At 72.4% G+C, this 56,900-nt stretch carries 52 protein-coding genes (2 of these 52 running past the window's edge); 30 read left to right on the top strand and 22 right to left on the bottom strand.

Annotated elements, in window-relative coordinates; all coding sequences use genetic code 11:
- From FGE12_RS03205 to FGE12_RS03180, 6 genes are all read left to right on the top strand, one after another.
- Positions 1–1,663, top strand: partial view of an LPS-assembly protein LptD gene (locus tag FGE12_RS03205; protein WP_153864666.1) — the 3' portion only. 908 nt of this gene lie to the left of the window's left edge; only the last 1,663 of its 2,571 coding nucleotides appear in the window; its start codon lies off the left edge, out of view; it ends in the stop codon at positions 1,661–1,663.
- A 69-nt stretch (positions 1,664–1,732) separates the two neighbouring features.
- Positions 1,733–2,083: a helix-turn-helix domain-containing protein gene (locus FGE12_RS03200; RefSeq protein WP_153864665.1), complete on the top strand. Its 351-nt coding sequence runs from the start codon at positions 1,733–1,735 to the stop codon at positions 2,081–2,083.
- Between the two features lie 147 nt (positions 2,084–2,230).
- Positions 2,231–3,742: an Ig-like domain-containing protein gene (locus tag FGE12_RS03195; RefSeq protein ID WP_153864664.1), complete on the top strand. Its 1,512-nt coding sequence runs from the start codon at positions 2,231–2,233 to the stop codon at positions 3,740–3,742.
- A 123-nt stretch (positions 3,743–3,865) separates the two neighbouring features.
- A complete protein-coding gene (locus FGE12_RS03190; RefSeq protein ID WP_194797560.1) occupies positions 3,866–4,582 on the top strand; it encodes a TetR/AcrR family transcriptional regulator in 717 nt (238 codons plus the stop codon).
- Positions 4,531–5,313: an enoyl-CoA hydratase-related protein gene (locus tag FGE12_RS03185; RefSeq protein ID WP_194797522.1), complete on the top strand. Its 783-nt coding sequence runs from the start codon at positions 4,531–4,533 to the stop codon at positions 5,311–5,313. The genes FGE12_RS03190 and FGE12_RS03185 overlap by 52 nt, the downstream gene beginning before the upstream one ends.
- A gap of 26 nt (positions 5,314–5,339) precedes the next feature.
- Positions 5,340–6,251, top strand: a complete 912-nt coding sequence (locus FGE12_RS03180) for a 3-keto-5-aminohexanoate cleavage protein (RefSeq protein ID WP_153864663.1) — start codon at positions 5,340–5,342, stop codon at positions 6,249–6,251.
- Between the two features lie 3 nt (positions 6,252–6,254).
- Here FGE12_RS03180 and FGE12_RS03175 read toward each other — a convergent pair whose 3' ends face one another.
- On the bottom strand, positions 6,255–7,121 hold the full coding sequence (locus FGE12_RS03175) for a M23 family metallopeptidase (protein ID WP_370458867.1): 867 nt from the start codon (positions 7,119–7,121) through the stop codon (positions 6,255–6,257).
- A 188-nt stretch (positions 7,122–7,309) separates the two neighbouring features.
- Between FGE12_RS03175 and FGE12_RS03170 the strand changes: the two genes are divergently transcribed.
- The 11 genes from FGE12_RS03170 to FGE12_RS03120 all read left to right on the top strand — a co-directional run bounded on the left by FGE12_RS03170 (position 7,310) and on the right by FGE12_RS03120 (position 15,700).
- On the top strand, positions 7,310–7,849 hold the full coding sequence (locus FGE12_RS03170) for a hypothetical protein (RefSeq protein ID WP_153864661.1): 540 nt from the start codon (positions 7,310–7,312) through the stop codon (positions 7,847–7,849).
- Positions 7,850–7,864: 15 nt separating this feature from the next.
- Positions 7,865–8,629 carry an endonuclease/exonuclease/phosphatase family protein gene (locus tag FGE12_RS03165; RefSeq protein ID WP_194797521.1) on the top strand — a complete coding sequence of 255 codons (765 nt, stop codon included), beginning with the start codon at positions 7,865–7,867 and terminating at the stop codon, positions 8,627–8,629.
- Between the two features lie 160 nt (positions 8,630–8,789).
- Positions 8,790–9,206, top strand: a complete 417-nt coding sequence (locus tag FGE12_RS03160; protein WP_228530507.1) for a phage holin family protein — start codon at positions 8,790–8,792, stop codon at positions 9,204–9,206.
- On the top strand, positions 9,196–9,408 hold the full coding sequence (locus tag FGE12_RS03155; RefSeq protein ID WP_153864659.1) for a DUF3618 domain-containing protein: 213 nt from the start codon (positions 9,196–9,198) through the stop codon (positions 9,406–9,408). The genes FGE12_RS03160 and FGE12_RS03155 overlap by 11 nt, the downstream gene beginning before the upstream one ends.
- Positions 9,409–9,452: 44 nt before the next feature.
- Positions 9,453–9,662, top strand: a complete 210-nt coding sequence (locus tag FGE12_RS03150) for a hypothetical protein (protein ID WP_228530506.1) — start codon at positions 9,453–9,455, stop codon at positions 9,660–9,662.
- Positions 9,663–9,721: 59 nt separating this feature from the next.
- A complete protein-coding gene (locus tag FGE12_RS03145) occupies positions 9,722–10,108 on the top strand; it encodes a hypothetical protein (protein WP_153864658.1) in 387 nt (128 codons plus the stop codon).
- 27 nt (positions 10,109–10,135) lie between these two features.
- A complete protein-coding gene (locus FGE12_RS03140) occupies positions 10,136–10,435 on the top strand; it encodes a hypothetical protein (protein ID WP_153864657.1) in 300 nt (99 codons plus the stop codon).
- 59 nt (positions 10,436–10,494) lie between these two features.
- A complete protein-coding gene (locus FGE12_RS03135; protein ID WP_153864656.1) occupies positions 10,495–11,376 on the top strand; it encodes a hypothetical protein in 882 nt (293 codons plus the stop codon).
- Positions 11,377–11,511: 135 nt separating this feature from the next.
- The gene (locus tag FGE12_RS03130) at positions 11,512–14,085 is read left to right on the top strand and encodes an adenylate/guanylate cyclase domain-containing protein (protein ID WP_194797520.1); all 2,574 of its coding nucleotides are present in this window, start codon (positions 11,512–11,514) and stop codon (positions 14,083–14,085) included.
- Positions 14,085–14,606, top strand: coding sequence for a hypothetical protein (locus tag FGE12_RS03125; RefSeq protein WP_153864655.1), 522 nt, complete (start codon positions 14,085–14,087; stop codon positions 14,604–14,606). Before FGE12_RS03130 ends, FGE12_RS03125 begins: the two co-directional genes overlap by 1 nt.
- Complete coding sequence (locus tag FGE12_RS03120) at positions 14,603–15,700, top strand: M48 family metalloprotease (RefSeq protein WP_153864654.1); 1,098 nt, start codon at positions 14,603–14,605, stop codon at positions 15,698–15,700. The genes FGE12_RS03125 and FGE12_RS03120 overlap by 4 nt, the downstream gene beginning before the upstream one ends.
- Positions 15,701–15,722: 22 nt before the next feature.
- On the opposite strand, the gene FGE12_RS03115 is transcribed toward FGE12_RS03120, so the two are convergent.
- The 8 genes from FGE12_RS03115 to FGE12_RS03080 form a co-directional block, all read right to left on the bottom strand.
- Positions 15,723–16,685: a hypothetical protein gene (locus FGE12_RS03115; protein ID WP_153864653.1), complete on the bottom strand. Its 963-nt coding sequence runs from the start codon at positions 16,683–16,685 to the stop codon at positions 15,723–15,725.
- 173 nt (positions 16,686–16,858) lie between these two features.
- A complete protein-coding gene (locus tag FGE12_RS03110; RefSeq protein ID WP_153864652.1) occupies positions 16,859–17,209 on the bottom strand; it encodes a ferredoxin in 351 nt (116 codons plus the stop codon).
- 13 nt (positions 17,210–17,222) lie between these two features.
- Positions 17,223–18,530, bottom strand: coding sequence for a PTS transporter subunit EIIC (locus tag FGE12_RS03105; protein ID WP_153864651.1), 1,308 nt, complete (start codon positions 18,528–18,530; stop codon positions 17,223–17,225).
- Between the two features lie 91 nt (positions 18,531–18,621).
- Positions 18,622–19,422 (bottom strand): NADH-quinone oxidoreductase subunit I, encoded by an 801-nt coding sequence (locus FGE12_RS03100; protein WP_153864650.1) that lies wholly within the window; start codon positions 19,420–19,422, stop codon positions 18,622–18,624.
- A gap of 30 nt (positions 19,423–19,452) precedes the next feature.
- Positions 19,453–20,928: a complex I subunit 1 family protein gene (locus FGE12_RS03095; protein WP_153864649.1), complete on the bottom strand. Its 1,476-nt coding sequence runs from the start codon at positions 20,926–20,928 to the stop codon at positions 19,453–19,455.
- Positions 20,929–22,824 carry a 2Fe-2S iron-sulfur cluster-binding protein gene (locus tag FGE12_RS03090; RefSeq protein WP_194797519.1) on the bottom strand — a complete coding sequence of 632 codons (1,896 nt, stop codon included), beginning with the start codon at positions 22,822–22,824 and terminating at the stop codon, positions 20,929–20,931. It abuts the gene before it with no gap.
- Positions 22,821–24,080 (bottom strand): NADH dehydrogenase (quinone) subunit D, encoded by a 1,260-nt coding sequence (gene nuoD / locus FGE12_RS03085; RefSeq protein ID WP_153864648.1) that lies wholly within the window; start codon positions 24,078–24,080, stop codon positions 22,821–22,823. Before nuoD ends, FGE12_RS03090 begins: the two co-directional genes overlap by 4 nt.
- A gap of 64 nt (positions 24,081–24,144) precedes the next feature.
- Positions 24,145–24,663, bottom strand: coding sequence for an NADH-quinone oxidoreductase subunit C (locus FGE12_RS03080; RefSeq protein ID WP_153864647.1), 519 nt, complete (start codon positions 24,661–24,663; stop codon positions 24,145–24,147).
- 211 nt (positions 24,664–24,874) lie between these two features.
- Between FGE12_RS03080 and FGE12_RS03075 the strand changes: the two genes are divergently transcribed.
- Both FGE12_RS03075 and FGE12_RS29960 read left to right on the top strand, forming a co-directional pair.
- On the top strand, positions 24,875–26,899 hold the full coding sequence (locus FGE12_RS03075) for a sulfatase-like hydrolase/transferase (protein WP_194797517.1): 2,025 nt from the start codon (positions 24,875–24,877) through the stop codon (positions 26,897–26,899).
- 61 nt (positions 26,900–26,960) lie between these two features.
- Positions 26,961–27,443, top strand: coding sequence for a PaaI family thioesterase (locus tag FGE12_RS29960; protein WP_194797516.1), 483 nt, complete (start codon positions 26,961–26,963; stop codon positions 27,441–27,443).
- Positions 27,444–27,524: 81 nt separating this feature from the next.
- On the opposite strand, the gene FGE12_RS03070 is transcribed toward FGE12_RS29960, so the two are convergent.
- The 3 genes from FGE12_RS03070 to FGE12_RS03060 form a co-directional block, all read right to left on the bottom strand.
- Complete coding sequence (locus FGE12_RS03070; protein ID WP_153864646.1) at positions 27,525–28,094, bottom strand: NADH-quinone oxidoreductase subunit B; 570 nt, start codon at positions 28,092–28,094, stop codon at positions 27,525–27,527.
- 7 nt (positions 28,095–28,101) lie between these two features.
- Complete coding sequence (locus tag FGE12_RS03065; RefSeq protein WP_153864645.1) at positions 28,102–28,473, bottom strand: NADH-quinone oxidoreductase subunit A; 372 nt, start codon at positions 28,471–28,473, stop codon at positions 28,102–28,104.
- 103 nt (positions 28,474–28,576) lie between these two features.
- A complete protein-coding gene (locus FGE12_RS03060; protein ID WP_153864644.1) occupies positions 28,577–29,425 on the bottom strand; it encodes a PHP domain-containing protein in 849 nt (282 codons plus the stop codon).
- A gap of 86 nt (positions 29,426–29,511) precedes the next feature.
- Here FGE12_RS03060 and FGE12_RS03055 point away from each other — a divergent pair, with 86 nt between their 5' ends.
- The 4 genes from FGE12_RS03055 (at position 29,512) to FGE12_RS03040 (ending at position 32,399) form a co-directional block, all read left to right on the top strand.
- A complete protein-coding gene (locus FGE12_RS03055; RefSeq protein WP_153864643.1) occupies positions 29,512–29,973 on the top strand; it encodes an Rrf2 family transcriptional regulator in 462 nt (153 codons plus the stop codon).
- Between the two features lie 52 nt (positions 29,974–30,025).
- Positions 30,026–31,249, top strand: coding sequence for a deoxyhypusine synthase family protein (locus tag FGE12_RS03050; RefSeq protein ID WP_153864642.1), 1,224 nt, complete (start codon positions 30,026–30,028; stop codon positions 31,247–31,249).
- Between the two features lie 16 nt (positions 31,250–31,265).
- Positions 31,266–31,721, top strand: a complete 456-nt coding sequence (locus tag FGE12_RS03045; RefSeq protein WP_153864641.1) for an OsmC family protein — start codon at positions 31,266–31,268, stop codon at positions 31,719–31,721.
- A gap of 150 nt (positions 31,722–31,871) precedes the next feature.
- The gene (locus FGE12_RS03040) at positions 31,872–32,399 is read left to right on the top strand and encodes a hypothetical protein (RefSeq protein ID WP_194797515.1); all 528 of its coding nucleotides are present in this window, start codon (positions 31,872–31,874) and stop codon (positions 32,397–32,399) included.
- Positions 32,400–32,409: 10 nt separating this feature from the next.
- On the opposite strand, the gene FGE12_RS03035 is transcribed toward FGE12_RS03040, so the two are convergent.
- Together FGE12_RS03035 and speA are read right to left on the bottom strand one after the other, a co-directional pair.
- The gene (locus FGE12_RS03035) at positions 32,410–33,237 is read right to left on the bottom strand and encodes a hypothetical protein (protein WP_153864640.1); all 828 of its coding nucleotides are present in this window, start codon (positions 33,235–33,237) and stop codon (positions 32,410–32,412) included.
- Between the two features lie 12 nt (positions 33,238–33,249).
- Entirely contained in the window at positions 33,250–35,259 is a 2,010-nt protein-coding gene (speA, locus tag FGE12_RS03030; protein ID WP_153864639.1) for a biosynthetic arginine decarboxylase, read from the bottom strand.
- Between the two features lie 236 nt (positions 35,260–35,495).
- On the opposite strand from speA, the gene clpX reads away from it, so the two are divergent.
- Complete coding sequence (gene clpX / locus FGE12_RS03025) at positions 35,496–36,569, top strand: ATP-dependent Clp protease ATP-binding subunit ClpX (protein WP_153864638.1); 1,074 nt, start codon at positions 35,496–35,498, stop codon at positions 36,567–36,569.
- Here clpX and FGE12_RS03020 read toward each other — a convergent pair.
- The 3 genes from FGE12_RS03020 to dnaK form a co-directional block, all read right to left on the bottom strand.
- Complete coding sequence (locus FGE12_RS03020) at positions 36,559–37,326, bottom strand: CvpA family protein (RefSeq protein ID WP_194797514.1); 768 nt, start codon at positions 37,324–37,326, stop codon at positions 36,559–36,561. The genes clpX and FGE12_RS03020 overlap by 11 nt on opposite strands.
- Before the next feature lie 49 nt (positions 37,327–37,375).
- Positions 37,376–38,032 (bottom strand): J domain-containing protein, encoded by a 657-nt coding sequence (locus FGE12_RS30185; protein WP_370458866.1) that lies wholly within the window; start codon positions 38,030–38,032, stop codon positions 37,376–37,378.
- Between the two features lie 1,167 nt (positions 38,033–39,199).
- Positions 39,200–40,804, bottom strand: coding sequence for a molecular chaperone DnaK (gene dnaK / locus FGE12_RS03010; RefSeq protein WP_153864637.1), 1,605 nt, complete (start codon positions 40,802–40,804; stop codon positions 39,200–39,202).
- 205 nt (positions 40,805–41,009) lie between these two features.
- On the opposite strand from dnaK, the gene FGE12_RS03005 reads away from it, so the two are divergent.
- Complete coding sequence (locus tag FGE12_RS03005) at positions 41,010–41,858, top strand: class II glutamine amidotransferase (protein ID WP_153864636.1); 849 nt, start codon at positions 41,010–41,012, stop codon at positions 41,856–41,858.
- Here the strand turns inward: FGE12_RS03005 and mrtX are convergent.
- Genes mrtX through polX form a run of 3 tightly spaced genes read right to left on the bottom strand, consistent with a single transcriptional unit; the run spans position 41,840 to position 44,928 of the window.
- Positions 41,840–42,559 carry a myxosortase MrtX gene (mrtX, locus tag FGE12_RS03000; RefSeq protein WP_370458865.1) on the bottom strand — a complete coding sequence of 240 codons (720 nt, stop codon included), beginning with the start codon at positions 42,557–42,559 and terminating at the stop codon, positions 41,840–41,842. The genes FGE12_RS03005 and mrtX overlap by 19 nt on opposite strands.
- Positions 42,556–43,155 (bottom strand): serine protease, encoded by a 600-nt coding sequence (locus FGE12_RS02995; RefSeq protein ID WP_153864635.1) that lies wholly within the window; start codon positions 43,153–43,155, stop codon positions 42,556–42,558. The genes mrtX and FGE12_RS02995 overlap by 4 nt, the downstream gene beginning before the upstream one ends.
- Positions 43,156–43,194: 39 nt before the next feature.
- Positions 43,195–44,928: a DNA polymerase/3'-5' exonuclease PolX gene (polX, locus tag FGE12_RS02990; protein WP_194797513.1), complete on the bottom strand. Its 1,734-nt coding sequence runs from the start codon at positions 44,926–44,928 to the stop codon at positions 43,195–43,197.
- Positions 44,929–45,006: 78 nt separating this feature from the next.
- Here polX and FGE12_RS02985 point away from each other — a divergent pair, with 78 nt between their 5' ends.
- From FGE12_RS02985 to FGE12_RS02975, 3 genes are all read left to right on the top strand, one after another.
- Positions 45,007–45,324, top strand: coding sequence for a Rieske 2Fe-2S domain-containing protein (locus tag FGE12_RS02985; protein WP_153864634.1), 318 nt, complete (start codon positions 45,007–45,009; stop codon positions 45,322–45,324).
- 203 nt (positions 45,325–45,527) lie between these two features.
- Positions 45,528–45,995 (top strand): molybdenum cofactor biosynthesis protein B, encoded by a 468-nt coding sequence (locus FGE12_RS30180; protein WP_370458875.1) that lies wholly within the window; start codon positions 45,528–45,530, stop codon positions 45,993–45,995.
- A gap of 178 nt (positions 45,996–46,173) precedes the next feature.
- Positions 46,174–47,076, top strand: coding sequence for a TIGR02757 family protein (locus FGE12_RS02975; RefSeq protein WP_228530505.1), 903 nt, complete (start codon positions 46,174–46,176; stop codon positions 47,074–47,076).
- Between the two features lie 4 nt (positions 47,077–47,080).
- Here FGE12_RS02975 and FGE12_RS02970 read toward each other — a convergent pair whose 3' ends face one another.
- Together FGE12_RS02970 and FGE12_RS02965 are read right to left on the bottom strand one after the other, a co-directional pair.
- Positions 47,081–47,590 (bottom strand): hypothetical protein, encoded by a 510-nt coding sequence (locus tag FGE12_RS02970; RefSeq protein WP_153864632.1) that lies wholly within the window; start codon positions 47,588–47,590, stop codon positions 47,081–47,083.
- 102 nt (positions 47,591–47,692) lie between these two features.
- Positions 47,693–48,139 carry a hypothetical protein gene (locus FGE12_RS02965; protein WP_153864631.1) on the bottom strand — a complete coding sequence of 149 codons (447 nt, stop codon included), beginning with the start codon at positions 48,137–48,139 and terminating at the stop codon, positions 47,693–47,695.
- Between the two features lie 395 nt (positions 48,140–48,534).
- Between FGE12_RS02965 and FGE12_RS02960 the strand changes: the two genes are divergently transcribed.
- Positions 48,535–49,857, top strand: coding sequence for a hypothetical protein (locus tag FGE12_RS02960; protein WP_153864630.1), 1,323 nt, complete (start codon positions 48,535–48,537; stop codon positions 49,855–49,857).
- Between the two features lie 11 nt (positions 49,858–49,868).
- Positions 49,869–56,900, top strand: partial view of a toxin TcdB middle/N-terminal domain-containing protein gene (locus FGE12_RS02955; protein ID WP_153864629.1) — the 5' portion only. It continues 3,969 nt past the right edge of the window; 7,032 of the gene's 11,001 nt are visible here — the first part of the coding sequence; its start codon is at positions 49,869–49,871; the stop codon falls past the right edge of the window.

Raw genomic sequence — 56,900 nt, 5'->3', positions numbered from 1 at the left:
CGGCCTCATCGACGACTCGCGCCCGCGCCGCGACCCGCTCGCCTTCGCCTTCTTCCGCGACGCGGACGGCCGCATCGTGCAGGCCCAGCGCGGCCTGCGCGGCGAGGCGAGCCTGCAGCACGTGCAGGACCTGGGCGGAGGCTTCCACGACCGCGTGGACGCGTCGTTCGTCTCGGACGGCTACTACACGCGCGACCTCATCGCGGACATCATCGCGCGAGAGGTGGGCTACCTGCGCAGCACCGGCGTGGCCTACCACCGCGACGACGACCACTACCTGGGCCTGGACATCTCGCTGCGCCAGGATCTGCGCAACGGCTACAGCTTCCTGGGCACGGACCGCTACCCCGCGGGCATCGCCGAGCTGCCCAACGGGCCCCGCGCAGGCGACGTCATCATCCAGCCGGGCACGCTGCACCGGCTGCCGGCCCTCACCTGGGCCCTGCCCGAGCGTGCCCTGGGCCGCGTGCTCTCCGGCAGCCTGCGGGTGGAGTTCAGCCGGCTGTCGCCCCTCACGAGCTCCTTCGACGACGCGGGCGAGAACGGCCTCGTGGACGAGCGCGGCATCTACCTGGTGCGCGATGCCCCGGACGCGCCGCCGCGCATCGTCACGGACACGCTGCAGGCCAACGGCCGCTACGACGGCGCGGACCGCGAGTCGCGCGACCGGCTGGACCTCTTCCCCCGCCTCTCGGGCTCCTGGGCGCTGGGGCCCTACCTGCGGCTCACGCCCTCGCTCGCGGTGCGCCAGGATCTCGCGTTCGGCGAGCTCACCGGGCGCTTCGCCCAGCGCGGCTACCCGCTCGCAGGGGTGGTGCTCGACAGCGAGCTGGCGCGCACCTACGACTGGAAGCACAAGGCGCTGTTCCGCCACGTGGTCGCGCCGCGCGTGGAGCTGCGCATGGTGCCGCTCACCTGGGGCGGCCTGCTGGGCACCGGGCGCAGCGTCGCCGGGCGCGCGCCGGGCACCGTGTACGACGAGATCGACGCGGCGCTGCCGCGCGCGAGCGACCCGCGCGCCCCCGGCTTCCTGCACGCCGTGGTGGAGGTGGACCAGCGCCTCTTCCACCGGCGCGACGGGGCGACCCAGGAGGTGCTGCGCCTGGACCTGGGCCAGGGCTTCGACCTCAGCTCGCTCGCGGACCGCGTGCTGCAGTCGGATGCGCCCGCCGAGGGCTCGCGCCTGCGCGACACCTACGCCCGCCTCAGCGCCCAGAGCGGGCCCTTCCGCGCCACCGGCATCGCCCGCTACGACCTGCCCTCGGGGCAGTTCACCCAGATCAGCGGCAACGTCACCATCGACAACGGCAAGGGCGAGCTGCTCTTCGCCCAGTACGACGACCTCGTGAACGTGGGCTCGGACGCGCTGCGCCGGGGGATCGACGCCCTGGTCGGTCCCCCGGCGACCAGCACGGCGCGTGCTCGGCAGCTCTTCACCGGCGCGCGATTGACGATGGGCATCGGCCTCGGGTTGCGGTACGAGGCCATCGTGCAACCGCTGGATCCGAAGAACGTCCTCGCGCAGCAGGTGTTCGGCCTGTCCTACGGCCCCGCCTGTGACTGCTGGCGCCTCGAGGGCGTGCTCATCAAGCGCCGGGACGTGCCCGGCCTCGATTTCGGGGCCAACTTCACCATCGCGCGCTTCGGCTCCTTCGGGACCTGAGCGCCCGGAATCGTGCGGGTGGGCGGCGGGTTCTTGTGTGCCGCAGCACATACGGAGGGTAGGGGCGTCTTGTCGGAACTTGGAAAGAGGATCGGTCAGCGAATCCGCGAGCTGCGCACGCAGCGGCCCGAGCGCTGGACCCAGGAAGAGCTCGCGGAGCGCGCGCAGATCAGCGTGTCGTTCCTCTCCATGATCGAGCGCGGTGAGCGCGTCGCCCACCTGGAGACGCTCGCCGCGCTGGCGAGCGCCCTGGGCGTCAGCCTCGGGGAGCTCTTCGCCGGCACGGAGCAGTCCCCGGCGCAGACCGAGGATCTGCTGCGCCCCCTGTCCGACTTCGCCCGCGCCCGCGGGCTGACCTCGCGCGACGTGGACCGCCTCCTGGGCGTGGCCCGCGTGATGTTCAGCGGCTCCGCGGCCTGAGCGGCATAGCGGCAGCGCAATTCTCCAGCGACACGCTCCGGCATCTCCGGCCGGGCGCGCACATGGCTTGACGGGTTCGAGAGCGGGCCGGGAAGATGCCGCTCGCCAGCTCGCCTGCTGTGCGTTCCCCCGAAGGAGCACGTGTCGATGCCTCGCGGACTCGCGGTGTGTGTGGCCCTGTCCTGCAGCCTGCTCGGATGCTCCCAGGGAGATCCCGCCTCCCTCGAGTTCGTGGACCTGGCGCCCGCGCAGCCGCGGCTCGGGGAGACGGTCACCGTGCGCTTCCGGGCCGTGGACGAGCGGGGCGAGCCCCAGCAGGGCACCCCCGTGACCTTCTCGCTCCAGGGCGAGCCCCCCGGGGTCGAGCTGGGCGACACCGAGGTGCGCACCACGGTGGGTGACGGCCTCGCCATCACCACGCTCAAGGCGACCGGCCGCGTGGCCTCGGCCGTGGTCGTGGCGAAGGCGGGCAACACGCAGGCGCTCAGCCAGCCCATCTCCTTCGCCGGCGCCGAGGCCAGCTCCCGCCAGCTCACCTTCCAGTGCGGCCCCGTCGCGGGCGCGGCCTCCGGCGGGCGCCACGCCATCGGGGCGTACGACAGCACGCGCAGCCTCATCGCGGGCGTGAAGCTCGAGTGCACGGCCCACCTCGGCGACCGCAACGGCGACGGCGTGCCGGGCGTGCAGGTGTCCTTCCTCACCGAGGCGGGCACCATCGGGCCCAGCAGCACCTCGCTCACCGACGTGGTGGGCAACGCCGCGGTGCTCTACAAGACCTCGCTGCCCCTGCCCGTGGACGTGGAGCCGGCCACCTTCAGCTGGACCCCTCCGGTGGACGCCACCCACACCGGCGAGCTCGTCGCCCCGCTCTGGATGCACCCCTTCGAGTGGATGCAGAACCCCGTCGCGGGCTACGGCACGGCCGCCACCCTCGAGGAGCCGCGGCGCCCGGATCCCATCCTCCCCGGCCGGGTGAACAACCCCCGCGACAACCTGGTCACGCTCATTGCCATCACCACGGGCGAGGAGGCCTTCGAGGACCGCAACAACAACGGCACCTGGGACACGGGCGAGCCCTTCGTGGACCTCACCGAGCCCTTCGTGGACGCGAACGACAGCGGCACCTGGGAGCCCGGCGAGCGCTTCGTGGACGCGAACGGCAACGGCACCTGGGACGGCAAGAACGGCCGCTACGACGCGAGCACCCTCATCTGGGCGCAGGAGCGCATCCTCTGGACCGGCTGGCCGGACGACCGCGACCGCGACCCCGCCAACACCCCCACCGTGCGCCAGGTCTCCCCCGCGGCAGGTGCCATCGCGCTGGGGCACTTCGGCCGCCAGAAGGTGGTCATCCTCATCGACGACCCCTGGTTCAACCCTCCGGCGCAGAACGGCGAGGGCGATGGCTGCGCCTCCACCGACAGCGTGGTGCGGGTGACGAGCGAGACCCTGTTCGGGATGCGCTTCACCTACGCGCCCGCCGCCCCGCTCGTGTACCGGGTGGAGGACGTGCACGACCCGGCATCCAACCCCCAGCCCGCCCCATTCCCGAGCGCCGTGGCCTGGGAGACCACCCCCCGGTGCAGCTTCACCGCCTCGGACAAGGATGGGCACGTGGTGTCGGTGTTCGCCCCGCGCGTGTTCGGCACCGTGCTCTGAGCGCGCGTGCTCGCCCACGCCCCCGGTTGACCGCACCCGCGTGCGCTCGTTAGGGTGTCCTGACCGATTGGAAAATCAATCGCGGCGGAGGCAGACGTGACCCAGCAGCGCAAGGCGACGGCGGTGGCGGCGGCAGCAGGGGGCGCGGGGCCGAAGGAGCCGGCGCCCAAGAACCCGGCCCCGAAGGAAGGCGACCGGCGCCGCACCATCCTGCGCGCCGCGATCGACGTGTTCGCGCGCAAGGGCTACCACGGCTGCCGCATCGCGGACGTGGCGCGCGAGGCGGGCGTCGCCTACGGGCTCGTCTACCACTACTTCAAGAACAAGGACGAGCTGCTCGAGTCCGTGTTCGACGCAGGCTGGACGGGCTTCGTCACCCGCCTGCGCGCGGTGGCCGAGGGCGAGGGCAGCCTCGTGCAGAAGGTGTACGGCATCTCGGCGGTGGCCTTCGAGGCGTACCGGGTGGACCCGCGCGCGGTGCGCGTGCTCATCCTGGAGATCGCCCGCAGCCCGGCCGGCAGCCGGGTGAACCGCGAGACGGCGTTCTCCGAGGTGATCAAGATGTCCGCGCAGATGCTCGCCCAGGCGCAAGGAGCGGGTGAGCTGCGCGCGGACGTGGACCCGCTGCTCGCCGCGGCGCTGCTCTTCGGCGCCATCGAGATGGGCCTCACCGCCTTCGTCGTGGGCCTCATGGACTCGCGCGACACGGCGGCGCTCGAGCGGGCGCAGGCCCAGATCGCCGAGTCCTTTCTGCGCGGCGTCCACTCGGGCGCCGGAACGGAGCTCGCGTGGAAGCCGGAGAAGTCCTCTACCAAGCTGAAGGCCAGCAAGCGCTCCTGACGCTCTCGCGGCCGCGGGCGCGCAACGCGCTCTCGCCCGTGCTCCTGCAGGGGCTGATGGCTGCGCTCGCGCGGGCCGAGGCGGACCCGGCCGTGCGCGTCATCGTGCTCACCGGCGCCGGGGACCGCGCCTTCTGCGCGGGCGGAGACCTGGGCAGCCTCTCGGCGGAAGGCGGCTTCCTCGCGGGCCACGACGGGCGGCGCGCCTACGCCGAGCTGCTCCTGCGGCTGCAGGGGGTGGGCAAGCCCACGATCGCGCGCGTCAACGGCCACGCGCTCGCGGGCGGCCTGGGCCTGGTGCTCGCGTGCGACCTCGCCGTGGCGGTGGAGGGCGCGGAGCTGGGTACCCCCGAGGTGGACGTGGGGCTGTTCCCCATGATGCTGATGGCGCTGCTGCAGCGGCACCTGGGGCGCAAGCGCGCGCTGGAGCTGGTGCTCACCGGGGACCGGCTGCCCGCCCGCGAGGCGTTCGCGCTGGGGCTGCTCAACCGCGTGGTGCCCGCGGCCGAGCTGGACGCGGCCGTGGCGGCGCTCGCGGGGAAGCTCGCGGGCAAGAGCCAGGCGGTGCTGCGGCTGGGGCGGCGCGCCTTCTTCGCGGCCGAAGATCTGCCCCTGCCGGCCGCGCTCGAGCACCTCGCCAGCCAGCTCTCGCTCAACGTGCTCACCGAGGACGCCGCCGAGGGCGTGACGGCGTTCCTGGAGAAGCGCGCGCCGCAGTGGAAGGACCGCTGAAGCACACCCGGTAGGGGAGAGACACCATGGCAAGCAGCACGCAGAGCAGGGCCTCCGGCGACAAGGTCATCGTGACGTGCGCGCTCACGGGCGTGCTCGCGCGCCGCGAGCAGTGTCCCCACCTGCCGTACTCGCCGGTGGAGATCGCCGAGGAGGCGCGGCGCGCGTACGAGGCGGGCGCCGCGGTGGTGCACATCCACGGCCGCGAGCCGGACACCGGCGAGCAGAGCTGGAGCGCGGATATCTACGGGCAGATCAAGGCCGAGGTGCAGAAGCGCTGCCCCATCGTCATCAACTTCTCCACCGGCGGCTTCAACATGGGGGTGGAGGGGGACGCGGCGAAGCAGGAGCGGCTCGCGTACGTGTGGAAGACGCGGCCCGAGATGGCCGCGCTCAACATGGGCTCGATGAACTACGCGAAGTACTCGGAGAAGCGCCGCGACTTCGTCTTCGACTTCGTCTTCCCCAACCCCTTCTCGGACATCCTCATGGCGGCGCGCGCCATGCGCGAGGGCGGGGTGAAGCCGGAGCTGGAGTGCTTCGACCTCGGGCACATCCACAACGCCGAGCCGCTGCTCGCGATGGGCGCGCTCAAGGGCCCGCTGCAGTACTCGTTCATCCTCGGCGTGCTCGGAGGCGTCGCGCCCACGGCGCAGAACCTCGCGCACATGGCCGCGCAGATCCGCCCCGGGGACACCTGGGAGGTCATCGGCATCTCCAAGGTGCAGTGGCCGCTGGTGATGGCGGCGCTCACCCTGGGCGGCAACATCCGCGTGGGGCTCGAGGACAACTTCTACCTGGACGTGGCCGGCACCCAGATGGCCCAGGGCAACGGCCCGCTCGTGGAGAAGGCGGTGCGGCTCGCGCGCGACGCGGGCCGCGAGCCCATGAGCCCGGACGAGGCGCGCCGCGCCCTCTCGCTGCCGCAGGCCTGGTAGCGGCTAGGGGAAGGGCAGGGCGAGCAGCGTCTCCGGGTCCACCCAGAGCCCGTCCGCCTTCGCGCCCCAGTGCAGGTGCGGGCCCGTCACGCGGCCCGTGTTGCCCACCTTGCCCAGCGGCTGGCCGCGCGCGAGCTGCTGCCCCTCCTTCACCAGCACTTCGCTCAGGTGGAAGTACGCGGTGTAGAGCCCGGCGCCGTGGTGCAGCAGCACCGTCTGGCCCGAGCCGAGGCAGTCGCGCACCAGCACCACCGTGCCCGCGTTCGCCGCGGCCACCGGCGCCCCGATGCGTCCGTCGAGGTCCGCGCCGTAGTGCTGGCTCTTGAGCTGCCCGTTGAAGGTGCGCCGCTGCCCGTAGTGCGCGGTGAGCTTCGCCTTGCGCGGCCAGGCGAAGGCCCCCTGGAAGAGCAGCGGCTGCGAGGGCTGCCCGTAGGCGCGCGCGAGCGCCTCCTGGTCCGCCTGGATGCGGGCCTTGAGCTCGGGCGGCGGGTCGACGAACTGCGAGTCCACCTTCAGCTCGCTCGCGGGGTAGGCCGGGTCCACCACCTGCAGCTCGGCGCTCAGCGGCGGGGAGGGCGGGGCCTCGGCCTGCACCGTCACCGCGAGCGCGCCGGGAGCCTGCTCGACCGGCAGTCCCGTCACGGCGAGGAAGCCGCCGGGCGCGGCGACGAAGTGCAGGGCGCGGCCCGCGAGCGTCCCCGTGGGAGCCTCGCGCACGCCCTCCACGCGCACCAGCACCGGGTCGCCGGGCTTCGCGCGCATGGGCTGCACGCTCAGGCGCGGGCCCTCTGCACGCGCCGGGAGCGCGAGCAGCAGGAGCAGCAGCAGGGAGGAGACCGGGGGGAGGGAGGGACGCAGCAGCGGACGCACCCGCGCAAGCATGGCGAGGCAGGGAGGGAAGGGTCAATGGAGCCCGAGTGACCTCCAGCGACACCTGGCCCCCGCGCCCGGCGAGGGAGCAGGAGGGCAGGCGCGTGCATGCGTGACGCACCGTTCCGACCCGGGTCCGCGGGCCCTACCTTCCAGGGACAATTGTCCTTTCCCAAGAGGAGACACGGATGCCCCGTACTTACAGCTACGACCACTTCCAGGTTCCGAAGTCCCTGCCGAAGCAGCAGGCCAGCCTGCGCGACGAGGACAAACAGCACCTGAGCGAGGTCACCAGCGTGGGGAACACGGGCGTGCACTACGGGAAGAGCCACGCGGAGACGGAGCACATCCTCCAGGCGCGCAAGATGGCGCGCCAGCTCGAGGAGCTCGCCGCGCCCACGCTTGCCGGGGAGGAGAAGCTCTCCAGGCCCGCCGAGTCCCGGCGCTCGAAGAAGAAGGCCGCGGCGGCCGCGGAGAAGGCTGCGAGCACCGGCCCCACCGCGCCCATCGGCGCGCTGCCCACCCTGGACGAGGCCCCGGTGGCCGAGTCGCCCGAGGGCCAGGGGCTGTGGGGCGTGCTGGACGAGGGCCAGCGCCAGCTGCGCGCCCTGCAGGGCGCGCTGGGCGATGCGCGCGCGGCGGCAGGAAGGCTCGCCTCGCTCCCGCTCGAGGCGGTGCGCGAGGCGGCTCGGCTCGCGGCGCAGCGGCTGCACCTCGTTCACGGCTAGGGCGGGAGGGCCCGGGTGGAACTGACGCTCGTCTCGTACAACATCCACAGTGGCATCGGGACGGACGGTAAGTTCGACCTGCACCGCGTGGGCGAGGTGCTGCGCGAGCTGGACGCGGACATCATCGCCCTGCAGGAGGTGGGCGACTTCCGCGGCAAGACGAGCCGGGAGGACCAGCCCGAGCACCTCGCCGAGCTGCTCGGGCTGCACATGGCCTACGGCCCCAACGTAGTGAAGAACGGGCGGCGCTACGGCAACGCCATCCTCACCCGCCTGCCCATCCTCAAGAGCAAGAACTACGACCTGAGCGTGCCCAGGCGCGAGCCGCGCGGCGCGCTGCGCTGCGACCTGGACCTGGGCAACGGCCGGCCGCTGCACGTCTTCGCGCTGCACCTGGGGCTGGGAAGCGGCGAGCGCCGCGCGCAGGAGTCGCTGCTGCTGGGCTCGGACATCCTGCGCGATGCGGTGCGCAGCGACCCCGTGGTGGTGTGCGGCGACTTCAACCACTGGGGCCGCGGGCCCGTGGCGAGCTTCGTGCGGCGCGCCTTCGTGGACGCCGCGATGGAGCTGGGCACCATCGTGCCCAGCTACCCCTCGCGCCTGCCCTTCCTGCGCCTGGACCGCGTCTACGTGGACGCGGGCGTGCGGCCCGTGAGCATCCGTGCGCACCGCACGCCCCTGAGCGTGCGCGCCTCGGACCACCTGCCGGTGGTGCTGCGCTTCGAGGCGCCCGTGGGCGCCGGGATGGAGCCCGCTGCCCCGGTCGAGCTGATCGGCTAGGGCAGGGCGGCCCGCCGGGGGCGTCGGGCAGCAGACGTCCGCTCCCTGACGCTGGCCGCCTGCGGACAGATCCACGCCTGCCCGGTTGCCGCTCCCCACCCTGGTGCCTACGTTGGCCGGGCCTGTGATGACACGTGCGGCGACGAGGGAGCGCAGCGTCTTGGGAACCGAGATACCGGACCGCGGGATCACCGCCCTGATCAGCCGCATGGCGGACGGCTTCAGCCGGCTCGTCACCCAGCACATCGCGCTCGCGCGCCTCGAGCTCGCCGAGGACGCGCGCCAGATGGGCGCGGGCCTGGGCCGCATCGCCGCCTTCCTGCCCTTCGTGCTCACCGGCTACGCGCTGCTGTGCGGCGCGCTCTCGCTCGTGCTCGCGCGCTGGGTGGGCCTGGCCGGAGGGCTCGCGCTCGTGGGCGCGGCCAACGTGGTGGGCGGCGGGCTCGGGCTCGCACGCGCGCTGCAGGGCCTGCGCAGCGTGAAGGTGATGCACGGCACCCAGGAAGAGCTCAACCGCAGCGCCGCGGCGCTCGCCGCCCCGCCGCGCGCACCCACGGAGGGCCCCGATGGCCGCTGACTCGAACGCGAAGCTGCAGAGGACGCCCGAGCAGGTGCGGGCGGAGATCGAGCGCACGCGCGCGGACCTCGCGCTGCAGGTGACCGCGCTGCGCCAGGAGATGGACCGCGCCACGGACTGGCGCGGCTGGGTGCGCGAGCACCCGGTGGGCTTCGTCGCCGGCGCCTTCGTGCTCGGCTTCCTGCTCGCCGACCGCAGCTGAACGCTTTCCCCCCGTACCCCGCAGGACACCTCGAGAGACAGGAGATGGCTTCGATGGAGACCAACCCGCAGCAGTTCCAGGACAAGGCCCGCGAGCTCCAGCAGCGCGTGGTGCCGCAGCTCGAGGAGGCGGCGCAGAACCTCACCGACCTCAACAACCGGGTGGTGAGCTTCATCCGCGCCAACCCCGGCACCTGCCTCATCGGCGCGGTCGCCGTCGGCTTCCTCGTGGGCAAGCTGGCCTCGCGCCGCTAGTCCCTCCCGCCCCGCACCTTCCTCACCAGACACTCCGAAGCAATCAGGAGCACGAACTCATGTCGAACCACGAGAGCATGTCGGGCAACGGCCACGAGGGCGCACAGGGCCCCCGCGTCGGCGAGCGGGTGGACCAGCTGGGCGACAGCGCGCAGCAGTTCTTCAGCGACGCGCGCGGCGCCGTCCACGACCTCGGCGCGGGCCTGGACCTCAAGGGCCGCGTGCAGCGCAACCCCTACGGCATGGTGGCCGCGGCCATCGGCGTGGGCTACGTGCTCGGCGGCGGCCTCTTCACCCCGCTCACCGCGCGCATGCTGCGCGTGGGCGTGCGCATGGCGATGCTGCCCTTCGTGAAGGACGAGCTGATGGGCATGGCGGAGGCTGCGGTGCACGGCTTCGCCAGCGCCCGCGACGCGGCCAGCGGCGGCGGCTCCAGCGCGGTCTAGTCCCTCCCGGTCCTCTCCGGAGTCCCCTTGAACCTGCCCGCGAAGCTGCCGAAGCGCCTGAAGGACCTGCAGAAGCTGGACAGGGACGACCTGCTCGAGGTGCTCGGGCTGCAGGAGCGGCGCGCGCCCTCGGACGTGCTCCTGCCTGCGGTGGGCGCCTTCGCGGTGGGGGTGCTGGTGGGCGCGGGGCTGGGGCTGCTGCTCGCGCCGAAGGCGGGCCGCGCGCGGGGCCCGGGGCGCGGCCTCGCGGCCTCGCCCGGTGGAGCGGACGCGGGGCGCAGCACCGAGACGCCCTCGGCGATCGCGTCCGGCGCGCGCACGCTCTAGACGGGGCCTGCGAGGGCCGCTCGCCCCGCCTTCGCACGTCCGGGCTAGAGTGCGCAGCCATGTCCGCTCCGCTCGTCCCCCTGCCGGCGCTCGCCGAGGCTGCGCTCGCGCGGGTGCGCTCGCTCGAGACGCTGGAGGCCGCGTACGCCGCATGGCTCGAGCTGCGCCTCGCGCACGGCGCCCAGCGCCTGCGCTGGCGCGAGGAGGCGCAGCGCCTCGAGGAGCAGGGGGCCTTCCTGGTGGGCGCAGTGCGGGCCGCGGCCCCCGCGCCTGGTGCCCAGGCCGAGGCCCTCACCCGGCTGGATACCTTCGCGCGCGAGGCGGAAGCGAAGCTGCAGCAGGCGCGAGCGCGGCTCATGGGCGAGCAGCAGGCGGCGGAGGAGGTCCACCGCGCGGCGGACGCCGAGCTGCGCGCGGCCCTGCTGGCGCGCGCCGAGCGCTACCTCGCCCAGGCTCCGCCACGGCTGCACCTGATGCCCCGGCGCGTGGGGGGCGGGCGCAGCGTGCTGCACCTCGCGCGCGTCACGGACGACGCCGCGGTGCTGCTCTTGCGCCTCTTCACGGGCGCGCTGCCCACCCGCTACGGCTTCCTGCACGACGAGGCCACGGAGCAGGCCGGCCTCGAGCCCGCGCCGCTCTATGCGGAGGAGGGGGTGGGGGAGGAGGAAACGCGGCCGGACGCCGCCGCGCTCGAAGCGCGTCTGCGCCGGGGCGCGCCCTTCCTCCCGGTGCGCGGCTTCCTCCCGCTCTTCGTGTCCCGCGTGGACGGGAGCGAGGCCCTGTTCCGCTTCCGCCAGCGCGGGCCGGTGCTCGAGGCGGAGGTCGCGGACGACGGCGCCTTCCGCGCGGTGCTCACCCGCGAGGAGGCGGAGCGCTGCACGGGGCGGCTCCTGCGGCTGCAGCTGGAGGGCCGGCTCGCGCTCGAGGTCGAGGTGGGCTGAGCGGCCCACCCGCCGCGGGGTGCGTCTGCCGCCCACCTGGGGCCCGGGGCGAGCGCCGGGCCCAGGGAGAACCCCCAGAAAGCGACCCGCTCGGCGCTGGGAACGGCCCGCACTTCCGGTATCCTCCGGCGCGAAGTGCACGGTCCCCTCCAATCCGCCGGTCGCCTCTTCTTCAAGCGCCTGGGCTTCTCGCTCTTGCAGGCAGCCATCTTCGGCAGCCTGGTGGGCCTGCTCGTCCTGCTGCGCCCGCCGCGCCCCGGCGTGGACGACGGCGAGGGGCCTGCGCCGCGCACGCTGCTCGCGGGACCCGCCGGCTGGCTCGAGGGGCTCGAGCGCGGCGCCTACGACTGGCGCGCCCGCGAGCTGGGCCGGCGCTCCACCCGCTCGGACTCCGTGGTGGTGGTGGCCATCGACGACGCCACGCTGGGCGAGGCACGCCAGAGCGAGCACCCGGGCATCGCGAGCCACCCCTGGCCGCGCGAGATCGTCGGCGGGATGACCGGGCGGCTCGTGGACGAGGGCGCCTCGCTCGTCATCCTCGACCTCCTCTTCCCCGAGCTCAGCCCCCGCGCCTGCGCGACGCAGGGGCTCTCGCCGGCGGGCACCGCGGACGACGACTCCGCCTTCCGCGCCCAGCTGGACCAGAAGCCGGGCACCTCGCTGCTCGCGTTCTCGTGGAGCGGCGCGCGCGCGCTGCCGCCCAGCAGCCGGCTGTGGACGCACCGCGTGCGGGTGGGGCGCTTCCAGGACCTCGCCGGCGCGCGGCCGCAGGTGCAGGCGGTGCTTGCGAACCAGCGCCCCGCGTACGTGCTGCCGGCCGGGGACGGCGTGGAGGTGTGGGCGGGCGTGGCCAATGCCGACGAGGGCGTCGCCTTCGCGGGCCTGCTCGAGCTCAAGGGGCCGCCGCTGGTGCGCGAGCGGCGCGCCGCGGACGACGCCCACCGCGTCACCCCCGTGGACCTGCTGGTGTCCATGGCCGAGGTGCAGGTGGAGGGGCTGGACCCGGAGCAGCTGCCCGAGGCGCGCCAGCTGGCGCACCCGGTGGCCCCGCTGCTCGGCGAGAAGAGCGAGTACGGCTCGGTGACGGTCATCCCCGACCCGGACGGCGTGGTGCGCGGCATCCCGCACCTCGTGCGCTACGTGCCGCGCCAGGGGGAGAGCCACCTGCTGCCCTCGATGCCGCTCGCCGCCGCGATGAAGCTCGCCGGCACGCGCCGCCTGCGCTACGCGGACGGACAGCTGCACATCGGCGACCGCTTCCACGTCCCCATGGACGCGACGGGCTACAGCCTCGTGCGCTGGGATGCGCCCGAGGTGGGGCGGGGCAGCCGCGGCTCGCTCAAGCGCGCGATTCCCGCGTGGAACGTGCTCACCAACCTCTTCGACGTCATCTCGGGCGTGCCCCCGCGCAACGCGCAGGACCTGAGCGGCCGCGTGGTGGTGCTCACCAACACCTCCAGCTACGCGACCGACTTCAAGCCCACGCCCATCGGGCAGGTGACCCCCGGCGGCTCCATCCTCGGCCAGAGCCTCGCCAACATCCTGCTCGGCGAGGGCATCCGGCGCGAGACGCCGCAGCACGACCTCTGGCTCACCTTCGGCATGGCCTTCCTCGGGGCCTTCCTCGCGCTCACCTTCTCGCAGCGCTTCCGCTCCGCGGCGGGCGCGGGCGTGTACTTCCTCAGCCTGGTGGCGGGCGCGGCCGGCTACGTCTTCTTCGCCTGGTACGTGTTCATCCACCAGCAGCGCTGGCTCGCGGTGGCGGGCCCGCTGCTCGCGATGGCGGCCACCTTCCTCTCCACCACTATCTACGCCTTCCGCACCGAGCGGCAGATCCGCGACTTCGTCAACAGCGCGCTGGGCCGCTACGTGAGCCCCGAGGTGGCGAAGCTCGTCACGCGCGACCTCACCCTGATGCGCCCCGAGCGGCGCCACATGACGGTGTACTTCTCGGACGTGGAGGGCTTCACCAGCCTCTCCGAGCAGCTGCCCCCCGAGCAGCTGGTGGCCTTCCTCAACGAGTACCTCACCGAGATGACGGCGGTGGTGCGGCGCAACGAGGGCCAGGTGGACAAGTACATCGGCGACGCCGTGATGGCCTTCTGGGGCGCCCCCGTGCGCACCGAGCGCCACGCGCACCAGGCCTGCGAGAGCGCGCTGCAGATGCGCGAGGCGCTGCTCAAGCACCAGGACCGCTGGCAGAAGAAGTACGGCCACCGCATCCACTTCCGCGCCGGCATCAACAGCGGCGAGGTGGTGGTGGGCGACATGGGCAGCCAGCTCAAGAGCAACTACACCGTGATGGGGGACGTGGTGAACGTGGCCTCGCGCCTGGAGGGCGCGAACAAGGCCTACGGCACCTTCCTCCTCGTGGGCGAGGCCACCGCGGACCTCACCCGCACCGAGTACGTCTACCGCGAGGTGGACCGCGTGCGCGTGAAGGGCAAGCAGCTGCCCAGCCGCGTGTACGAGTTGCTCGCGCGCCGCCACGAGCTGAGCCCGGAGCAGGAGGTGCAGCTCACGCTCTACGGCCGCGCGCTCGAGGCCTACCATGCCCGCCGCTTCGACGAGGCGCTCGCGCTCTTCTCGCAAGGCGCCGAGCGCTTCGAGGACCCGGTGTGCCGCGTCTACGCCGAGCGCTGCCGCGGGTACCTCACCGCCGCGCCCGCCCCCGAGTGGGACGGCGTCTTCGCGCTGAAGGAGAAGTGATGCTGCCCCTGGCCCCAGCGGTTCTCCTCGCGCTCGCGGTGGGAGGCGCGGCGAAGCTCGAGCCGCGCACCGTCACCAAGGCGAGCGTGTACCTGGTCAAGAGCCCCAGCTTCCTCGCCCCGCGCGCCTCTCGCCCCATCCTGCGCGGCCAGAAGGTGCTGGTGCAGGTGCCGGACCGCGCCGGGTGGCTGGCGGCACAATTCGAGAAGGAGAAGGGCTTCATCCACCTCACCTACCTGAGCGACCGGCCCGGCGCCTTCCGCGTGGGCGCGGGCAGCGGCGGGGTGAAGGGGGAGAGCGAGATCAGCGGCAACTACAACCTCGCCGTGGGCGGCTTCAGCCCCGAGGCCGAGAAGCGCTTCCGGGCGCAGAACCCGGACCTGGACACGGCCTTCGCGCGCCTCGAGCCCTTCATGCCCCTGTCCCCCGAGGGCGTGAGCGCGATGCCTCAGGATCCCGCGGCCCTCGCCGGCTTCCTCTCGGCGGCCGGTCTGCACCTGCCGCAGGAGGGCACGCCGTGAGCTGCCGTCGCCTCGTCCTGCTGGCGGCCGCGCTCGCGCTGCCCGGCTGCCAGACCCCGCTGGGGCAGACGCTCAGCCGCGAGCTCGCCGCCTCCCAGGGCCGCATCCAGAAGGAGGCGGCGAGCACCGGCGCCAAGCTGGGTACCCTGGGCGCGGCGCTCTCGGGCTGCACCCTGGACCGCCGCCGCGCCTACGAGATGGACGCCGAGCAGGAGTACTCCGTCGGCCGCACGGTGGCCGCCCGCCAGCTCGCGGCGCTGGACGTGGCCCCGCTGCCCGCCACGCACCCCACGGCACGCTACGTGAGCCGCGTGGGCACCTTCCTCGCGCTCGTCGCCGAGACCACCGGCAATGCGAGCGCACCGGACCGCGCGCGCGACCGGCCCGAGCACGTGCTCGACAACCGCCCCTGGCCGCTCGCGGGCTACCGGTTCCTCGTCCTGCCCTTGGCGGAGCCGCGCGCGACCGCGAGTCCCGGTGGCACGGTGATGGTGACGGCGGGGCTGCTGCGCGAGCTGAAGAGCGAGGAGGAGCTCGCGGCGGTGCTCGCGCACGAGGTGGCCCATGTCCAGCGCGGCCATGGCGTGGAGGTGCTCAAGGCGTACATGTGCCAGCACGCCGCGAAGTCCGAGGCCACGGCCGGCGTGAAGGCCTTCGCGGCGGACGTAGAGGGCAACGTGCGCTCGGGGCTGGGGGCCGTGGGACTGCGCGCGACGAATGATCCCAGCGTGCTCGCGGAGCTGCTCGGGAAGGCCACGGAGGGCGCCTTCGCCGTGTTCCAGCAGGGCTACCCCGAGGAGTTCGAGCTCGAGGCGGACCGCATGGCGGTGCGCTTCCTCGCCGGCGCGGGCTACCGCCCTGCGGCGCTCGATGACCTCTTCGTGCGCCTGCGCAAGGAGGCCCACGGCGCGGACGCGTACTCACGCACCCACCCGTCCTACGACGCGCGCCTGCGGACGGTGAGGCCCCGCATCGCGGCGCTCACGGCTGCGCAGCGCGAGCCGCAGGCCCAGGCGCTGGCCGTGCGCACGCGCCGCTTCGAGGTGGCCCTCTCGCCACTCGGAGAGGAGCACGCCGAGCTGGAGCCCGAGTAGCGCGGCGCGCGAGCCGAGGCCCTCACGCGGCGGACGTGCGCCTCGCCGAAGCGTAGACGGTCCCGCGCAGCCGCTCGTCGGGGCGGCCCTCCGTTTCCCCGATGTAGCGCACGAAGGCGCGCTCGGCGTCGGCGGGCGGAAGCCCGAAGCGCTGGACGAAGGCCTGCTCGTAGGACACGCCGCGCCCGACCGCCGCGACCGTGTCGGCCACGCGCTCGAGCGCGTCCGGGAAGCCCGTGCCGCCCAGCCGGGTGCGCAGGAACTCGACGTAGAGCGAGCCCGTCACCTCGCCGATGAAGCCGAAGGCGCCGGGCGTCTCGTCCTGCGGCTCGCGGAAGTGGGTCATGACGGCGGCCGCATCGCGCGCCGTCAGCGCCCCGAGCTGCTGGGCCACGTAGGCCACGTGCGGGTTGCCCAGGCCCTCCTTCTGCGGGTAGCGGTCGCCCAGCAGGTACGCCTTGCCCTCCTGCAGGTAGATGGGCACCGACGCGAGCCGGGGACCTGCTTCGCGGAAGTCCTGCACGTGGCTGAGCTCGTGGGCGATGGTGTCCTCCGCCTGTGGCTGGCGCCGGCCGAGCACCGAGTCCGGGACGACGAAGAGGTTCGGGCCGGCCGTCACGCCCGCCGTGCTGCCGCTCGCATCTCCCGTCACCCGCGCGAAGGCCTGCGCCGAGAGCACGGCCACCGTGAGGGGCGTGTGCAGGGGGCCCCCGTCCCTCCAGCGCTGCTCCGCTGCGTCGTACGCGTACGCGGCCTCGATGCGCTGCGCGAGGGCTCTGGCCTGCGCCGACGACAGAGGCTCGTCGCTGACCACGTTCACCTGCCCATCCTCGTAGACGGGCTGGAGCGACAGCCCGCCTCCGCTCGACACGGCCTGCGCGCGGCGGGCCTCCCTCGCCTGCGCCGGCGTCTGCGACGGCTCGTCCAGCTCCGGCGCCTGTGCCCACCCCGTCCCGCCCCGCACCCCCTGAATCCCTCCGCTCACGCCTCACCCCTCCGCTGTGCGCGCCATTCGCGCAGCGGAGCGCCATTGCAACGCGAGGGCCTGCACACCGTCAGAGAGACGCGGGGGCTCCGTGAGCCCGTGCAGCGGTGCCGGGTGGGACGCGCATCCCACGCTCCGGACGCGCAGCGCTGCTTCTCGGCGGCCGAGAGGCGCTACTCCTCGGGCTGGCCGAAGAGCTCGGGGACCGGCCGGTCCTCCGCGATGTGCTCGGCGAGCACGCGCTCGAGCTTCTCCGGCGTCATGCGCGCGTAGTACGCCTCGCCCTCCCAGCCCATGAGCTGGAAGTCCTCACGGCTCAGGGGATCGCGCTTGCCGCCGGTGTCCTCGCGCACGACGACGTTGGGCCCCATGTGGCACAGGCCGTAGCAGCCGCCGCGGTACAGCTCGCAGCGCGCCGTGAGGCCGCGGCTCGCGAGCGACTCGCGCGCCTGCGCGAAGAGCTCGTTGGCTCCATCTGCCTTGCAGTCCATCCCCTTGCAGATGGCCATCCGGTAGCGCTTCATCAGGACGAGGACCCTACGGACTCTGCGGCCCCGAGGAAAGCCGCGCCGCGCCTGCCTGCTCCGCCTCCTTTGCGAGCAGGCGGCGGTCGTAGCGGCGCACGAAGGGCCAGTACACCGCGAGCCCGAGCGCGAGGTTGAACATCTGCAGCAGCACCGCACGCGGGTCCTTCGTGGAGAGGAAGGCGCCGAGCGGGGCAGGCAGCGTCCAGGGCATCTCGAGGAAGGGCGGGCTCACCCAGCCCGCCGCGAGCGCCCCGTACGCCACGGCGCTGGAGAGCAGCGGCACCAGGATGAAGGGCACGGCGAGCGTGGCGTTGAGCACCACGGGCACGCCGAAGAGCAGGGGCTCGTTCACGTTGCAGAGCGCGGGCAGCAGCCCCACCCGGCCCACCGCGCGCAGCTGCGCGCTCTTCGCGCGCACCAGCAGCAGCGCGAGCGGCAGCGCCGCCCCCGAGCCTCCCTGCCAGACGAACCACGAGTAAAAGGGCAGGGGCGCGAGGTGGGGCAGCTTCAGGCCCGCGGCGGACGCGGCCATGTTCTCCACCAGCATCGACTCCCACAGCGGCCGCAGCGTGGCGAGCGCGGCGCTCGCGTGCACGCCCAGCAGCCACAGCGTGCTGTCCACCGCGACGACCGCGAGCGTCGCCGGGAGGCTTCCGGCCGCGACGAGGAAGGGCTGCGCCGCGCGCTCGAGCAGGTGCACCAGGTCCACCCCGGCCACGTGCACCAGGAGGAAGGTGAGCAGGATGGTGGCGAGGCAGGGCAGCAGCGCCACGAAGGAGCGCACCACGGCCTCGGGCGCTCCGCCCGGAAGCCGCAGCGTCCAGTTGCGGCGCACGAAGAGGCGGGTCAGCTCCACGCTCGACAGCGCGAGCAGCAGCCCCGCGAAGATGCCGCCCGCCCCCAGGCGCGCGAGCGGCAGCGCGGGGGGAAGCGGGGGCCCCGGCAGCGGCGTGGGGTAGGCCGCCACGAGGTAGGCCGCCATCGCCACCAGGCCCGCCGCCATCGGGTCCAGCGCGTAGGACTTCGCGAGCGAGTGCGCGCAGCAGAAGGTGACGTAGACGGCGATGAGCCCGCCCAGCATCCGGTAGGGGACGAGCAGCAGCGGCACGTACGGCGCCACCCAGGCCTGCAGCAGGGCGAAGGGCGGCTGCGCGGCGAGCAGGAACAGCGAGCCCACCAGCACCAGCGGCAGCGCCCCCACCACGCCGTCGCGCACGGCCACCAGGTGGCGCTGCCGGGTGAAGAAGTCTGCCACCGCCTGGAGGCGGGCGCGAAGGCCAGGGCTTTCGCCCGGGGAGGTGGCGGGGAGCGGGTGCACGGGAGGGCACCTTAAACGACTCCGGCCTGCCGTTCTCCCGCGGGGATGCGGGAGAGGGCAGGCCGGGAGAGGGGCCGCAGGCCGGAGGCGACTACTTGATGAACTTCGTCACCTTCACCGGCTTGTCGTCCTGCACCACGGTGCGAGGGCCGGTGGGCAGCGCCGCGGGGGCGTGCGCCGCGGCCGCGTGAGCGTGGCCGGCCGCGTGCCCGTGGGCGTCGCCCGCGTGCAGCGGGCCCGGCACCTTGAGCGGGACGAGCCCCTCGCCGATGCGCGTGTGGGCCTCCTTGTGGCCGTGGTGCGGCTCCTCGGAGCCCTCGCGCTTGTACCAGGGGTCCGAGGGATGGCTCACCGCGGGACCCTTGAGCAGCTTGGGGATGTCGTAGACGAAGCCCTGGCGGTTGTACTCGCTCGGGGTGTGCGTGTACGTGTCCATGCGGATGGCGTCCTTGGGGCACGCCTCCACGCACAGGCCGCACACGATGCAGCGCAGCTCGTCGATGACGAACGCGGTGGGGAACTTCTCGATCGTGCGGCTCTCGGAGGAGACGTCCGCAGGGTCGTACTCACCCGCCTCGATGTAGATGCACTGCGCCGGGCAGACGGTGGCGCACATGTAGCAGGCCACGCAGCGCGGCTTGCCGTCCTCGCGCGGCACCAGGCGGTGCAGGCCGCGGTAGCCGGGCGGGTAGGGGGTCTTCTCCTCCGGGTACTGCACCGTGGCCACGAGGCTGGTGCCGGTGCGGTCGAGCACCTGCACGTTCTCGTCGCGGGTGCCGAAGAGGTTGCGGAAGAAGTGCCGCGTGGACACGGCCAGCCCGCGGATCAGCTCGGGCAGGTACGTGCGCTCGCGGAGGTCTTCGCGGGGGTCCTGGGTTGCCTTGTAGGCCATGGTCGGGAGTGTCTCCGGGTTCCGGAAGGCTTAGTGCGAGGCCGCAGGGGCCGCGTGAGCGTGGTCGTCTGCGTGGGCGGCGTGAGCCGTTGCCCCGTGCGCCGCGATGGCGTGGCCGCCGTGGCCGTGGTCCAGCGCCCCGTGGCCGTGGTCGCCGTGGGCCCCGTGGCCGTGGCCGCCGCCGTGCGCGCCGGCGGTCTCGCGCTTGGTGAGGGTGAGCGCGATGACGAAGCCGATCTCCAGCAGACCCATCACCGCGAGCGCGCGCAGCGAGGGATCCCACAGCACCAGCGCCGCGCTGAGGAACAGGTTCACCAGGCCCGCGGGCAGGAGGATCTTCCAGCCCAGGGTCATGATCTGGTCGTAGCGGAAGCGCGGGAAGGTCCAGCGGATGGTCAGCTGCAGCCAGATGAGCAGCAGCACCTTGAGCCAGAACACCGTGCCCAGGATGGTGCCGTAGATCCAGCCGTGCTCCTGCATGAAGGAACTGGCCGCGAGCGCCTCGCCGTAGATGGGCAGGTGCCAGCCGCCGAAGAAGAGCACCGTGAGCACGCCGGAGAGCACCACGACCTCCACGAACTCGGAGATCATGAACAGGCCGAACTGCATGCCCGAGTACTCCACGAAGTAGCCGATGATCTCCGACTCACCCTCGGGAGAGTCGAAGGGGGCGCGCTTCGTCTCCGCGAAGGAGGCCGCGAAGAAGAGGATGAAGCCCAGGGGCTGCAGGAAGATGCCCCACGCAGGCAGGCCCACGTTCGCGTTGGCCGCCCAGAGGAAGCGCGCCTGGCCCGTCGCCACGCCCGCGCCCTCGTTCGCCATGTTGCCCACGAAGGCGGGCAGCTGCACGGTGGAGAAGGCCACCATCAGGCCCACCAGGCTCAGGCCCAGCGCGACCTCGTAGGAGATCATCTGCGAGGAGGCGCGCACGCCGCCCAGCAGCGCGAACTTGTTGTTGGACGCCCAGCCCGCGAGCGCCGTGCCGTACACCGCGAGCGAGGCGATGCCCAGCAGGTAGAGCATGCCGAAGTCCGGCGTCGCCACGACCATGTCGACGACGTGGCCGTCCCACTTCACCGAGGGGCCCACCGGCACCACGGCGAAGAGCGCGAACACCGGCGCGAACGCCAGGATGGGGCCGAGGTTGAAGAGGAACTTGTTCGCCCCCTCCGGCCGGAAGCGCTCCTTGGTGAGCATCTTCAGCGAGTCGGTGAGGATGTGCGGCAGGCCCATCAGCGAGTTGTTGATGGGGCCCACCACCAGCTTCGCGCGGTTCGGGCCGATGCGGTTCTGCATCAGCGCGCTCCACTTGCGCTCCGCCATGGTCAACAGCGTGGCCATGATCATCACGAAGACCAGCATCAGGAAGATGATGTTGGTCAGGCGGCTGGCGCCCGAGAACAGGTTCTCGGCGAGCCCGCCCACCACGTACGCGAGCGCCTGGATGCTGACGATCGCGCCCAGCATGACGGCGATGCCGGTGAAGATGCCAATGAGACGCTTCATCTAGAGACCCCTCACGCGCGGAGCACCGAACTCGCGGTACCCCGGAGGACGACCGTCCGCACCCGCGGGCAGCGGATTGATGCCCGGCTTCTCGCGATCCGACGGACTCGCCTTGTCCCAGTTGAACTCCGCGAAGCCCGTGACGGCCGCGCCCAGCGTGCGGAACACGTCGCGTGCGCTCGCCAGCGCGGGCTCCTTCGCCCCCAGCTCGCGGCCCAGCTCCGCCGCCCACTTCCAGTGCGGCATCGCCTCGCCCTTGGAGGGGTAGGCCTTGCGGAAGCGCTGGATGAGCCCGTCCACGTTGACGAAGCTGCCCTCGTCCTCCACGTGCACGCTGGCCGGCAGCAGCACGGTGGCCTGCGCCGTCACGGCGGACTCGTTCATGGCCTGCGCCACGAACACGTCCAGGCCGCCCACGAGCTTCGCGAAGCTGCCCTCGTCCGCCACGGGCACCTCGCAGCCCACGGCGTAGAGCGCCTTCACGCGGCCGCCCTCGAGCCCCTTCACCAGCTCCTGGAAGGGACGCAGGGTGAGGCCCAGGCCCGCCGCGACCATCTCGAGGCCGTTGCGGTTCGGGTTCTTGTCCGCGGTGTAGAGGTAGTGGTCCGGCGCGCCGTCCGGGCGGCCGCCCACGTAGACCTCCTTCACGCCCAGGCTGCTCTTGGCGAAGGAGAGCGCGCCGAGCAGGTCCTCGTTGGAAGCGACCGCGCTCGCGAGCACCGCGACCTTGCCGGCGCCCGCGCCCTTGAGGGCCTTGGCCGCGGCCTGCAGCGCATCCAGGCGGGTGATCTCCGCCGTGGCGGCGGCGCCGCCCGTGCGGCCGATGACCGGCGTGAGCACGCGGCCCTTGTTGAGGGACTTGTAGGTGAGCCGGCCCGCGTCGCACATCCAGCTCTTGTTCACTGCCTCGTTCTCGCGCGGGCGGTAGCGGTAGGTCTCCTGGCCCATCCAGTCCGCGTAGGTGTTGCAGCCGCGCGAGCAGCCGGTGCACACGGACGGGGTGGCGGAGAGGAACCAGCTGCGGGCCCGGAAGCGGTAGTCGCGGCTGAGCAGCGCGCCCACCGGGCAGATGTCCACGGTGTTGAGCGAGTAGTTGCTGTTGAGCTCGCTGCCCGGGAACACGTCGATGCGCTCGTGGCTGCCGCGGCCGAAGACGCCGAGCTGCGGCTCCTTCGGGATCTCGTTCATGAAGCGCACGCAGCGCGTGCAGATGATGCAGCGCTCCTGGTCCAGCACCACGAGGGGGCCGAGCACCTTGCGCTTGTTCTTCAGGACCTTGCCGCCCTCGAGCCGCGAGGGGCGGTAGTCGTACTTCATATAGTAGTCCTGCAGCTTGCACTCACCGGCCTGGTCGCAGATGGCGCAGTCGACCGGGTGGTTGAGCAGCAGGAACTCCATCACCGAGCGCTGGTTCTCCTTCACCTTGGGCGTGGTGGTCTTCACCACCTGGCCCTCGGCGAGCGGGGTCTGGCACGCGGGCACCAGCTTGGGCGCGTTGGAGGCCTCCACCAGGCAGATGCGGCAGTTGGCCGCGATGCTGAGGCGAGGGTGGTAGCAGTAGTAGGGGATCTCCGAGCCGACCGACTTGGCCGCCTCGATCATGTTCGTCCCCGGCTTGGCCACGACCTCCTTGCCGTCGATGGTGACGGTGACGAAGCCCGGGTTCTTGGGCGGCGGAGGCTTCGGGGGGCCCGCAGGCGGGGGCGCCGCGGCCTTGGGAGGCGCGGTGACGCTGGAGGGGTGCGCGGGGGCCGGGTCCTTCACCGCGCCCGCGGGCGGGTTGGACGGAGAGGGGCCACGCTGGGCCGCCGGGTCGTTGGTGGGGCTGCCCGTGGGGGGCTTCTGCGCGTCGCCCGTGGGCTTGCCGCCGCCGTTCTTGTTGTCGGTGTCGCTCACTGCTCGACCTCGCCGCCGATCATGTTGATCGTGTCAAAGGTGGGAATGAGGTCCGCGAGCATCTGCCCCTCGATGATGTGGGGCACCGCGGACAGGATGGGGAAGCCGGGGGCGCGCACGTGCAGCTTGTAGGGGCGGCCGCGCCCGTCGCTCACGATGTACCAGCCGAGCTCGCCGTTGGACGCCTCGGTGGAGTCGTAGACCTCGCCGGGCGGCACCTGGATGCCCTCCATGACGAGCTTGAAGTGGCTCATCACGCCCTCGATGGTCCCGTACACCTCGGGCTTGGGCGGCAGCGCGATGCGCCAGTCGTCCACGATGATGGGGCCGGCGGGGATGCTCTTGAGCGCCTGGCGGAGGATCTTGTCGCTCTGCTTCATCTCCTCCACGCGCATCAGGTAGCGATCGTAGTTGTCGCCGTGCTGACCGATGGGGACGTCGAAGTCGAAGCGGTCGTAGACCCAGTAGGGCTTCACCTTGCGGATGTCGTAGTCCACGCCGCAGGCGCGCAGGCAGGGGCCGGTCCACCCGAAGTCGATGGCGTCCTCGGCGCTGATGACGCCGGTGCCCTTCGTGCGGTCCACGAAGATGCGGTTGGACGTGAGCAGCACGTCCACCTCGTCGCGCAGCTCCGCGATCTTGTCGAGACTCTTGAGGGTCTTCTCGATCCAGCCCTCGGGCAGGTCGCGGTTCATGCCGCCGATGCGCCCGAAGCTGGTGGTGAGGCGCGCGCCGGTCAGCTCGCTCACCCGGTCCATGATCAGCTCGCGCGCCTCGATGCCGTAGAGGAACGCCGCGAAGCCGCCCAGCTCGAGGCTGATGGCGCCCACGCAGGTGAGGTGATCGTGCATGCGGTGCAGCTCGCTGCCGATGACGCGCATGTACTGGGCGCGCTCCGGGATCTCGAGGCCGATGAGCTTCTCGACCGCGTTGAGGTACCCGAAGTTGTTCATCATCGCGGACAGGTAGTTGAGCCGGTCCGTGTACGGCAGCACCTGGGTCCAGGTGACGTTCTCGCTGCTCTTCTGGAAGCCGCGGTGCAGGAAGCCGATCTCCGGGTCCGCGCGCACGATGGTCTCGCCATCGAGCTCCACCTTCATGCGCACCGTGCCGTGCATGGCCGGGTGCGAGGGGCCCATGTTCACGACCATCCGCTTCGTCTGCAGCTCGGCGGCCAGCTCGCTCTCGCGGGCGTAGGAGTCGGTGTCCGGGTTGTGCTCGTGCTGCTCGACGGGCTTGTGGGGCTGCTCAGCCATGGTGTGCTCGGGAGGCTCGGAGAAGCTGGGGGAGCTCGGAAGGAGGGGAGGGCGCTCGGGCGGCTCAGGCGACGCCGCTGGTGCCGGGGCCGCGGAAGATGTCCTTGATGGGCCGCTGCGGGATGAGCGGCTGCCGGTCGCGCATGGCGTAGTCCTTGCGCAGCGGGTGGCCCTGGAACTCCTCGTACATGAGGATGCGGCGCAGGTCCGGGTGACCGTCGAACTTCACGCCGTAGAAGTCCCAGACGAAGCGCTCCCACCAGTTCGCGCCCCGGAACACGGGCACCAGGGAGGGCACCACCGGGTTCGCCTCGGTGACGCGCACCTTGAGGCGCACGTGCTCGTGGCGCTTGAGGGAGTAGAGGAAGTAGACGACCTCGAAGCGAGGATCGTTCTCGGCGAGGTGCAGCCGGTCCACTCCGTCCGCGGAGAGGAACAGCTTGAACTCCAGGTCCGGCTCGCTCTTCAGGAAGGCGGCGACCTGGCGCAGGTGCTGGGGGTGGATGACCGCCCACGCCCCGCCCGCCCGGTCCACGTAGCGCTCCGCGACCGCCTCTGGAAACTGGGCGGAGACCCTGTCCAACGCGACTGTGCTCAAGGAAGCCCCGATGGCAAAAGAAACCAGCGGCTTATAAGGACGCCGCGAACCGGCCGTCAACGGAAAACCCCAAGCCATCCAGCGCACTTACGGGCCCGAGAAGCGCAGGTGCACGTGGGATTGCGCGGGGTTGGCCGCCCGGGGGTGCCGTGGCGCCCGGCGCCCCATTTCGGGTACACGGGAATCCGGCCCGCCCATGTCGCCCCGTCCGCTGCCGTCCCGCCCCTCCCGCTCGCCCCTCCGCTCTGCACTCCAGGGCCTCCGGGGCCTCTGGCCCCCGCTCGCCGGCGGGGCGCTGCTGGGGCTCGTCCTCTTCCTCGCCGAGAGCGCGCTGCTGGTGCGCGCGGGCACGGTGGGGGTGAACCTGGACGTGAGCGGGCCCTACGCGGCGCTCATGGCGCTGGTGCGCCCGCTGCTCCCGCCGCTGCTCTCGCGGGTGCTGCTCGCCTACCTGCTGGGAGGCGCGGTGCTCGGGGCGGGCGCGGGGCTGCTCGCCCGGGCCTGGGGGCGAAGGGGCGTGCTCCCGGTGACGCTGCACTGGGGGGTGCTCTTCGCGCTCCTCGCGTGGGACCGCGCCATCCAGCGCCCGGCGCTCTTCGACGACGTGCCGGCGGTGCGCGGCGCGCTCGAGTGGCTCACGCTGCACGGTGAGCCCTGGCAGCCGCAGGTGGCGGCGGCGCTGTGGCTGCTCGGCCATGCGGTGGCGCTGCTCCTGCGCTCGCGCCGCGGCGCTGCGGTGGGCGCGCTCGCCGCGGCGGGCGCGGTGGGGCTCATGGGAGGAGGGTGGGCGCTGCCTGGGGCCGGGCAGGCGCCGCCCGCGCCGCCGCCGCTGGTGGTGCTCATCGGCGTGGATGCGTTCCGGCCGGACCGGCTGCGGGCGCTGGGCGGCACGGGCGAGGTCGCGCCGCACCTGGACGCCTTCGTGCAGGAGGCCACGCTCTTCACCCGCGCGTACACGCCCATCGCGCAGACGGAGCCCGCGTGGCGCGCGCTGCTCACCGCGCGCTGGCCGCACCGCACCGGCGTGCGCTACCCGCTCACGGCGGACGCGCGCATCGTGGAGGCGCCCACCTTCGCGCAGGCCTTCGGCCGGGCGGGCTACGGGACGCTGTGGGCCACCGACTGCTCGCGCTTCCACTTCGAGGGCGAGGCCTCGGGGTTTGCGATGCGGCTGCAGCCGCCGCGCGGCGCGGTGAACTTCCTGCTGGAGAAGCTGCGCTACCGGGCGCTGGGGCTGTTCGCGGACAACCGGCTGGGGGCGTGGCTGCTGCCCGAGTTCATCGAGAACCGGGCGCTCGCGGGCGTCTATGACCCCCGCGGCTACGCGGACCGGCTCGCCTCGCGGATGCTGCGCCAGGCGGAGGCGGGCCCCGCGCTGCTCGCCTTCCACGCGACGGCGGCGCACTTCCCCGGAGACCCGGTCTACCCCTTCTACCGGCGCGAGGTGCCGGCCACCGAGCCGCTCGAGCGGCGCGTGCGCATGCAGTTCTCGCCCATCGCCGTAGGGGCGAAGGGCGGCGGCAGCGTGCGCGTGGCCGAGGGGCTCTACGACGAGCTCATCTCCCAGGCGGACGCGCAGGTGGGCGCGCTGCTGGACGCACTCAAGAAGAGCGGCCGCTACGACGACGCGCTCATCGTGCTGCTCTCGGACCACGGGGAGAGCTTCCACTCGGATCACCCGGAGCTCGCCGGCGCGACGCCCGTGCACGGCGCGCGGCTGCACGAGGAGGAGAACCGCATCCTGCTCGCGGTGAAGCTGCCGCGCAGCTGGGGCCGCGGCCCGGCGCAGGTGGACGCGCTGGTGCGCCTCATCGACGTGGGGCCCACGCTGCTGAGCGTGGCCGGGCTGCCCGGGCTTCCCGGGGCGGACGGCGTCTCGCTCGCGCCGCTGCTCAAGGGGGAGTCGCTGCCGGAGCCGCTGCGCCTCTACGCCGAGACGGGCTTCACGCACGCGAGCCCCGAGGTGTTCGAGCCCGCGCACCTGCCGGGCCTCGCGCGCGGCTTCGACAACTACCAGCTGCGCCCGGACGGCGTGGTGGAGGTCACTCCGGAGGCGCACGCGGCGATGCTGCGCGAGAAGGACCGGGGCGCCTTCGACGGCGAGAGCTGGCTGGTGGAGTGGCCCGGCAGCGACGGCAGCCTGCACCGCAGCTGCCGCGGGCCCTGCCGCAACGCCGCGCTCGAGCCCTGGTTCGACGCGGTGCTGCAGCGCGGGCCCTGAGGCGAGACGGCCCCTCAAAGGACACTCCCGGGGCCCGGGGGGCTGACGTAAGTTGGGCCGCATGAGCGCGAACCCCACCCCGAGCCTCCAGGAACGCTACGCCCCCCACAACGCCTGCTTCGGCTGCGGCCCCGCCAACGCGAAGGGGCTGCGCATCCGCAGCCTCCCGGAGAGCGAGGACTCCGGCATCGTCGTCGCGGAGTGGACGCCCGAGCCGCACCACCAGGCCTTCCCCGGCGTGCTCAACGGCGGGATCATCGGCGCGCTGCTGGACTGCCACTGCAACTGGACCGCGGCCTACCGCCTGATGCGCGAGGCGAACGCGTCCTCGCCGCCCTGCACGGTCACCGCGGACTACGCCATCAAGCTGCTGCGCCCCACGCCCATGACGGGCCCGGTGCAGCTGCGAGCGCAGGCGGTGGAGGTGAAGGGCGACCGCGCCGTCATCGAGGGCACGCTCACGGCGGGCGGCCGCGTGTGCGCCACCTGCCGCGGCACCTTCGTGGCGGTGAAGGAGGGGCACCCCGCGTACCACCGCTGGTGAGCCCCGAAAGCATCGGGCCCCGCCGCTCTCCCGTGGAGGAGAGCCGTGCGGGGCCCGGAGCACTGCGGTGCGGCGCGCCGACTACTTGGGGCTGCCGCTCGCGTTGAGCAGGTTGAAGCCCGCGGCGGTGGGGTTCGGCTGGCCGGTGTCCCCGATGCGGTGCACCTGGTTGCCGATCTTGTCCTGCAGCATCATCAGGCCGTCGAGCACCTGCTCGGGGCGGGGCGGGCAGCCGGGGATGTACACGTCCACCGGGATGATGCGGTCGATGCCCTGCAGCACCGCGTAGTTGTCGTAGAAGCCGCCGGAGCTCGCGCACACGCCGAAGGCCACCACCCACTTGGGCTCGGCCATCTGCTCGTACACGCGCTTGAGGATGGGGGCCTGCTTCAGGTTGATCGTCCCGATCACCATCAGCAGGTCCGCCTGGCGCGGGCTGAAGCGCGGGAACTCGGCGCCGAAGCGCGCGATGTCGTAGCGGCCCGCGGCGACGGACATGTACTCCATGCCGCAGCACGCAGTGGCGAAGGGATAGGTGAACAGCGAGTACTTGCGCGCCCAGCCGAGGCCCTTGGAGACCATGCGCTGGATGAAGCCCATCGCGTCGTCGCGGCGGGTGGCAATCACGGGTGCAACGTCGATTTCAGCCATGGTGCTCTCAGCTCTCCCAGTCCAGGGCGCCCTTCTTCCAGACGTAAATGAGGCCCACGACGAGCGTGGCCGCGAAGACGATCATCTCGGTGTAGCCGAACCAGCCCAGCGCCTGGAGGTTCACGGCCCACGGGTAGAGGAACACGGCCTCCACATCGAACACGATGAAGAGTAGCGCGACGACGTAGAACTTCACGGCGAAGCGCTGGCGGGCGGGTCCGCTCGACTCGGAGCCGGCCTCGAAGGCCATCGACTTGATCTTGCTCGGCCGGCGAGGGCCGAGCATGCCGGCGAGGAGCGGGATGGCGCAGGCCATCACGCCCGCGAGCAGCAGCACGACGGCCAGCGGCAGGTAGGGCGTCAGCGGGGTCGGGTTCATCGGCGGCGGAACCTAAAGCCCGGCCCTCGGGGTGTCAAAGGGAATTCGGGGCCTAAACCGTTGAGACTACGGTGGAAAGGTCGCGCGGCCACAGCCCGCCTTCTCAGAGGGATAGGCCGGCCGGATGCCACTGCGGGCGCGGCGCGCGTGCGATCAGCGCGGCCAGGTTCGCGCGTGGCATCGAGGCGCAGCCCGGCGTGCGGCCCGGACTCACCTTCGCCCCGTGGAAGTCGCTGCCAGCGGTGGGGACCAGGTCCAGCTGGCGGGCGAGCTTGCTCCACTTCTCCCGGACGCTGGGGTGGTGATCCATGTGGAAGACCTCGAGGCCACTGAGCCCCGCCGCCGCGAGCTGCTGCAGCTCGGGCAGCTCCACGCGGCTCGACTGCGGGTGGGCGAGGGTGGCGGTGCCGCCCGCCTCGCGGATGAGGCGGATGGCGTCCGCGCCCTGCAGCTTCTCGCGCTCCACGGTCATGGGGCGCCCTTCGCCCAGGTAGCGGTCGAAGGCGTCCTGCAGGCTCGTGCAGTAGCCCCTCTCCACCAGCAGGCGCGCGAGGTGGGGGCGGCCCAGCTGGGCGTCGCCGGCGATGGCGCGCACCTGCTCCATGTGCAGCGGGAAGCCCAGTGCCTGGGCGCGGGCGATCATCGCCTCCATGCGCCCGCTGCGCTCGCCGCGCAGGCGCTCGGTGACCTGGAGCAGGGCCGCGTGCGCGGAGTCGATGAAGTGCCCGAGCAGGTGCACCTCCTTGCGCCCCACGAAGGCGGAGACCTCGATGCCCGGCACGAAGGCCACGCCGAGCAGGCGGGCGGCCTCCTGCGCGCTCGCGAGCCCGGCGACCGTGTCGTGATCCGTCACCGCCAGCACCTTCACGCCGGCCTTCGCTGCCAGCGCGAGCAGCGCTTCGGGCGCGTGCTCGCCGTCGCTCGCGGTGGTATGGGAGTGCAGGTCGATCAAGGCTCGGTGCTCGGGCGTTCGAGTTGAAAGCCGCTCTTACGCGACTTAAGGTGAAGGATAACGCTTCTTCTAGCTGAAGGCCGCGAATGCAGCACCCACTCCAGATCTCCCGGAAGATTGAGTACGGCCTGCGCGCGATGATCTTCCTCGCGTCCCAGCCGCCGGAGCGGACGGTGCCGTTCAAGGAGATCGCGCGCCGGATGGAAGTGCCGCAGGACTTCCTCGCCAAGATCCTCAAGACGCTGGTGGAGCAGGGGCTCGCCCGCTCGACCCGCGGCGCGCACGGCGGCTACCAGCTCTCGCGCCCCGCCCGGGAGATCTCCTTCCTGGACGTGATCGAGGCGGTGGAGGGCCCGGTGGTGGTCAACGTCTGCCAGGACCGCCACGACGCCTGCAAGGTGAGCCGAAGCTGCACCATGTACGGGGTGTGGAAGCTGGGACAGGAGCGGATGCTCGAGGTGTACCGGGCGGCCACCCTGGACACCCTGGCGATGACCGACCTGCGGCCGAGCGACGCGCCGGTGCCGCTGTCCATCGTCAGCGCCTAGCGCGCGGATCCTTCCCCACCTGCGCGGGCACGGTGCTAAACCGCGCCTCGCCATGGCCAAGACCGAGAAGAAGACCCGCAAGACCCTGCGCGCCCACTACTCCGGCGCGCGCAAGGCGGATCCCCGTCCCATCAGCGGCAAGGAGACGCCGCACGAGCTGCTCGCCCACGCCTTCAGCGCCTACGTCGGCCGCCAGGAGCGCACGGCCTTCGAGCTGATGCAGCAGTCGATGGCGCAGGACGCCTCCATCTTCCTCACCATGTCCGGCGCGATGACGCCTGCGGGGCTGCACCAGAGCTGCCTCATCCCGCTCATCGAGCGCGGCGTCATCTCGGCCATCACGACCACGGGCGCGAACCTCTACCACGACGCGCACCGCATCATCGGCCACGCCATCCGCGAGGTGAACCCGAACGCGAGCGACCTGCAGTACCGGCTCGCGCGCGTCATCCGCATCTACGACCTCGGCTTCTGGGAGGAGGCGCTGCTGGACACGGACCGCCTCTTCTCCGCGATCATCCGCGGCCCCGAGTTCCAGAAGAAGATGACCACCCCCGAGTTCCACTACCTGCTGGGCAAGGCGGTGGCGGGGATCGAGAAGAGCCTGGGCGTGAAGCAGCCCTCGCTGCTGTCCACCGCGTACAAGCACGGGGTGCCCATCTGGGTGGGCGCCGTGCAGGACGGCTCCATCTTCCTCAACGTGGTGAAGCTCAAGCGGCTGCTCGGCGACGAGTTCAAGTTCGAGCTGGACATCAACGACGACGTCTACTCGATGGCCGCGATGCAGCACTTCTGCCGCCACAGCGGCTCCAAGCGCCTCGCCATCTGGATCCTCGGCGGCGGCGTGCCCAAGAACTACACCCTGCAGGGCGAGCCGCTGCTGGACCAGATCCTCAACGTGCCCACCCAGGGCTTCGACATCGACCTGCAGTTCTGCGTGGACCCGGTGGACAACGGCGCGCTCTCCAGCGCTCCGGCCGGCGAGGGCCACACCTGGGGCAAGGTCTCCGTGGAGGCGGTGGAGTCGGGCAGCGTCTACGTGCACACCGACGTGACGGCCGTGTTCCCCTGGCTCACCCACGCGCTGCTCAGCGACCCCAAGGTGAAGCGCAAGCCGATGCGCCTGATGGACCGCATGGAGGACGCGGTGCGCTTCCTGGACAAGGACGTGCAGAAGCGGCGCAAGGAGCTGATGAAGACGCTGGACTGGAGCGTCGAGGACGCCGAGCCCAGCCGCGTGAAGGACGCGAAGCAGCACGACACCTACGTTCGCTGACCGGAGAGCCCCGAGCATGTCCCAGAACCCGACCCCTCCTGCGTCTCCTGCGCCCACGGGCGTGATGATGACCGCCGCGAGCGCGCCCGCCTTCAAGGTGCAGCTCACGCACGGCCCCTCGGGCTCGCCGCTCGTCACCGAGGCCCCCAAGGACAACGGCGGCACGGGCGGCTCCTTCTCGCCCACGGACCTGGTGGGCGCGGCGCTCGCCTCCTGCGCGCTCACCACCATGGCGCTCGTCGCCTCGCGTGAAGGCATCGCGCTCGGCGAGGCGCGCGCCTCGGTGGAGAAGCGCATGAGCCCGCCGCCGCGGCGCATCGCCGAGCTGGTGCTGGAGATCCACATGCCTGCGGGGCTCAGCCCCGAGCACCGCGCGCGCATGGAGCAGACGGCCCACGACTGCCCCGTCGCCCGCAGCCTGCACCCGGACGTGAAGATCCCCCTGCGCTTCCACTATCCGGACGCGCGCTAGCTCCGGCGCCTCCGGGCGCGAAGGCGGGGAGGGCGCTCCGGCTCACCACCCCGCCGCACCACCCTGCGGGTGCGCCCTGTGCGCCCGCGGGCGCAGGAAGACCGTACGACGTGGCGCCCGGCCGGGGGCGTCGCCCCTCTGGAGCTGCGCGTGGACCTCAGCCTGCTCGGCATCTACCTCAACGATCACCTCGCGGGCGCGACCGCCGGCGTGGAGCTCGCGCGGCGCACCTGGCGCGAGAACGAAGATCACCCGGTGGGCCTCTGCTTCATCCAGCTCGTGCCCGAGCTCGCCGACGACCGCGTGCAGCTGCGCCGGGTGATGGCCGCGCTCGGCGTGCCCGAGGACGGGCTCAAGCAGCGCGCCGCGCTCGTGATGGAGCGGGTGGGGCGCCTGAAGCTCAACGGGAGGCTCGTGCGCTACTCGCCCCTGAGCCGGCTGCACGAGCTGGAGGCGCTCGAGACGGCCACCCAGGGGCGCCTCGCGCTGTGGCGGCTGCTGCAGGTGCTCGCGGGGGACGACGTGCGGCTGCGCGGCTTCGACTTCGGGGCCCGCGTCGAGCGCGCGCGGGCGCAGCAGGCCGAGCTCGAGCGGCTGCGGCTGCTCGCCGCGCGCGAGGCCTTCCTGGCCGAGCGCAGCGCCGAGGCCCCGGCCGAGGGCGGCGTGCCGCAGGCCTGAGCCGCTTCGCTCAGGGGCCCGCGCGGCCCTTCGCGAGGTCCGCCTGGCAGGCGGCGTCGAACTCGAGCTGGGGGCTGCCCGCGCCGAGCCGCTTCGCGAGCAGCTGGATGCTGCTGGGCGCCTCGAAGGCCCAGTACATGATGCACTGGTCGCTCGCGTCGTGCTTCGCGTGGGTCGCATCCTCGTGGGGCTGCACCATGGACAGGCCGTTGTTCACGAGCCCCAGCAGGTGCCCCGTCTCGTGCAGCCACACCCCCTGCTCGGAGGCCGCGCACACGGCGTCGCTCACGAGGCTGCTGGGGTCCTGGCGGCAGTAGTGCTCGATGACGTCCTTGAAGAGCACCAGGTGCGTGCTCGCCCAGGCGATGCCCAGCACGTCCGGATTCTGGTAGCTGCCGTCCACGAAGAGCACGTGCATGCGGATGGTGCCCGCCGCGCCATTGTTTCCGAAGGTCTGCTGGGCCAGCGGGAACAGCTCCGCGTCCGTCCACACATGGTCCGCGCCGCGGCTCGCCACGTCCTGCTGGTCCAGGACGACCTTCACGCCCGCGGGCTTGTCCACCACCTTCGCGAGCGCGCTCTCGATGAACGAGATGGACGCGGCGCGCGGCGCCTTGCCGGGCACGCTGTCCACCTCGAGCTCCAGACGCGAGTAGGGGCTCGCGCGCAGGAGGTCCAGGGCCCGCGCCTGCACGGCGGGGCTCACGGGGCCGGGGTTGCCCCCGTCGCCGCCCGCGCCCCCGCCGTCCGGGGTGCCGGAGGGCGAGGGGCTCGCGTCGTGGGTGCCGCAGGCGCCGAGTGCGAGCAGCAGGGCTGTGAGCAGGGCAGGGAGGCGCACGGGACGCGTGGGCTACCCGCTGACGAGGGGCGGCGTCGCGCGGTCCGTCGCGGGCTTGTCCGCCGCCACCAGGCGCAGCTGCGCGGCGGAGGCGCTCGTCGCGTCCACCTCGCGCTCCAGGTAGGTGTAGCCCGCGAGCCCGTCCTCGTAGACGCGCAGCAGCGTGCGCGACTCGTCGAGCGAGATCTTCCCCGCGCGCAGCGCCGCCTCGGTGCTCTTGCGCATCTTCGCGACCAGGTGCTCCTTCGAGTAGCTCACGTAGTGGAGCACCTCGTTCACCGTGTCGCCCTCGACCACGTGGTCGATGAGGTAGCCGCCGCCCGGGGCGAGGCTCACCTGCACCGCGTGCGTGTCGCCGAAGAGGTTGTGCAGGTCGCCCAGGATCTCCTGGTAGGCGCCGACGAGGAAGATGCCGAGCAGGTAGTCGTCGTCGTTGAGCGAGTGCAGCTCGAGCGAGTCCTTCACCTCGCGCCGGTCGATGAAGTGCTCGATCTTCCCGTCCGAGTCGCAGGTGATGTCCGCGAGCACGCCGCGGCGCACCGGCTTCTCGTTGAGCCGGTGGATGGGCATCACCGGGAAGAGCTGGTCGATGGCCCAGCTGTCCGGCAGCGACTGGAACACGGAGAAGTTGCAGAAGTAGGTGTCCGAGAGCTGCTTCTCGAGCGCCTCGAGCTCCTCGGGGATCTCACCGGCCTCGCGCGCGATGCGCATGATCTTCTGGCACAGCGCCCAGAAGATGTTCTCGGCGAGCACGCGCTGCTCGAGCGGCAGGTGGCCGAGGCTGAAGAGCGAGAGGCTCTCCTCCTTGTACTCCTGCGCGTCGTGGTAGGCCTCGAGCAGGTTCTTGTTCGTCACCTCGCGGTAGGTGGCGAGCAGGTTGCGCACCACCGAGGGCGAGTTCTCGGGGGCCTTGTCCGGCACGTGCGCGGGGTCGAACTCGCTGGTGCCCAGCACGTCCACCACCAGCACGGCGTGGTGCGCGACGATGGCGCGGCCCGACTCGGAGACGAGCGTGGGGTGCGGCACCCCGGCCTGGTCACAGGCCTCGAGCACGCTGAACACCACGTCGTTCGCGTACTCCTCGGTGGTGTAGTTCATCGAGGAGGTGAAGTTGGTCTGACTGCCGTCGTAGTCCACGCCGAGGCCGCCGCCCACGTCCAGGTACTTGAGGCTCGCACCCAGGCGCGCCACCTCCACGTAGAAGCGGCCCACCTCGCGCAGCGCGTTCTTCACGTTGCGGATGTTGGAGATCTGGCTGCCCAGGTGGAAGTGCAGGAGCTCGAAGCTGCCGAGGAGGTTCGCCTCGCGCATGAACTCGATGGCCTTCATCAGCTCGCTGGAGGAGAGGCCGAACTTGGAGCGGTCGCCGCCCGAGGCCTCCCACTTGCCCGCGCCGCGGGTGCTGAGCTTCACGCGGATGCCGATGCGCGGCGCGATCCCGGTGCGGCGCGCGACCTCGGCGATGAGCGGCAGCTCGCTGGGCTTCTCCACCACGAGGATGACCTTGCGGCCGAGGCGGCTGAAGTACAGCGCCGTCTCCACGTACTCCTCGTCCTTGTAGCCGTTGCAGATGACCAGGCCGTCCTCCTGGTCCAGCATCGCCATCACCGCGAGCAGCTCCGGCTTGCTGCCGGCCTCGAGCCCGTAGCCGTAGGCGTTGCCCGCCTCGACGATGGTCTCCACCACGTAGCGGTGCTGGTTCACCTTGATGGGGTAAACGCCGCGGTAGCCGCCCTTGTACCCGTGCTCGGTGATGGCCTTGCGGAAGGCCTCGTTGAGGTGGACCACGCGGTTGCGCAGCAGGTCCGTGAAGCGGATGAGCAGGGGCAGGCCGATGCCGCGCCGGCGCACCTCGTCCACGAGCTCCTTGAGGTCCATGCTCGGGGTGGTGGGGCCACCCGGGTGGACGCTGACGTTCCCCTTCTCGTTGATGCCGAAGTAGGAGGCACCCCAGTTGCGGATGCCATAGGTCTCGTGTGCGTCGGCAACGGTCCAGCGGTGCTTCGCGGCGGGGGTGGTCATCGGCGTCGTGTGTCTCCCTGGCTGGTCCTGCGAAAAGGCCCCCCGCGCTTAAGCAGAACGGCCTTCGCGCGCAACTACAGTGAAAGTGCCCGGGGTGCAACAGCTGCCCGAGAGAGGAGCAGGCGAGCAGCCCTGTAGCAACGCCGACAGGAGCCCTGTCTGGTGGGCCAGTGCGGGCGGCATTCCTACCCTTCCTCCAGGGCGCAGGAGGTCGCGTGGAGAGAAGGGGACCCTACATGGAGTCGTCTGTCCGCAGGGAAGAGCCGGCAATCCTCACACCTCGGGATATCTACGAACGGCTGGATCGCTACGTCATCGGACAGGACGCAGCCAAGCGCGCGGTGGCGATTGCGGCGCACAACCACCTCAAACGGGTGCAGGCGCGGCGGGTGCGGCGCGGCAGCCTGATCAAGAAGAGCAACATCCTGCTCATCGGGCCCACGGGCAGCGGCAAGACGCACATCGCGAGGCACCTGGCGGAGATCCTCAGCGTGCCCTTCACCACCGTGGACGCCACCGAGTACACGGAGGCCGGCTACTACGGCAAGGACGTGGAGGTGATGGTCGCAGACCTCCTCTTCAAGGCGAACCACTCGGTGGAGGACACCCAGCGGGGGATCATCTTCATCGACGAGGTGGACAAGATCGCCCGCCGCTCGCAGGGCGCGCGCAACGGCGCGGGCTCCCGCGACATCGGCGGCGAGGGCGTGCAGCAGGCGCTGCTCAAGCTGCTCGAGGGCCGCGAGGTGCACGTGCCGCTCAGCGTGACCCAGGGTTTCAACAAGAGCGACTTCGTCCAGGTGGACACCAAGGACATCCTCTTCATCTGCGCGGGGACCTTCTCGGACCTGCACGACTACGGTGAGGAGGCGGCGCGCACCATCGGCTTCGGCGGCGCGGACGCCGCGCGGCGCAAGAGCAAGCGCATCAGCGTGAAGCAGCTCGTGGACTTCGGGATGCTCGCGGAGTTCCTGGGCCGCCTGCCCGTCACCGTGCAGCTCGAGAAGCTCGAGGAGGACGACCTGCTGCGCGTGCTCACCGAGCCGCCGGATGCCGTGACGCGCGAGTTCCGGGAGCTGCTCTCGCTGGACGGCATCGAGCTCGCCTACAGCGAGGGCGCGCTGCGCGAGGTGGTGCGCTACTCGGCGGAGAAGGGGCTCGGAGCGCGCGGCCTGCGCTCCATCCTCGAGCACGTGATGGCGGACATCATGTTCGAGGCGCCGGAGCGCCGCGAGCAGAGCGTGCGCGTGGACGAGGGCTTCGTGCGCGCCCGGCTGCGCGAGCTGGACCCCGCCCAGCTCAGCGCCTGAGCGCCTCGCGGCGCGCGTCTGCCGCGCGCGCCGCCGCCTCGAGGCGCGACGCCACCACCGGGTCCTGGATGAGCTGCAGCACGCGGTCGTCCCGCAGCAGCGTCGCCACGTCGCCGCGCGCCACCGCTTCGCGCAGGCGCGGGTCCTGGAGCGCGCGCTGGAAGCGCGGGTCCTTTCGCAGGGCGCGGAAGGCCGGGTCCTCCTGCAGCCGCGCGGCGAGCTCGGGGTCCGCCGTAGCGCCGAGCACCCGCACCAGGTCGTGCACCGGCGCGAACTCGGTCATCTCGAAGAGGTTGTAGCGGCGCGCGAGCCCCACCGCGATCGAGTCCTTCGGCGACACGCCCAGGTGCCGCCCCGCCACCTTCACGTGCTCCTCGGCGAAGGTGAGGGCGCTGAGCACCACGTAGAAGACGAGCGCCGCCTTGAGGCCGCCGAGCACGAAGCCCAGCGGCCGGTCCACGCCGCGCTCCCCCTCGTCGCGCGCGCCGAGCAGCCAGCGCAGCAGCGAGGTGAGGGCGAAGCGCACGCTGAAGAGCACCACGAAGAAGACGAGCAGGGTGCCCGCCACCGCGCCGATGAGCAGGGGGCCGCCCAGCGCGTGCGCGAGCGAGGGCGCGAGCAGGGGCCCCAGGCGGCGCGCCGCGAAGTAGCCGGCGGCGAGCGCCACCAGGTTCGCCACCTGGCGCGCCGCACCGCTGCGCGCGCCGAGGAAGGCGAGCAGCAGCACCACGCCCAGGATGACGAGATCGATGACCACGGGTTCGCTGCCCCTCCGCCGGCCGCGGCGCGCGCGAGCCGGCCCTGCGTCAACGGATCTTGAAGCCCTCGCCCTTGCTGCGGCTCTCCTCGAGCAGCTTGCCCTGCGCCTCGGCGAGGCGCTCCTTGTAGCGCGCGTTCTGCGGCTCGTAGGTGAGCGCCATCTTGAGGTTGCGCTCGGCCGAGGCCCAGCGACCCGCCTCGAGGTCCGCCGCGCCCGTCTGGTAGAACTGCCGGCCCTTGGGGTGCGTGCCGATCTGCTCCTCTTGCTCCTTCTTCGCCGCGAGCTTCGTCTCGGCCTCGCTCGTCTCGGTGAAGCGCAGCTTCTGCGCGCGCTCCGGGCCGGTGACGTCCGTCACGTACTTGCGGCGCTTCGTGTCGTCGCGCAGGAAGTAGTAGGCCTCGGTGACGCGCTTGTAGAGCTCGTTCACGCGCTCCTTGAGGCCGCCGTCCGGCAGCTGGAAGAAGCGGTCCGGGTGGTAGGTGCGGCTCTCGCGGTAGAAGGCGCGCTTGATGTCCACCGGCGCCGCGTCCTTCTCGAGCTTGAGGACCTCGAAGTAGTCCAGCGAGTCGAGCGCGTTGCAGCGCATCTCCAGGTCGATGAGCTGCTCGGGGCTGAGGTCCAGGCCCGCGCCGGCGCTCGCCTTCACCGGAGGCAGCGCCCCGGCGGGCGCCAGCGGCGCGGGGGCCTTGACCGGGGCCGCCACCGGAGGCTTCGACGGAGCGCCCGTACGTAGTGCCGGAGCAACCGCGGGCACGCCCGGGGGCGGGCGCGGAGCCTGGGCGCCTGCCGTGGCCTGCGCGGCGATGGAGGGCGGTGCACCGGGGCGCACCGGCGGGACGGCGGGCGGGAGGACGGGGCCTGCGGCCGGAGCCGCGCCCGTCGCGGCTCTCGCCACGGGAGGAACGGAAGCTGCGAACGTCGGCGGCCGTACGGTGGGAGGCAGCACCGGCCCCGCAGCCGGGGCCGCGCCCGGAGGAGGCCGCACGGCGGGGGGGAGCACCGGCCCGCCGGGAGGCGCCGAGCCCAACTGGGGACGCGTGGCAGGGGAGGCCGCGGGGCCCGGGGCGGGCGCTGCGCTCGGCGGAGGACGCGCACCGGGCGGAAGGACGGGGCCGGCAGCAGGCGCAGCGCTGCCCGGGGGACGCATCACCGGGGGGCCGCCGGGGATGGCGGACCGAGGCGCGGCGGGAGCGGCCGTGCCTGCCGCGGGGGGGCGGAGGGGGGCCTGCGCGGGAGCGGCGACCGGTGCCGCGGGCCGCGGCGCGGCCGGAGCGGCTGCGGGTGCCTGAGCGCCCGCGGCTGGCGGCACTGCGGGCCCACGGGCGGGGGCAGTTCCTGTGGCGGCCGAGGGCGCGGGAACGGCAGGGCCCGCTGCGGGCCGAGCGGCTGCGGAGGGAGCGCCCGGCGCAGGAGGAGCTCCGGGGGGAACCGGGCCGATCACGGAGGGCGGGCGCGCAGGAGTTGCCGGGCTGGAGGCGCTCGCAGGGGTTCCTGGCGGGGGCGTGGAGCCCGGCCGCGCAGCGGCAGGCGCAGGCGCTGCGGGCGCGACGGGGCGCGCGCCTGGGGGCGGTGCGGCAGCGGGGCGCAGCGGAGCACTCGCCGGAGCGGGGGAGGGTGGAGTCCCGGGAGCGGGCGCGCGCGGCGCTGCGGGCGGAGCGCCCGCAGTGGGGCCGCCCGGCACGCTCGGAGCCGGGGGCCGCGGAGCGCCCGCCGCAGGGCCCGAGAGCTGGGGCGGAGGACGAGCGGGAGCCGCGGCCGCCGGCGGACGCGCGGCGGGCGCGGCAGGCGTCGATGGCGCTTGCGGCGCGCCGGGCGCGGGCGGCTTGCCGGCGCCGTTGTCAGGGGGCGTCTGGGACATGGCGCGCCCCGCCTACGACGCCACCGCGGGGAGATCCGAGCCGTGGCCGGCGAGCTGGACCTGGCGGTTCGCCTCGATGGACTTCTGGATGTCCGCCTCGGAGAGGCCCGAGGAGAGCGAGATGGTGGTGGAGGTCTTCTGCCCCGTCTCCACGTCCGCCGCCGAGACGTTCACCAGGCCGTCGGTGTTGATCTCGAAGGTGACCTCGATCTTCACCTCGCCGCGGTAGCCGATGCGGAAGCCCGAGAACTCGAACTCGCCGAGCAGCTCGCACTCCTCCGCCTTGTTCGACTCGCCCTGGTACACGCGGATCTTCACCTTCTCCTGGCCGTCCCGGCTGGTGGTGAAGGTCTTCGACTTGTCGATGGGCACCGGCGTGTTCTTGTCGATCACCTTCTCCGTGTAGCCGCCCACCGTGCCGATGCGCAGCGACAGCGGCGTCACGTCCACGAGGAAGGTCTCGGTGCGGCTGTCCAGCAGCGCGTGCGCCTGCAGCGAGGCGCCCATGGCCACGACCTGGTCGGGGTTGATCCCCTCCATGGGCTCCTTCTGGAAGTAGTGCTTCACCGAGTTGCGGATGATGGGCAGGCGGGTGGGGCCGCCCACGAGGATGACCGCGTCGATGTCCGCCGCGGTGAGGCGTGCGCTCTGCAGCGCCTCGTCGCAGACCTTGAAGGTGCGCTGCACCAGGTCCATCACCATCCGGTTGAAGGCGTCCTGGGTGAGCGTCTGGCGCAGGTCCAGCACGTTGCCGTTCGCGTCCTGGCAGATGCCCGCGCACAGGATGTCGGCCACGCCCTCCTGGCCCACGTCGATCTTGGCCTTCTCCGCGGACTCCTTGAGCATCTGCAGGCAGTACTTGTTCTGCCGCAGGTCCAGGCGGGTCTTCGCGAGGAAGTCCTCGGCGAGCCAGGTCATGATGCGGTCGTCGAAGTCGTCGCCGCCCAGGTACGTGTCACCCGCGGTGGCGAGCACCTCGAACACGTCCTTGCCGATCTCCAGGATGGAGACGTCGAAGGTGCCGCCGCCCAGGTCGTAGACCACCACGCGCTGGTTCACGTCCCGGCCGAAGCCGTACGCGAGCGCCGCGGAGGTGGGCTCGTTGAGGATGCGCAGCACCTCGAGCCCAGCGATGCGGCCCGCGTCCTTCGTGGCCTGGCGCTGGTTGTCGTTGAAGTAGGCCGGGACCGTGATGACCGCCTTGGTCACCTCGCGGTTGAGGAAGGTCTCCGCGATCGCCTTGAGCTCCTTGAGCACCAGGGCGGAGATCTCGGGCAGCGAGTAGTCGCGGTCGCGCACGTTGATGCGCACCGCGTTGTTCTCGCCCTCGACGATGCGGTAGGGCATCACCGCCTGCGCCTTCTTCACCTCGTCGGAGAAGTAGTAGCGCCCGATGAGGCGCTTGGCGGAGTACACCGTCGCCTCGGCGTTGGTGATGATGTTCTTCTTCGCGGCGTTGCCCACCAGCACGGTGCCGTCGTCGAGGAAGGACACGCAGGAGGCGTGGGTCGTCTCACCCCACTCGTTGGGGATGACCGTCGGCTGACCGTCCTGGACCACCGCCACACACGAGTACGAGGTGCCCAGGTCGATGCCGATTGCGATCTCGTCCGCCATCTCGTCTCCGCTCCGCGAAAAGTCCTGCGATCTCCAGCCGTTGGAGCGCCGCGCAATGTTAGGCAGTCCGCTCCGGGAGTGTCAAACCGGAAGTGCGGCAAAGGACAATGTTTTCAAGGGCTTGGATGGTCTTTTGCGACCCTGCCGCTGGCTTGAGGACGGACAGGGGCGCCATTATCTAGAGCCTGGAAGGAGCCGCGCCACCATGTCCCTCGCCTTTGCCCTGCTCACGTCCGATCCGAACCTGCTCCGCTGCGAGCTGCAGCGCCTGGAGGCACAGGTGGGGCTGGAGGCCGCGGGCCCCGTCAACGCCATGGGCGTGGGCACCTACGCGCAGGAGGAGGTGCTGCTGGAGCGCTTCGCGGGCGCCGAGGGGCGCACGCTCTCGAGCCTCGCGCCGCGCTACGGCTCGGCGGCGCTGGTGCTGCACGCAGCGCGTCAGCCCCTGGGGCTCGTGGCGGAGGAGAACACCCAGCCCTTCCGGGCGCGCCAGTGGCTCTTCGCCCACCAGGGCAGCGTGCCCGAGTTCCGCGCCGCGCGCGCCGGGCTGCTCGAGCGCGTGCCCGCGCACCTGCGCCGGCTGGTGCTGGGCGGCACGGACAGCGAGGTCGTCTTCGCGCTCTTCCTCGCCCGGCTGCGGGAGACGGGCCGCATGAACGACCCGCGGCTCGAGGCGGAGGTGGCGGGCCACGTGCTGCGCGAGGTGGCCCACGAGGTGGACGCCGCCGCAGCCCACGCGGGCGCCGCGCGCACCGCCGAGCTCAACCTGGTGGCCACCAACGGCGAGCTCCTCGCGGCCGTGCGCTGGGGCGCGGAGCCCCTCTTCTACGCCCGGCTCGAGGGCACCGACACCTGCGAGGCTTGCGGCCTGGGCGCAGCCACCGCGGCCACCCACACCCTGCGCGAGGCGCACCGGCGCCGGCTGTCCGTCGCCGTGGCGAGCCACCCGCGCCGCACCAGCGGCTGGGTGGAGCTGCCGCACGCGACCGCGCTCGTGGTGGACGGGCGCCTGCAGGTGAAGCACCTCGGGCCCGCTCAGGGCACGCCGAAGTAGGAAGCCTGCAGGAAGGCCGCGAAGAGGTTGCACGCGGCGTGGAACAGCGTGGAGCCCACCACGGTACCCGTGCGCTCGCGCATCCAGCCGAAGAGCAGCGCCGGGAAGAAGACGAAGAGGCGCCAGGTCTGGAAGATGGCCAGGTGGCCGAGCGCGAAGAGCAGCGCCGTCACCCAGAAGGCCGGGCCCAGCCGCGCCCCGAGGAAGCGCCGGCCCTGGGGCCACGCGTCGCGCAGCCGCGCCTGCACGTAGCCGCGGTAGAAGAACTCCTCGGGCAGCGCCACCACCAGGAGCTGGTCCACCACCCACTCGCCAAAGCGCGGCGGCAGGCGGGGCACGAAGCTCACCGCGCCTGCGCCCGCGTGGGGCGTGAGGTGGTGCGCGAGCCCGAAGGGCAGCAGCGGCACCACCTTCGCCGCGAGGGCGAAGCCCACGAAGTAGAGCGGGCCCACGACGAGGCACAGCACGAGGAAGAGGCGCAGGTCCTCGCGCCACGCCCGGAGGGTCACCCCGTAGTCGCGGTAGTCCTCGTCGCGCCGGCGCATCGCGAGCAGCGGCAGGTAGAGGAAGCCCACGGTGGCCACCAGCTTGGGGACGGTGGAGTTCCCGAGGAGCAGGAACGCCACCACGATGCCGAGGAAGCCCAGCGCCCAGAGGCCCACCGCCTCGCGCACCGCGCCCGGCCAGCGCGCGGGATTCACTTCGTGCCCACCAGCTGCTGCTTCACCGCGCTCAGGGGCAGCGCCTCACAGGCGCGAGGCCCGCGGCGCGCCACGGCGACCGCGACGAGCCGGCCCTGCGCATCGAAGAGGGGACTGCCGGGCGCGAGCGCGAGGGGCACCCGGAGGAAGGGCCCGCGCGAGGGCGCCGCCCGGCCCGCCACCGCCCGGGCGCGCTTGCCCTGCGCGTCCACCACGCCGATGAGCCACGGGCGCTCGGCGCCGGCGGAGGGCAGCAGGGCGACGGAGGCCGCGGGGTGGCCCTCGCCCGGAAGGCGCAGCAGCGCGACCTTCAGGCTCGCGCTCGCCATCAGCACGGGGGCGCGCTGCGGGCCCGCGTCGCTCTGTACCTGCGCCTCGTAGAGGCCCACCTGCTCCACGGACGTGAGCACCTGGCCGCCCGCCCCCACGATCACGCCGGGGCCGCTCTTGTGCGGGCCCTGCACCTGCACGGCGGAGCGCGCGTGCGCCTCGAGCGCGCGCTGGAGGCCTGCGCGGGTCGGGGGTGCGGCCGCGGGGCCCTGCGCGTGCGCGGGCAGCGCGAGGAGCCACAGGCTGAGGAGACAGGGAAGGCGCATCGGGAGGGGCGCGCAGCGTAGCACCCGCGCGCGCCGCGGCTAGGGGCGGCGGCGCAGCGCGCGGATGAAGTCCTCGGCCGGGAGGGTGTTGAGCACGTTCCCCTTTCGCGCCCAGCCCCGGCGCGCCGTGGCCACCGCGAAGGCGAGGTTCTGGAGATCCTCGGCCTTGTGCGCATCGCAGCTCATCACCAGTCGCACGCCGCGCGCGACGGCCATGCGCACGTGCTCGGCCTTGAGGTCCAGGCGCTGCGGCTTGCCGTTCACCTCCACCGCCACGCCCTTCTCGGCGGCCTTGTCGAGCACTGCCTCCATGCGAAGCGCGTACGGCTCGCGCTCGTTGATGAGCCGCCCGGTGGGGTGCCCGAGGATCTGTAGGAAGGGGTTGTCGAAGGCCTGCAACAGGCGCTGCGTCATCTGCGCCTCGTCCATGGAGTGGCGCACGTGGATGGAGCCGATGACCACCTCGAGCTGCTCGAGCAGCGCGTCCGGGTAGTCCAGCGCGCCGCTCTCCAGGATGTCCACCTCGATTCCCTTGAGCAGGCGCACCCCGGTCACCCGGGCGTTCACCTCGTCGATCTCCTCCCACTGCCGCTTCAGGTCGTCCTGCTTCAGCCCGCGCGCGTAGATGGCCGCCTCGCTGTGCTCCGTCACCGTGAGGTAGCGCAGGCCCAGCGCCTTGGCGGCGCGCGCCATCTCCTCGAGCGTGTGCTTGCCGTCCGACCAGGTGCTGTGCGCGTGCACCGCCCCGAGCACGTCCTCGAGCGTGACGAGGTCCGTGGGCAGCGTGCCCGCGAGCGCGGCCTCGATTTCCCCCGTGTCCTCGCGCAGCTCGGGCGGCACCGGCTGCATCCCCAGCGCCGCGTAGAGCGCCCCCTCGGTGGGGACCGCGAGCTTCGTGCCGTCGCGCTGCTGCACGCCCCACTCGGAGATGCTCAGGCCCCGGTCCTGGGCGAGCCCGCGCAGCCGAAGGTGGTGCGCCTTGGAGCCGGTGAAGTGGTGCAGCGCCGTCGCGTAGTCCTCGTCCGGGAGCACGCGCAGGTCCACCTGCAGGTCGCCGTCCGCGAGCCGCACGGAGCACTTGCTCTCGCCCTTGCCGATGAGCTGCGCCACGCCCGGGGCCTTCGCGAGCGCGTCCAGCACCGGGCCGGGCTCGGCCGCCGAGGCGATGAGGTCCACGTCCCCCACGGTCTCGCGCCCGCGGCGCACGCTCCCCGCGAGGCTCGCGCGCACCACGCCCGGCGCCGCCTGCACGTGTGCGAGCAGCGCGCGCGCCTGCGGGAGCACCTCGCCCAGGGGGCGCCGCGTGCCGCCGCCGTGCGCGCGCTGGTAGAGCGCGATGCCCTCCAGGATCTTCGCCTCGCTCTTCTCGCCGAAGCCCTTGAGCTCGCGCACGCGGCCCTGGCGGCAGGCGAGCTCGAGCTCCGCCACGCTGCCCACCTTCAGCTCGCTCCAGAGCAGGGCTACCTTGCGCGGGCCCACGTCCGGGATGCGCAAGAGCTCGAGCAGCCCCGGCGGGAACTCGGCCTTCAGGCGCTCGAAGTAGTCGAGCTTACCGGTGGTCACCAGCTCGGTAATCTTCTGGGCGAGCGCCTGGCCGATCCCCGGCAGCTCCTGCAGGCGGCCGCTCGTCACGAGCGGGCCCAGGTCCTCCGTCAGCCCGGAGATGCGGTCTGCACCGATGTCGTACGCACGGCTCTTGAACGCGTTCTCCCCCTTGAGTTGGAGCAGGAGGGAGATGTCGCGCAGGATCTTGGCCACCTCGTCGCGATTCACTTCCCAAGAGTAATGCGCGTGGGGCACAAGTGCGCGGGCGGCCCTGGAGGGTGGGGCCCGAGTGCCAGAAGGGTGACGATGAAGATCAAGCTGGGGCCCGCGGACTTCTCCGAGAAGGAGCTGCGCGGCTACGAGGTCGGCAAGCGCAGCGTGTGCGTGGCGAAGATCAACGGGCGCTACAAGGGGCTCGACGACTGGTGCAACCACGCGGGCTGCCTGCTGTCGGGCGGCCACCTCGAGGGCAACCTCGTCGTCTGCCCCTGCCACGAGGTGGGCTTCGACATGGACACCGGCAAGAACGCCACCTCGCCGGGCGTGTGCGACGATCAGCCCGCCATGGCCATCTCCGTGGAGAACGGCGAGCTGCTGATCGACCTGCCGGAAGGCGACGTCTAGGACGTCTGGATCAAGGGGAGCGCGCAGCGATGGGACACGACGGACACGATCACGACCATGACCACGGGCACTCGCACGGTCATGGCCACTCGCACGGTCACGACCACGACCATCAGCATGGGCACGACCACGACCACCACCACGGTGCGGGCCACGAGCACGGGCACTCGCATGCGGCGGACGAGCACAAGGCGCACGCGCCGGTGCACGTGAGCACCTTCGTCGTGACCTGCTCTGACAGCCGCGGCGAGGCGCGCGACGACAGCGGGCGCGTGCTGCGCGAGGGGCTGGAGGCGGCGGGGCACACGGTGTGCGGCTACCGGGTGGTGCGCGACGAGGCCGAGGGCATCCGCGCGGCGCTCTCCGAGGCGCAAGCTGCAGGCGCGCGCGCCGTGCTCTTCAACGGGGGCACCGGCATCGGGCGGCGCGACGTGACGGTGGAGACGCTGCAGCCGCTCTTCGAGAAGACGCTGCCGGGCTTCGGAGAGCTGTTCCGGGCGCTCTCGTACCGGGACATCGGCAGCCCCGCGATGATGTCGCGCGCGGTGGCTGGCACCTACCAGGGGATGGTGGTGTTCGCGCTGCCGGGCTCGCCGCAGGCCGTGCGGCTCGCGCTCGAGAAGCTCATCCTCCCGGAGCTGGGACACGCGGTGCGCGAGCTCACGCGCTGAGCCCGTGTCCTCCCTCTCCCTGTGGGAGAGGGCTGGGGCGCGGAACGTGGGCGAAGCTGTCCCCTCTCCCCCTGGGAGAGGGACGGGGTGAGGGAAGAGGAATCCTCCCCGTGCTCCGAGCGTTCACCCTGGTTCGGAGGCGCACCCGTTGACTCGTCGCAAGGCCAGCCCTGTGCAGTTGAAGCCCGCCGCAGCGGCCCAGCTGCGCGCGAGCCTCGACGCCTTCCTGGCCTCGACGGATGCGCGGGCGCGCATCGGGTTCGACCCTGTGGAGTTCCCGCACCGCTACACGGATCCGCGGGACATCGAGGTGAGCGGCTTGCTCGCCGCGGCGCTCGCCTACGGCCGCGCGGACCTGTTCCGGCCGAAGGTGGACGCGCTGCTGCGGCAGATGGGCCCGTCTCCCGCTGCCTTCGTGCGCGGCCTGGACGTGGCGGGCGCGAAGACCCTGCTCGAGGGCTTCGTCTACCGCTTCAACGTGGGCACGGATGTGGCCGTGCTGTTGCTCGGGATGGGCAAGGCGCTGCGAGGGCACGGCAGCCTCGAGGCGCTCTTCGTCGAGGGCCTGGAGCGCAGCGGGAGCCTGCACGGCGCACTGAGCCACTTCACCGCGGCACTGCGCGACATCCCCATGGAGAAGCTGCGCCGCGCGCTCGGCCCCGAGCGGGGGCTCGGCTTCCTCTTGCCATCGCCCCTGGGCGCGGGCTCCGCCAAGCGCCTCAACCTCTTCCTGCGCTGGATGGTGCGCGGCCGGGAGGACGGGGTGGACTTCGGCATCTGGACGCGGGTGCGCCCTTCGCAGTTGCTCATCCCCATCGACACACACATCGGGCGCATCTCGCGCCACCTCGGGCTCACGAAGCGCACGGACCTGAGCTGGCGCACGGCAGAGGAGGTCACGGCCGCGCTGCGGCTGCTCTCTCCCGAGGACCCGGTGCGCTACGACTTCGCGCTCTGTCATTACGGGATGAGCGGCGTGTGCCCCGCGACTCCGGTGCGCGAGAACTGCGCGCGCTGCGTGCTGCTGTCGCAGTGCAGGGTCGGGGCGCGCGTGCTCCGGCGATCGGCGGGGGAACGCTAGTCGCTCAGGGCTCGATGGGTCCCAGCGGGGGCTCGATCGGAATCTGGTCGTCCTCGATGGTCGTCTTGCCCGAGACGTCGAAGGTGCAGTGCGCTTGCGATGCGTCCGCGAAGGTCACGTCCAGCTGGCCCTCGAGGTGCGTGGCCGAGGCCTGGCGAACGGTGAAGACGCCGGAGCGTACTGCCGGCGCGCCCTTGGGCTCGGGGACCCGGAAGCGGGTGACGAGGCCCTCTGCGATGGGACGCTCCGGAGCGCCCTCGCCGAAAGGCACAGCGCTCATGCCCTGGTTCGCCGGGAGCCAGAGCTCCGTGTCCACGAAGAGCGCACCGTCGCCGTAGTCGAGCACCATCCTCGCGATGCGGTTCCTTTCGAGTCCACCGCCGAAGAGGACCTTCGTCTCCCCGCCGAGCTCCGCGTTCAGGGTGCTCGGACCGAGTGTGCCGCTACAGCTCCCGCTGGGCCCTCCACACGCCGCGAGGCACAGCGCCGCGATGCAGCAGGAGACGAGGCGCATCCAGGTTCCTCCTGAGCACCGAGTGTAGGCCTCCAGCGGGAGCCCGCCACCGGAAGGCCGCACTCCGTTTTCCGCCGGACGGACAGCGGACCTCGCGCCGGGCTAGAGCGTGAAGGTTCCGCCGAGGAGCACCGAGGCCTGGGGGCCCGCGCCCGTGCTGGACGTGAACTGGGTGTTGCCGAAGCGGAACACGCCCTCTTGCGCGGTGTGGAAGGTCAGCCCGAGGGGCTCGGCGAACAGCTGACAGCGCGGACCCAGCGTCCAGGTCGCTCCGGCGGCCAGCCGCAGCGCGAGCCCCGTGCGGGCACCGCTCGCCGTCCCCATGCCCGGAAGGCTGAAGCGGTAGCGCAGGTGGGTCACCCCGGCACCCGCGTCCGCGTAGAAGCCCAGCGCCGCAGGGCCGCGCAGGCCCAGTCGCACCGAGGGGATAAGGTCGAGGCCGACCACCCGGCTCTCCGAGTTGAACGCGCCGAGGCTGCTGGCCCGGGAGAAGCCGAGCGGCACGAAGGCGCTGAGCTGCAGGTGGGAGTCGAGCTGAGCGAGCGGCATCCCCGCGCGCACCTGGCCGCGCGCCCAGACCGGGCCGTCGCGGAAGGGAAAGCCCGGTCCGACGGCGAGCGAGACCCAGGGCCGGTGCTCAGGCGCCGCGGCGGCGGCAGCTGCCGGTGCCGCAGGCGGAGGAGGGGACGCGGCGGGCGCGGGCGGTGGGCGCGCCGGTGCACCTGCGGAGCGGGTCGCTGCCGGAGCGGGGGGCGAGGCGCGCGGAGCGGAGCGGGCCGGCGCCGCGGCGCCGAGGAGCAAAAGCACCAAAACACTCACCATCTCCTACCTCCCCTTACTCCGGCAATCTGGAAAGTATTGGCAGCCCCGCAATTGTGGCCGAGTGAACGGATCTATACAGTCTCTCGCTCAGCAGGCAAGCCACCGCCCGGAGGGGGTTGTCCATGGTGACCCACAGGAGTGTGCCCTTCGCAGGGGCATTGGCCCTCACGCTCGCACTGCTGGGGGCCGGGTGTGGTGGCACGCCGGCGCTGGGCGAGGACACCGGGCAGGGTCTGGTCCTGCAGGTGACGGGCGGCAGCTACGAGGACGGCTCGGGGCGGGTAGGGCTGGCGCTGCTCGCCACGCTGCGCGACGCCGGCGGCCACGCCCCGACCGAGAGCTGGACGGGAGCGCTCTCGGACTCGCGCGGACCGCTCGGCGTGAACCTCAGCTATCCGGTGGGAGGCGAGGGCGGCTCGTACGGGGCCTTCTGGTGGCCGGACGTCGGCTTCGCGCCCGGCGAGACCTACGCGCTGACGCTCACGCGCGGCGATGGCGCCACCCTGAGCGCCCACTTCGTCGCCCCGGGCGGCGCGGGTCTGGCGGTACCCGAGGTGGACCTGACCCCGGATGGCGAGCGCCTCGACTGGGCGCCGGTGAGCGGGGCGCAGGGCTACGGGTGCGAGGTGTACGCCGCGGGCAACCTGCAGCTGGGCGTGTCCAGCGCGAGCCCCGGCTGTGACGTGTCGGCGCTGCCCACGGGCAGCTACTCGGCCTCGGTGACGGCGTTCGGCGCGTCCTGGGATGCGCTGCGCGCGGACGCCGCCCAGCGGCCGAAGCTGCCCGCGGCTTTCCACGTCTCGGAGGGCCAGTTCGCCTTCGCTCGCGGCGCCAGCGGCACGACCGCGCGCGCTGCGGCAACGGGGGGAGGGTTCTTCTACGGGCGGGTGCAGCCGGGGCTCGCCGTTTGGCTCAGCCTCACGCGCGCGGACGGAACGCCGTTCGCGGCGTCCGCCCCGGTGGAGGTGGTAGGTCCTGGCCTCAGCGCGGATGCGCCGCTGCGCTTCACCTATCCCGCCAACGCGACGCACTACCTGCTCTGGTCCTACGACGCCCAAGCGCTGCAGGGCACCTACACCCTGAGCGCGAGCGTCGATGGGCAGCGGCTCTCCACCCGCTTCACGCTGGCGGAGCCGGCGCCGCTCGCGGCGCCCGCGAACGCCAGCGCCACGCCGGCCAGCTCCGGTGGGGCGCGGGTGGTGTGGGACAGTGTGGCCACTGCGCGCAGCTACTACGTCAGCGCCTGGGATCGCGCCGGGACCTTCGTCGCGGGGCAGTGGAGCGCCACGCCCGACGTGCGCTTCGGCTCCGGGACCTTCAGTGCAGGCAAAATTTACGACGTGTACGTGGCCGCGACGGATGTCGACGAGTCATCGGTGTCGAGACCTGAACGTCTGTCGGTCTCCGAGAACACCTACCTGCCCGCTTCCTTCACCGCGCAGTGAACGAGGTCCCCGTGAGCTCGACCCGCGTTGCCCCCGTTTGCCTCGTTGCCGCTGCGCTCGCGCTGCTCTCCTGCCAGCAGGGGCCGTCCGCAGACCCCGCCCCCACGCTGCTGAAGCTCAACCCCACCGCGGTGCAGTCCAAGCTCGGCGTGCAGGCGGAGGCGTTGTTCGACCGCGACACCACGCGCGGCCTTGAGCTGGACGGGCCGCTCGCCCTCACGCTGCCCTACGCAGGGGACGTGCAGCTGCAGCGCGTGAAGGTGTTCGCGCGCGGGCCGGTGCGCGTGGAGCTGTCCGGCATGCCGGACTTCGAGGCGAGCGGGGCGGGGGCCTGGGAGAGCCTCTCGGCGACCGGTGCGCCGGCGACCACGCGCACCGCGCGCGTCACGCTGGTGCCGCTCGCCCCGCACGTGCGGGTGGAGGAGCTGGAGCTGTGGGGGCCGGGACAGGTGCGCCCGCCCGACCTCACGCAGGCCCTCGCGGAGCGCTCGCGGGAGCAGGGGAGCCTCGGGCTCACCAACGTGCACGTGTTCAGCGCGCAGCCCACCGGGGCGACCCTCTCTCCGCGTGGCATGGACGGCGAGTCCTGCGCCCGCTTCCAGCTGGCGGCGCCCCTGCCGCTGGGCACCGTGCGCCGCGCCCACCTCGTGTACGAGGCGCGCGGCGCGCAGCGCCCGTCCGTGCTGCAGCGCAGCCTCGGCGGGCGTCCGGCGCAGGGCGGTCTGTGGCTGGGCAGCTCGGGCAAGACGCACACGCTCGCGGACGAGCTGAACCCCGAGTGGCTCACGCCGCAGGACACCGTCACGCTGTGCCTCCCGGACGCGGCCACCGACCAGGTGGTGCTCGAGAACGTGCGGCTGCTGCTGGAGCAGGACGACGGCACGCACCCCTTCCAGCGCGAGACGGCGCTGCAGCTCTCGGCCGCGCTGGACGGTGACACGCGCACCTCGGCGGCGGTGGGAGGCGGCGCGCTGGAGATGATGTTTGCGCGGCCCACCGCCGTGGACTTCGCCGCGCTGGACGTGGACAGCCCGGCCACCGAGGTGGGCTCTTCGCTCTACGACGGCAAGGCGTGGCAGGACCTCGGCTCGCTCTCGTTCGCGCGCGGCCACAATGCGCTCGCGCTGGACGGGCGGGCGGGGCAGGGCGTGCGGCTCGTGTTCCCCGCCTCGCGCCGTGCGGACGTGCCGGCCGCCAGCGTGGCCGAGCTGCTCATCAGTGGCAGCGGCGTGGGCCCGCGCATCGGCGGGCCGCGCCTGGTGCTCACCCAGCCGGTGGGCCTGCGGGCGCTGCCGGGCGGGCGGCTGTCGGCGGAGCACTTCAACGGCCGCGCCTACCTCGCCGGGTGGGCCGAGTCTCCGGTGGGCCCCGGCACCGTCACGGTGGACGGCGTGCCGGTGGACTCCGGCGATGGCAGCTTCGGCGTGGAGCTGCACCGCCCGGAGGGCGCGGACACGTGGAGCGTGACGCTCGTGGCGCGCTTCGCCGACGGCAGCAGCACCGAGCGCGTGGTGGTGCTGGACCGCGACGCGCAGGCCGAGGTGGACGCGGAGGCCGTGGGTGCGAGCGGGAGTGCCGTCGCGGACGCGGTGCTGTTCGGCGCCGAGGAGCAGACGTCCTGGGGCAAGGTGGATGCGGTGCGGGGCGGCAAGGTGCGGCTCGGGGAGCGCGCCGAGTTCGATGCGCCCGTGGACGCGGTGGACGCCCCGCTCAGCGTGGGCATCACGCGCAAGATGCCCGAGGCCGTGCCCGAGCTGGACCCGGGCATGGTCAACGTCACGGCGCCCGCCAACGCCGGCTACCGCTTCTCGCCACCGGGGACGAAGTTCAAGAAGGCGGTGACCATCCGGCTGCCCTACGACTCATCGCTGCTGCCCGACGGCATCCCCCCCGAGCAGGTCCAGACCTTCTACTACGACGCGGGTGACAAGCAGTGGAAGCCGCTCAAGCGCAAGCAGGTGCTGCGCACCACGCAGCAGGTGGAGAGCGAGACCGATCACTTCACCTTCATGATCAACGCGGTGCTGGTGCTGCCGGACCACCCGGGCCCCATCTCCTTCGATCCCACCAGCATCAAGGACCTCAAGGCCGGAGATCCCGCCTCGGGGATCGAGCTGATCAGCCCGCCCGCGGGCAACGGGCTGGGCACGGCGCGCGTGGGCTTCGCGCTGCAGCTGCCGGCCGGACGCGGCGCGCACAACCCCTCGCTCGCGCTCGCCTACGACTCCACCGCGGGCAACGGCTGGGTGGGCGTCGGCTGGGATCTCTCGGTGTCCAGCGTGCAGGTGGACACCCGCTTCGGCGCGCCCTTCCACGACGGCTCCGAGCGCTTCACCCTGGACGGTGAGCAGCTGGTGCCCGTGGGCTCGGGCCCCTGCGTGGCCGGTGGGACCGGCACCCGCTTCGCCGCGCGCGTGGAGCACTCCTTCCAGCGCGTGGTGCACTGCGCGGCGGGCACGGCGCTGGATCACTTCGAGGTGGCGCAGCAGGACGGCGTGCTGCGCCTGTACGGCGTGACGGACGGGGCGCGCCTCGCGGACCCGGCGGATGCGCGGGCGATCGGGCAGTGGGCGCTCGAGCGCGTGGTGGATGCGCACGACAACCTCACGCTCTACCGCTACCTCCAGGATGCCCGCAGCGCGAGTGGCACCCGCTTCGACCAGAACAACGCGGAGGACTTCCGCCAGCTGTACCTGAAGGAGATCCTGTACTCCGGCAGGGTCGAGCGCGCCGCGTCCGCGGGGGACGCCGCCTCGTTCCTCTCCAGCGCGCAGCTGGGCCCCTACCTCGTGCAGCTCGAGCTGCAGCGCAGCGGAGCGGCGCTGCGCGAGCGGCCGGACATCATCACCAGCGGCAGGCTCGGCTTCAAGACGGTGACGCGCTACCGGCTGGGCACGGTGAAGGTGCGGCTCAACACGCCCACGGACGACACGATCGTGCGCGAGTACCGGCTCACCTACGAGCAGGGAGACTTCGGCAAGTCCCGCCTCACCCGGGTGGAGCAGTTCGGCGTCGGAGGCGTGGCCGGTGGCGCGCTCTTCTACGCGCACGACCTGGAGTACGCGTCCGTGGACGACCATGGCGCGAGCGCGTTCTCGCAGGTGGCCCGCTACGACTTCGACCAGGAGGACGACGAGGCGGCCACGGCCTCGAGCGAGTGGGCGCTCGGGGCGCACGCCTACGCCGGCATCGGCTTCACGATCGACAAGCAGGCCGGCTCGGTGGGAGCGCGCGTGGGCTTCAACCACCGCGAGAGCACCACGCACGCCAGCCTGATGGACATCAACGGGGACGGGCTCCCGGACCGCGTGGTGGCCGGCAGTGGGGGCCTGCGCGTGCAGCTCAACGACCCGGGCCGCTCGCGGCTGGGACCGGTGGCGCCGCAGGGAGATCCCAACGCCGGCGGCGCGGTGCGCCCGGTGGGGGGTGGGCTGTCGCTCGGTGGCGAGACCGGCGAGTCGGTCAACGCGGCCCTCCAGGCCACCTTCAGCGGCTTCTCGGCCAACGTGGGTACCACATCCAGCTGGACTCGCTCCTCCACCTTCACGCTGGATGCGGACGGTGACGGCCTCGTCGACTTCGTGAACGGGGGCACCATCCTCTTCAACCAGCCCCGCGGCACGCCCCAGTGCAACGCAGGCTCCTTCTGCTTCAGCCCCACCAAGGCGGTGACCGGCGCGCTCGACTTCGGCAACCTCGCGGGCGCGAAGGACCTGTTCCAGGACGATCCCGCCGTGGCCCAGGCTGCGCGCGACGTGGAGCGCGACTTCAGCCCCAGCGATGCGCTCCAGGAGTGGACCGCCCCCTTCACCGGCACCGTGGACATCTCCGGTGCGCTCGCCTGGCTGCCGGGGCGCAGCCTCACCGGCATGGACGCGGACGGCGTGCGGCTGCGCATCTACCGCAACAGCGAGCTGCTTGCCGAGTACCTGAGGCCCGCCACGGCCACCGCGCCCACCGCGGTCTCGCGCACCGGGGTCGCGGTGCAGCAGGGCCAGCGGCTGTACTTCGTGCTCAGCACGCTGCGCAAGGTGGCGATCAGCGAGGCCGGCGTTCCTCTGGAGGAGACCTCCTTCGCCCCGGTCGTCCGCTACACCGGCTGCAGCGGCGGCTGCGGGGGCGTGTCCGCCGCGGATGCGACCCTGACGGACGCCACCGGCGCCTCGCTCTTCACCTTCGACGCGGCAGCGGACTTCAAGCTGGCCGGCGGCCCGCTGGTGGCGGTGCAGGCGCCGCGCTCGGGCCTGCTGCAGGTGGATGGCAGCTACGCGAGCGACGGAGCGGCAGACGACGTGCGCATCTGCCTGCAGCACTTCACGGCCACCCAGCCGCCGACCTCGCGCGCGTGCGCGCCCACCGACCTGCTGCTGCGCGACTACGCGGGCGGCGTGGGCCACGAAGTGCTCAGCCAGTCTCTGCGGGTCTCGAGCGGCGACTCGCTGGTGTTCCGCATGGAGACGGACTTCCCCATCGACCCCGCCTCGGTGCGCTGGGAGATGAAGGGCGAGATGAGCGAGGTGTGTGACGCGCACGGCGTGTGCGCGGCGCCGGCCGCACGCGACCTGCCGCGGCTGCGCTTCGCGGCGGACCCCTTCCTGCCGCTGCACACCGCGGTGGAGGACGTTCCCCTGCGCCCGCTCGTCATCCCTCGCGATGGCCGCCTCTCCCTGCACAGCGCGGCGGGCACCGCCTTCGACGCCGCGGGCAGCGACCAGCACTTCAGCGCCCGGATGCGCAACCGGCTGCTCTTCAAGCACCGCCGCAACGAGAGCCGCGACGTCTCGCTCGACGTGCGCGCCGGCGACCAGATCTCCTTCCAGGCCCACAGCCCCACCGCCGCCGGGGGCACCTCCTGGGAGGTGGATGCCCAGCTGGAGTACGCCACCTCGAACGGCGGCACGCAGCGCATGGCGCTCAGCGTGCCGCGCCAGTTCACCAACGAGATGAGCTACCGCGGCCCGCTGCTGCCGCCGGTGGCGCCGCGGGCCTCGCCCTTCGGCGGTGGCTTCCACGGCTGGCGCTACGGCCTGTGGGGCGGGCGCCAGGCGCTCGCCGCGCGCCCGGAGGACGGGGTGGCCGCGCGCCCCGAGGAGCCCTTCGACAGCGAGCTCTTCTACTCGGACGCCCAGCTGGAGCTGGGCGGCGGCGACGACCGCTCGAAGTTCCACGAGGCCAAGGGCCAGATCCGCGACGAGGAGAGCGACGTGGCGCGCCGGCTGCGCCTCTACGCCCCGCTCGTTCCGCGGCGCACCGGCACGCGCCTGTACGACGACCTGGTGGGCCTCAAGCCAGAGCCTGCGTACGTGAGCGCCGACGGCGCGACCTTCGTCGCCCGGGGCAGCATGCATGGCGGGCAGAAGGGCACCGTGGCCAGCGCGCCCGGCGGCGCGGTGCGCACGGTGGATGCGGCCTTCCGCGTGGGTGACACCACGCGCGCCAGCACCTCGACCAGCTTCGCCGCGGGCATCGGCGCCTCCTACGGGCCGGCGGGCCTCTCGTTCAACGTGAGCAGTGGCCGCACGTCGCAGCGCATGGACGTGCGCGACATGAACGGCGACGGCATCCTCGACGTGGTCGTCAGCGGGCAGAAGGGCGGCAACGGGGTGCGCCTCACGCACCTCAAGCAGCTGTCCCTGCGCAAGACCGTGCCGGGCTCGGGGCCGCAGCTGAGCGAGAGCTCGGACGTCACCGCCTCGGCGGGCCTGGGCCTCTCCTCGCCGGTGCCGGACACCAGCGCGGGCGGCAACGTGCGCGGCATGCACGCCATGTTCCCGACCTCGGTGGGCGTGGGCCTCGCGGCCACGCTGTCCTCCACGGACGCGGACCTGGTGGACGTGAACGGTGACGGCCTGCCGGACCGCGTGCGCCGCGACGGCAGCGGCTTCCGGGTGCGGCTCAACCTCGGCGGCCGCTTCGCGAGCAGCGAGGACACCCTGCCGGTGGCCTCGTGGAGCCTGAACGGGGCGTACGATCCCTTCGCCTCCCAGCTGGGCGTGGAGACGCCCGACGATGCGGACGACGACGAGACGAAGGGCGGCTCGGACGCGCGCGGGGCGCTCGGCTCGGCCAACAGCCCGGACGTGGTGCGCCGCAGCTCCGCGGTGACGGTGGAGACCAACCTCGGCTTCACCATCGCCGAGGACTACGGCGTCACGGCCAACTGGTCCTCGAGCCTCAGCGGCACCCAGGTGGTGCTGATGGACGTCACCGGTGACGGCCTGCCGGACTACGTGCGCAAGTCCTCCGGGGAGAACGCCTTCCACGTGAAGGTGAACCTCGGCTACGCCTTCGCGCCGGAGCAGACCTGGCCCGTGCCCGCGTGGCCGCAGGGCGTGGTGGACCCGCACTTCAAGCTGGATGCGCCCGGCCTGGGCGCCGCCGTCAACGCGCTCGGGCTGCAGGACGGCATCGACACCGTGGAGGCGAGCGGCACGCACAGCCGCGTGCCCAGCGTGGGCTTCGTCTACACCATCCCGGTGCCGCTGCCGCCCTTCGGCACGCCCGTGCTGCACTTCTCCTTCGGCGGAGACGTGACGCCCGAGCGGGTGTCCGGCGTGGAGCTGGCGCTGCAGGACGTGAACGGCGACGGCCTCGCGGACCACGTGCTCAAGACCGAGGAGGTCAGCTCGCTGCTGGGGATGGGGCCCGGCCCCAGCGCCGCCAACCGCAGCGCCATGTACGCCCGCATCAACGGCTACGCCGGCGCGAACCTGCTGCAGCGGATCAAGCGCCCGCTGGGCGGCAGTATCTCGCTCGCCTACGAGCGCGTGGGCAACACGGTGCAGATGCCCGAGAGCCGGCACGTGCTCACGCAGGTGCAGGTGCAGGACGGCACGGGGGAGCTCACCCAGGGCCACGTCCTGACCACCCGCTACACCTACGACGGGGGCCACTTCGACCGCGCGGAGCGCGACTTCCTCGGCTTCTCCACGGTGACGCGCCTCAACCCCGACGGCAGCCGCGTCATCCAGACCTTCGCCAACGACACGGTGGCGCGAAAGGGCCTGCTCTTGCGCGAGGAGACCCGTGACGCGGCGAACAAG

Origin of the sequence: Aggregicoccus sp. 17bor-14 (genome assembly GCF_009659535.1) — a bacterium.
Lineage (GTDB): Bacteria > Myxococcota > Myxococcia > Myxococcales > Myxococcaceae > Aggregicoccus.
The sequence above is the reverse complement of the archived record's forward strand: the minus strand, read 5'-3'. Positions and strand labels throughout refer to the sequence as shown.

Bases quoted from the DNA above. Each gene is read 5' to 3' on its own strand.
- nuoD (WP_153864648.1), bottom strand. From the start codon at position 24,080: ATGGCTGAGCAGCCCCACAAGCCCGTCGAGCAGCACGAGCACAACCCG.
- FGE12_RS03005 (WP_153864636.1), top strand. From the start codon at position 41,010: ATGTCCCTCGCCTTTGCCCTGCTCACGTCCGATCCGAACCTGCTCCGC.
- FGE12_RS03070 (WP_153864646.1), bottom strand. From the start codon at position 28,094: ATGGCTGAAATCGACGTTGCACCCGTGATTGCCACCCGCCGCGACGAC.
- FGE12_RS02995 (WP_153864635.1), bottom strand. From the start codon at position 43,155: ATGCGCCTTCCCTGTCTCCTCAGCCTGTGGCTCCTCGCGCTGCCCGCG.
- FGE12_RS03110 (WP_153864652.1), bottom strand. From the start codon at position 17,209: ATGAAGCGCTACCGGATGGCCATCTGCAAGGGGATGGACTGCAAGGCA.
- FGE12_RS02960 (WP_153864630.1), top strand. From the start codon at position 48,535: ATGGTGACCCACAGGAGTGTGCCCTTCGCAGGGGCATTGGCCCTCACG.
- FGE12_RS03150 (WP_228530506.1), top strand. From the start codon at position 9,453: ATGGCTTCGATGGAGACCAACCCGCAGCAGTTCCAGGACAAGGCCCGC.
- FGE12_RS02965 (WP_153864631.1), bottom strand. From the start codon at position 48,139: ATGCCGCTCGCTCAGCTCGACTCCCACCTGCAGCTCAGCGCCTTCGTG.
- FGE12_RS03155 (WP_153864659.1), top strand. From the start codon at position 9,196: ATGGCCGCTGACTCGAACGCGAAGCTGCAGAGGACGCCCGAGCAGGTG.
- FGE12_RS02970 (WP_153864632.1), bottom strand. From the start codon at position 47,590: ATGCGCCTCGTCTCCTGCTGCATCGCGGCGCTGTGCCTCGCGGCGTGT.
- FGE12_RS03095 (WP_153864649.1), bottom strand. From the start codon at position 20,928: ATGAAGCGTCTCATTGGCATCTTCACCGGCATCGCCGTCATGCTGGGC.
- dnaK (WP_153864637.1), bottom strand. From the start codon at position 40,804: ATGGCGGACGAGATCGCAATCGGCATCGACCTGGGCACCTCGTACTCG.
- FGE12_RS29960 (WP_194797516.1), top strand. From the start codon at position 26,961: ATGAGCGCGAACCCCACCCCGAGCCTCCAGGAACGCTACGCCCCCCAC.
- clpX (WP_153864638.1), top strand. From the start codon at position 35,496: ATGGAGTCGTCTGTCCGCAGGGAAGAGCCGGCAATCCTCACACCTCGG.
- FGE12_RS03125 (WP_153864655.1), top strand. From the start codon at position 14,085: ATGCTGCCCCTGGCCCCAGCGGTTCTCCTCGCGCTCGCGGTGGGAGGC.
- FGE12_RS02985 (WP_153864634.1), top strand. From the start codon at position 45,007: ATGAAGATCAAGCTGGGGCCCGCGGACTTCTCCGAGAAGGAGCTGCGC.
- speA (WP_153864639.1), bottom strand. From the start codon at position 35,259: ATGACCACCCCCGCCGCGAAGCACCGCTGGACCGTTGCCGACGCACAC.
- FGE12_RS03075 (WP_194797517.1), top strand. From the start codon at position 24,875: ATGTCGCCCCGTCCGCTGCCGTCCCGCCCCTCCCGCTCGCCCCTCCGC.
- FGE12_RS03195 (WP_153864664.1), top strand. From the start codon at position 2,231: ATGCCTCGCGGACTCGCGGTGTGTGTGGCCCTGTCCTGCAGCCTGCTC.
- FGE12_RS03170 (WP_153864661.1), top strand. From the start codon at position 7,310: ATGCCCCGTACTTACAGCTACGACCACTTCCAGGTTCCGAAGTCCCTG.
- FGE12_RS03145 (WP_153864658.1), top strand. From the start codon at position 9,722: ATGTCGAACCACGAGAGCATGTCGGGCAACGGCCACGAGGGCGCACAG.
- FGE12_RS03135 (WP_153864656.1), top strand. From the start codon at position 10,495: ATGTCCGCTCCGCTCGTCCCCCTGCCGGCGCTCGCCGAGGCTGCGCTC.
- FGE12_RS03055 (WP_153864643.1), top strand. From the start codon at position 29,512: ATGCAGCACCCACTCCAGATCTCCCGGAAGATTGAGTACGGCCTGCGC.
- FGE12_RS03180 (WP_153864663.1), top strand. From the start codon at position 5,340: ATGGCAAGCAGCACGCAGAGCAGGGCCTCCGGCGACAAGGTCATCGTG.
- FGE12_RS03045 (WP_153864641.1), top strand. From the start codon at position 31,266: ATGTCCCAGAACCCGACCCCTCCTGCGTCTCCTGCGCCCACGGGCGTG.
- FGE12_RS03065 (WP_153864645.1), bottom strand. From the start codon at position 28,473: ATGAACCCGACCCCGCTGACGCCCTACCTGCCGCTGGCCGTCGTGCTG.
- FGE12_RS03100 (WP_153864650.1), bottom strand. From the start codon at position 19,422: ATGGCCTACAAGGCAACCCAGGACCCCCGCGAAGACCTCCGCGAGCGC.
- FGE12_RS03050 (WP_153864642.1), top strand. From the start codon at position 30,026: ATGGCCAAGACCGAGAAGAAGACCCGCAAGACCCTGCGCGCCCACTAC.